The following is a 54,991-nucleotide window of genomic DNA, read 5'->3' on the forward strand; positions in this document are numbered from 1 at the left end:
GTTCAGCTTCATCTTTAATAATGATATTTTGTGTATTAATACCACTTTTTGTTGTGCTAGATTGGCTATCGGAATCTTTACTATACACCAATGCAGGGTTTAGGTTTAATAGTAATATTCGCATTTTCGGCAAAGGCGAAGTCAATGGCCATCGCCGTTTAGGTGTGTTACTCGCTCGTGATATTTCTGTAGAAAAAGCATTGGAAAAAGTAGAGCGAGCTTACGCGAAGTTGGATGTGAAATTATAAGGTTTTCTTAATATAAGCATCGTTGAAAATACAAAAAGTGCGATAAATTTTCGAGAAGTTTTAAAACTCTTTGAAAATTGACCGCACTTTATATTAAACACCTTAAATATAGAATTTTTAAATAGTTTAAAAGCTAGAGATAACCTAATATTAAAAACTTAAATGATTAGATATACTTCTGACCCCATATATTTCTATTCTAATATGTAGGTAATTGATATATCACACTCTCTACAGTACCTTTAGGATATCTAATTTCACTAAAAGAATCTCCATTATCTACACTATAAAATAAGCGCTCAGTATCCCCTGAATATGCCATACATAAATAAAGTGTATTTATATTTTCATAACCACCCAGCTCTGTTGTATCAATTAGAAAAACATTAGGTAATTCTCCACTATGCCATTTCATGGCATTAAATTCAGTTTCACCAAAGTCTTCATTTGTACAACCGCCATAATAATATTTATTAATAAATGAGTCTTTTAAATTAAAAAATACTGTACCTAAGGTATAATTATCATAAGAATCATTATTTTCAGGATATAACCTATTACCTACTCTTATTTTAATATTACCGTACACATAATCATCAATTGAAAAACTCTCATTCCAATAAACTCCAAAATCCTTTTTATTACTTTCAATTGACCTCATTACTTACCCTAAAATTATTAGGATCAATTAGTCAAATTGAACCGATAATACTATCATAAAAATCAACTACATCTTTTGTTTTTACTATCCATTCAGATATCTTAAAACCATCTTCATTTAAGACCTCTCGTTTATTTACATATTCATTGATTTTAGACGAATCAAACTCTGGGAAATCATCTACAAATATGATCTTATTTTGAACATAAGAAACTTCTCCATTATAATAAATAATCCATGTAGAAATGAAATTTAAAGATTCTGGCTCATGCATAGATGTAATAAGTACAGAATGTTTATTTTTTTCTATCCCATCAGCTATAGATGTAGCCCAGCTATTTTTATATTCTTCAATACCCCAATAGTCTATTGGAATATGTAATTCTTCTACATATTCACCTAAAGAGATCGAAGCCAAAATATGCATTCCATATCCATTATCAAAAGATGTATCTTTATCTTTAAAGAAAATACCAAACATTATTAATCCTTAATTCTTTTTAAATCCTTGTCATAAGTACCAAGTCTATTTCCTCTTCGATCAAAAATTTTCCAACCATCGGAAACATTATGACCATCAACATCTGGGGTAATATAATTTTTGCCATTCCAATAAACATCTTGCCCATGGGAATTAAATGGCGCTTTTTGAGGAGGGATCCTATGTCCATATCCAAGCTTTTCTGCTGCTTTGTCAACAGTTCTATCTCTCGCAAATAACGCATTATCTTTCCAATCCCCAACCTGACTTTCACCGCCCACCAAAATATGGCTGTCTTTATCATTCGTTACCGTTTGATTTCCACCTGTGTGAGTCGGTAAATTATAATCTGCTGGATACTCAATACCTCCAGTATGATTAACAAAGATTCTTGGATCAACTACAGGTTTACCACCATATGTTGTAGTCACTAAACTTGGATCAACTGGCATATATCCGCCATCCGCATTCGGAAATTATAAGATTTACTTAAAGATAATCAGCTCTGAAAATATAAAAAGTGCGGTCAATTTTTGAAAGGTTTTAAAACTCTTTGAAAATTGACCGCACTTTTATTATCATTCCCGACCTATCTACCAAACAGCGAAGCCCAAAATCCTTTTTTATTTTCAACGTTCTTTTTCTTCGCTTCTTCCATTCTTTGTTTGACATAATTTACCCAAACTTGATGGGGTGCATCAAAATCAAATGATTTCATAAAATCATAAGGAATTTTATATTCTGCTAATGGATTTATATCAATCAATTCTTTGGGCGCTATAGGGCTATCAATACCCAAATCAAAACCGTGGATTGCTGCGATTTTGGCATACATTAAAACTTGCGGTTGCAAGTAAAAATCAAAATGTAAAAGTGTGTCTTTGGCTGCTCGTTTCGCAAACTTAAGTTCGAGTAATTTATCTAAAGCCTCTTGCATTCCTTTTATATTTTTATCCGCTAGTGCCACATAAAATTCATGATCGGGAATGCGCTTTAAATCACTACGGGCTTTTTTCTCATCATTTAAGAACGTGAGTGAGCGTTCTTTTAATAATTGCCAATCTCCACTTAACGCCAATAAAGTGTTCGCATTAAAAAAAGGTCTCGTATCAGTTCGTTTATAGGGGACTGAAATATCCACAATTTCATCACGATGTTTAATTGAATAATCAATCAACTTTTGGTTATCTGAAAGTAAACTCATAAAAAAGAAATTTGTATTAATCCCGTTGTATGCCCATTGAAAATCATATTTAGACAGAATCCCCAAGAAACCAGCAATAGAAGCATTTTCTTTAAATCCTGAAATATTATTTTCTAATAAATACTTAGAGGCTAATGCACGATGGAAATCATTTAAATAATGAATTAAAGAAAAAACATTACCTGTAAAATTATCTATAGGAGCTAACGTTGAAAATAATTCTTTATGATTAAATTCAGTATATTCATCTACTCTAGCCAGAGTAAAATTCTTTGCTTCATCATAGCTTTTAGCAATCTCACTACCTAAAAATACCTTATATCTTTCCATATTTACACCTATTACGATTAATTCTTATTAGGAATTCTAACTGGTAATAACACAACCTTACCATTTGATTTATCTACGCCAGCTATAATTGTTTTAATTGATTTACCATTCCGCTCTGCATTTTTTATTGCTAACTTAGTTGGATCATTATTAGGTAATTGATCCAAGACTGCATTTATCCATTCACTTGACAATTGGTTTGTTTTGCCTGCCCCTTTCGAACTCACCTGAATTGCCCCATTAGTTTTTATTTGTTTACTATCAATAATGACTACAGAGCCATCTTTGCCTACTAACACATGATCAAAGCCATTATTTGAGCCATATTTTCCGCCTTGTAATGGTTCATAACCTGAACGTTTTGCTAAATCATGAATTAACGACTCTGTTTTTCCACCTTTAATATCACCATTTTTGACAATATCATCGATTAAAGCTTGCTCAGCTTTACTAGTCGCTTTTATTTCACAACTTGCTCCACAAACTTTAGTGCCATTGATAAATCCTTTATCAGTTGATACAGCGATATTATCCACTTCATTAATTACTCGATTCAAAACAGTGTGATTAACTACTCTATTTACTTGATTTTTAGTAAAATCAACTACACCGTTTTTCAGTGCTCCCATTGGCTTAACTAACGCCAATCCCGCACCACTTAGAACAACTCCTCCTGTTGAAACACCTTTCATTTTACCTTGGCGGTAACCTTGCATTTCACCCGCAAGTTTTGGATTTTCTTGAAGAGCACGCGCATAAGCCTCATCCCAATCTTTCAACGAGACCACAACATTATTATAGGTTTTCTCTGGGTTTGAGATAGCTTCCCATAAAGACACTACGGTATCATCTAAATTAACAACTGCATCCGCTGTTTCTTTAACACTATCAATTTGACCCTGAGCTTCTGCAAGCTCTAGACCTTCTTGATATTCTTTAGCTTTATCCTCATCTCCATTGAATAAAACCTTGGCATACATTTCAATGTTTTGCTTACGCTCATCACTAGGATGAACGTCATCAGCCATGCTGTTATTCTCCACTGAATCTTTTGCTGTTTTAGCCGCAATAATCGCCCCATCAGAGCTATCTGATAAAGTACCACCAGCAATACCTGCGGCTACCTGGCTTAAAGAAGATACCGTACGTTTTTCTTCTTCGCTAAGCTTTTCAGGTGATTTATTATAAAGTGTCGAGGCAAGGAAATGAGCCGCAACCTCTCCGCCTGCTGCACCCGCAGCACCCGCAGCAACATTACGATTGCCCGCATAAGCCTCCACCGCGCCCCAAAGTGCATGAGCTGTCAAATTGAGAGCCGTATTCACATTGCCTTTTGCATCTGTTGTCGCTTTCTTAATTTGATTATTCACCGCAGGTGATAATCCTGAAGCCACCACTTCCGCTGCCGGTCTGCCGGCTAAAGCAGTGCTGATAACATTTAATGCCGAATCAATGACAAGACGTTGACTTCCACCTGTTTCCCATTCTTTGGCTTCGCGACTCGCTGTCTCAAAATTATCTCGTGCTTGTTTGACTAAAGCGCGGTTCGTTTCGTTGTTGTTTTCTGCCTTGGCTTTTTCTGCTTCTTCTAACGCAATTGCGGCTTCATGACGTTTTGCTTTCGCTTCTTCACCAAATTTATTAGCAAGCAAACTTCCTGCTTCCGCGACATTTGGTCCAAATTTCTCTGTCACCTCACGTTGGAAATCAAGCTCTTTTTGAACATCATCTTTATTAAAACGATTCTCTAATTTGCCACTTTGGCTTTGTGCACTCTCTGTAGTGATATCGGTTTTAATCGCCGCAATTTCTTCTTGTACCGTTTTGCCTGTACGTTTTAATTGCTCAGCTTCATCTTTAATAATGATATTTTGTGTATTAATACCACTTTTTGTTGTGCTAGATTGGCTATCGGAATCTTTACCATAGCCCATGCCATAAGAGAATTGGAGAGACTCCTTGCCTTCAGCCAATTTCTTGGTGTTCTCTTTTCCATCTACTCCTTTAGAATTAACGGTTGTGTTGCCATTTTTATCAGTATAAAGCAGATTACCATCTTTATCTGTGGCTTGTTTTGTACTTTGAGCCTCACCATTTTCACCAAATGGTGTTTCAAAGTTAGCTGACACACTGCCACTTACACCAAAACTGCTGCCACTATAATTTGAGTGATTTTCAATATCTGAATGTGTAATGCTGCCAGTGCTAAAATGGTTTTTACCATCTGCTTCTGCCTTTTGTGTAGAGGTAATCAATGCACCTTTAAGATCGGTATGCTTATTAACATTAATATCATAGCCTTCATCTCCGGCATAAATTCCTGCCTGTTCATTCACACTCGCATGATCAGCATTGATTTTTGATTTATTGAAACTACCACCTGCAGAAAAACCATAGCCTACTGTCGCACTCCCACTCACGTTCATTTGTTTGCCTTTGTATGTGGCGGTGTCTTGCAAACTCTCAATATTCAGGTTTTCCGCATCCAATTCAACACGTTTACCCTTCACTTGACTGCCTGCAAGAGTGACATCACCACCTGCATTAATCACGGTTTTACTTTGACTATCACCTACATGACTTGCAACATAAGTGGTTTCATCACCATTGCCATAGCCTTTTCCGGAATTACTGCCTAAAGTAGCCCCAGCAGCCTCACCATTACTCACTTTAATGGCTAATCGACGAGACTAATACGATGGACAGAGTAACAGGGCATTTCGTGGTTTGATAATGTCAACCTTTCATTATTGGTGGTATCTAAACGTACATCAGATTGAGATTGCAATATTTTATCTTGTGCTTGTTGAATCTGTTGCTGTCGTTGTTGTTGCGTTGCATCGATTTGATTTAAACGAGAGAAGTTTTCAGTTTGATTAGCAAAAAGAGAATTAGGAAGGCAGGCAAATATCATTACCGAATAAATATGCTGATGAACTACTTTCACATTTGTACCTAAGATGACAAATTTTATTTGATTAATTTTATGCTATTTATAATTTATTATCAAATACTCGCTGAATTTAAAATGCTTCAATTAAATAATCTTATTTATTTTAAACATTAAATTAAAAAAATAAAGCAACCCATTGCTGAGTTACTTATGTATGAAAGTAACATGAAGAAATCGGGATGCCGTGATTACTGCAAATTCTGTGCTCGAATGTTGGAATATCGTTGAAAGTTTTTTAGTGTGTTATCAGCGAACAAATCATCTCCAACTTTTGTTAACATCATCACATTCGATCCTAACTTAGCAGCAGCTACTGCTTGATTAGCACCCTTACCTCCACATCCTATCTTGAAGCTAGGAGCTTCAAGTGTCTCACCCAACTTAGGCATCCGATCTATATATGTAATCAGATCAACCATATTTGAACCAATAACTGCAATATCCATACGACCTCCATTTCAATTGTTAATAAAGTAACATTTTGTTTAAGAAATAGTATAATCACCAATAAATGTTAAAAAAGTGACAAATATCACAGTTCTAGAAAAAATTTTTATGATATTATTAGAAACAATAAAACTATAACCATATATCACCATGGACAGAAAAAACAATTCAAGAATAAAAAGCTTAGAATTTATACTAAGAACAATGAGCTCTATAAAATTAAGAGACGCCGCCAATATACTAAGTGTATCTGAAATGACTTTAAGAAGAGATTTAAGTATTGAAGGATGCCCTTTAATTCTACTAGGTGGTCATATAGTCAGAACCCCTCAAAATCATCATGAGGCTAACTATCTTATTTTTGAACAAGAAACTAAGAATTTAAAGGAGAAAATGACTATAGGTAAAGCAGCAGCAGAACTTGTTGAAAATGGCGATGTTATTTTTTTTGATTGTGGTTCAACAATCCCTTTTATTGCATCACAAATAAAATCAGATATAAAATTTACTGCACTTTGTTGTTCTCTAAATACATTTACAATTTTGCAAGAAAAAAGTAATTGTGAAGTAATACTAGCAGGTGGTTCATACTCTAGTCACAACTCCTTTTTCACTCCAATTAATAACTCAGAAATAGAATCGATACTTACAACTAAAGCCTTTATTTCTGCGGCAGGAGTAAGCGATGAATATGGTGTTAGCTGCTTTGATTATGATGAAGCAAAAGTAAAAAAAGTAGCAATGAAAAAAAGTAGAAAAAATATATTGGTTTTTGATCATACAAAAATAAATCAAGTAAAAAAAGCATATATTGGAGATTTAAACCAATTCGATTTACTGATATGTGATAAAGAATTACCTAAAAATTTTTATGAGAAAAAATAATTGTCCTTAATGAGACATAATTAAATCAGGAGAAAAAATATGGATAGTAAACAATTAGCACAATATATTGATCACACTGCCCTTACTGCTGAAAAAACAGAACAGGATATACTTAAGCTTTGTGATGAAGCCATTCAGTACGGTTTTTATTCAGTCTGTATTAATTCAGGTTATATTCCGTTAGCCAAAGAAAAACTCGCTGGCTCAGATGTAAAAATTTGTACAGTAGTCGGTTTTCCACTTGGCGCTAACTTATCCTCAGTCAAAGCGTTTGAAACCCAAGAAGCCATCAAAGCGGGTGCGGGTGAAATCGATATGGTGATTAATGTCGGCTTGATTAAATCAAATAAATGGGATGCTGTAAAAGAGGACATTCAAGCTGTCTTAACCGCTTGTCATGGTGTGCCGCTTAAAGTGATTTTAGAAACGTGCTTACTCACCAAAGAAGAAATCGTAAAAGCCTGTGAAATCTGTAAAGCGCTAGGTGTGGCATTCGTTAAAACCTCAACGGGTTTCAATAAAGGCGGGGCAACCGTAGAAGATGTGGCATTAATGAAGAAAACGGTAGGCAACATTGGCGTAAAAGCCTCTGGCGGTATTCGTGATACTCAAACCGCACTAGCGATGATTGAAGCAGGCGCTACACGAATTGGTGCAAGCGCAGGCATTGCAATTGTAACGGGGGTTTCTGGTAATACCTCAAGTAATTACTAACCTATAATAAAAAAGGAGATTGAAGTGTATGACCCAATCTCCTTTTTAAATCATCAAAGACTCAATTAAGCTTTAATTTGTCCTTTCAAGAAATCTAACAACTGATCTTTTGCAATCATTTGTTTTTCACCGGTACGGCGATTTTTGTATTCGATTTCGCCATTTGCGAGATTTTTCTCACCAATCACCACCATGTGTGGCACGCCGATAAGTTCCATATCGGCAAACATGACACCTGGACGCTCTTTACGGTCATCAAAGATCACCTCAACGCCTTGTGCTTGTAAAGTGCGGTACAATTCTTCGGCATATTCTTGAACGCTTTCAGATTTATGCATATTCATTGGTACAACGGCAACTGTGAATGGCGCAATTTCATCTGTTGGCCACACAATACCGCGTTCGTCAAAATGCTGTTCAATCGCTGCAGCCACCACACGTGTTACACCAATCCCGTAACATCCCATGGTGACGACCATTGGACGACCATCTTCACCTTGAACGGTCGCATTCATCGCTTCTGAGTATTTTTTACCTAATTGGAAGATATGGCCTACTTCGATACCACGTTTAATCAATAAGGTGCCTTTACCATCTGGGCTTGGATCACCTTCAACCACGTTACGAATATCCGCCACTTTTGGTAACGCTACATCACGCTCCCAGTTGATATTGAAGTAATGTTTACCATCAATGTTTGCACCCGCACTGAAATCAGACACTAATGCCACTGAACGGTCAATAATCACTGGAATATTGAGATTAACAGGACCTAATGAACCCACACCTGCACCAATTTTTGCTTTGATGGCAGCTTCATCCGCAAACTCAAATGGTGAAGCCACTTCCGGTAATTTTTCCGCTTTGATTTCGTTTAATTCATGGTCACCACGAATGACTAATGCCACTAACGGTTGATCTTCGCTTGCCCCTTTTACAATCAAGGTTTTAACCGTTTTCTCAATTGACAAATTGAATTGTTCCACCAACTCTGCAATTGTTTTTGCATTTGGTGTATCAACTAATTCCATCGCTTTCGTTGGTGCGGTGCGCTCACCAATTGCCACCGCTTCCGCTAATTCAATGTTTGCAGCGTAATCAGATTCCGTAGAGAAAATCACATCATCTTCACCGCTGTTTGCTAACACTTGGAATTCATGTGATGCACTACCACCGATAGAACCGGTATCCGCTTGTACGGCACGGAAATCTAAACCTAAGCGATTGAAAATATTACTATAAGTCTGGTACATCACATCATAAGTTTGTTGTAAGCTCGCATGATCCGCATGGAAAGAATACGCATCTTTCATGATAAATTCACGTGAACGCATGACACCGAAACGAGGACGCACTTCATCACGGAATTTGGTTTGAATTTGGTATAAATTGATTGGAAGTTGTTTGTATGATGACACTTCGCGACGAACTAAATCCGTAATCACTTCTTCGTGTGTTGGACCTAACACAAAGTTACGGTTTCCGCGATCCTCAAAACGAAGTAATTCTGGGCCATATTGTTCCCAACGACCTGATTCTTCCCATAATTCTGCTGGTTGCACGACTGGCATTTTGATTTCAAGTGCACCACTTTTATCCATTTCTTCACGAATGATTTTTTCTACTTTACGAAGCACACGCCAGCCGGTTGGCATCCAGTTATAAAGACCTGAAGCAAGAGGGCGAATCATCCCCGCACGAAGCATTAATTGATGGCTCACAATGGCCGCTTCAGCTGGGGTTTCTTTTAATGTTGAGAATAAATATTGACTTGTACGCATTGAATTAACCTTAGATTCTAAGCATTGAGAAAAAATTGGTGAGAGTATAACAAAAAGTGCGGTCATTTTTAACCGCACTTTTTTCTGAGAAAAGATTATCTTCTCGGTAAGTATCTAACTGGATCGACAGATTTACCTTTATAACGGATCTCGAAGTGAAGTTTCACAGCATTGGTCCCTGTGCTACCCATTTTCGCAATCTCTTGGCCTGCTTTCACTTCTTGTTGATCGCTCACAAGGATCTTGTCGTTGTGTGCATAAGCACTTAAGAAATCATCGTTATGTTTGATGATGATTAAATTACCATAGCCACGTAACGCATTACCCGCATACACAACACGACCGTTCGCTGCGGCTTTAACTGCTTGACCGCGAGAACCGCTGATATCAACCCCTTTATTACCACCATCGGTATTAGAGAAACCTTGGATCACGTTACCTTGGGTTGGCCATTGCCATGCAATATTCGACGCAATAGGTGCGACAACATTCGCATTAACAGGCATATTATCTGTGGTCGCCACTTGTGTGGTAGTCGTCGTTGCCGGCATACTCGGTGTATTGGTATAAACGGGTGCTGAAGCTGCACTACCTACGCCGGATTTAATTGGACCAATCACCGTACCATCAGAACCAATTTGTGTACCGTTCGCACCTGGTGTATAAGTCACTTCTGGCTCAGTTGGGGCTGCCGGTGCAGCTGGTGCCGTCGTTTTCACGGGTACAGTCGTAGTAACCGTTTTAGTTGAACAATTTGAAATTTTTAACGTTTGGCCTACACTTAAGCTATAAGGCTCTTTCATATTGTTCATGCTTGCCAAATCTTTCACGTCCATACCCGTCAAGTAAGCGATTAAGAACATGGTATCGCCTTTGTTGACTTTATAGGTATTTCCTTTGTATGAACCTTTTTGAATTTGGCTGTAATCTGGTGCGTTGGTATTTGGATTACGCGGCACGTTAATTGCACCTGAGCTAGTACAATCAGAAACCGTTTTAGTTACTGTTTTAGTTTGTGGTTGAACCGGAGCTGGAGCAGGCGTTGGTTTAGGCTGTGCTGCAGCAGGTTGTTGTACCGGTTGATAAGTCGGTTGGAAACGTGGCTGTGGTGTTTGAGTTCCCGTTGGCACGCTATTGCCCATGGTATTTGGCATCGTATTTTGTTGGATTTCTGGCTGCCATGTACCGCTCGAATTATTATCAACCGGCTGCATTACCCCTGGAGAAAGGGTGCCATCCACATTTTCGATTGGTGCAGGACTATTTGAACTACAAGCGGTTAAAATAGCGATACTCACAGGGAGCAATAAAAACGATTTTTTCATTTATTCTTCCTTTGATATTAAATTTATTTCATTTGATTTGGCATCGAATTCTTTTCAATTTCCGGCATAAAGCTACCACCAGCAACCGCTCCCGTTCCTTCTACGGGTTGCATAATACCATCTGGCAATGCGTCAGGATCTTGTTTTTGTGGTTCTCCTGTACAAGCTGAGATCAGCAATGCACTCGAGATAATAAAGCGTAATTTATTCATAAAAAAGGTCATCCTGTTATTTTAAAATAAGATAAGCAATCACAGCCAGAGCAACGACACTCCAACCAATGACTTCAATAGATTTACGTAATTTCGCGGCAAATTTTTCTCCGCCCCATGCGGCGAGTTTTGCCACTAAAATAAAACGAGCAAAACGCGACACAAACGCGGTAATCACAAACGGGATAAACGCCATTTGCATCACGCCTGCGCAAATGGTGAAAACTTTATAAGGAATTGGGCTAAAACCAGCGATAAAGACCACTAACACGCCCCATTCTTTAAACCACGCCATAGCTTGTTCCCAAGCAGCTTGGTAGCCCCATTGTTGAATATAACCTTGAACCCAATCAAAGGCATAGTAACCAATAGCATAACCAATCATTCCACCGACAACCGAAGCAATCGTAGTATAAAGTGCAAAACGAAATGCACTTTTCGGTTTTGACATTGACATTGGAATCAACATCACATCGGGTGGAATTGGAAAGAAAATGGCCTCAATAAAACTTACAAAGGATAACCAAAACACGGCAAAGCGATGTTTTGACCATTGCATTGTTTTATCATACATCGCACCAAAAATATTCATTCATTTATCCTTTATGGGTTCAACAAGGGAAAAATACATTTCAAAATGGCACATTATTCACTTTCCAGCCAATCTTGTAAAGCAGCAATTGACTGATGAGCAGTAAGATCGGCTTGAATTGGCGTAATGGCAACATACCCATTTTTTACCGCATGGAAATCTGTCCCTTCCCCATCATATTCCGGCAAGCCTGATGGACCAATCCAATAGATATTTTCGCCACGAGGATCTTCTTGTTTAATCACTTCCGCTGCAGAGGTGCGATAGCCTAAATGACACACCTTAATACCTTTGAGTTCTTCGTAAGGTAAATCTGGCACATTGATATTGATCACTTCGCGTTTATTCAATAATTGAGGATGTAATTTAGGGATCAAATCACACACCACGCGAGCCGCTGTTTCATAATGCAGACGACCATCTAAAGAGACGGCAATGGCTGGCAATCCTAAATGACGCCCTTCTAATGCGGCCGCCAAGGTGCCTGAATACAAGGTATCATCACCCATGTTACAACCTGCATTAATACCCGATACGACAAGATCAACTTGTCCAGATAAAAAACCATTTAAGGCCAAATGCACACAATCTGCGGGGGTGCCATTCACACAATAATCACCGCAATCTAAATGACGAGGGCGAAGCGGCTCAACAAGCGTTAATGAGCTTGATGCTGCGCTGCGATTACGATCGGGCGCGACGATCACCACATCGGCAATTTTTCGTAATTCTTTTGCTAAAACTTGAATCCCTTCGGCGTGAAAACCGTCATCATTGCTGACTAAAATTCGCATTATTCTTCTTCCTTAATATTCACTAACTCTCGCACCAATGCAGTGGCATAACTCCCTGCCGGCAAATAAAACGAGAGTTTTAAGCCTTCTTCAACAAACGTCCAATGGAAATCTTTTGCCTGCATTAATAAAGGGCGGCGAGTGGCTTTCATTCTTTCTTGTTTCATTAATTCTTGGAAAACTTGATGTTCCAAAACCACTTGATTTTCGACCGCACTTGCGGATAAATTTTCCTCGCCAATTAAAGGCGCGGTGAGCAAAATATCTTGCTCGTTCAAACGTTGCTGTAAAACCGCTAAATCTTCATTTTCATCGGCCTTAAACCAACTGTGCGATCCGTTTAATTGTACAATATCGTCTCTTAGAACCTGATCTGCCACATTTTGTTCAATTCGTTCTGCCACAACTAAATTAAAAATTTCACTGCGAGCTGCAGAAAGGTAAAAACTGCGTTTTTTACGATCTTTGACCTTAATCTCTCCTTTCGCCCAACGAATCGCTTGAGTCAGATTATGACCATCACGCCCAAAACGTTGTTCGGTGAAATAGTTAGGAAAACCGTATTTCGCCACAAAATTTAAACGTTCATTTAACTCATCACTTTCTTTTGCACCGCGCAATAAAATCTCAAAAGCATTTCCTTGAAGACTGCCCGTGCGAATTTTACGATTGTGGCGAGTCACTTCTAAAATCTCGACACCTTCCAATTGAAATTGGCTAAAATCAGGCGTTTCTTTCCCTGGCATTTGTAAACAAAACCATTGTTCTGTAATACCATGACGATCTTTCAAACCGGCATAACCCATATTTCGATCAGAAATACCCGCAAACTTGGCAAGTTTTTCGCCCACAAACAATGTATTGCAATCTGTTTTACGGATTTTTACCGCCACGAATTCGCCTTCGCCTGACATTTCATAGCCCAGATCTTCTTTCACAATAAAATCAGCGAACTCCTGCTTTAAAAGTGCGGTTGTTTTTGGCGGTGTTTTTAAGGTGAAATAGGGGAGATGTTTGACCATTTTTTTTCGTTCTAAAATAAGAAAGCCCAACTTTTTTCGCTGCAATAAATAGCGTGATCAGCTGGGCATATTAAGCACAATTTATTCGCGCAGAATTTTAACCTTTCCGCCCCTTCAAGGCAAACTGAAATGAGAATAAATTTTTAGCGACATTTTCATCTTTATCCCCTACAATGACCGCACTTTTTCTGACAAAAGGAATGCCTTATGACGAACTTTAACGAACTTCAAGAAGAAACCCGTGAAATCATTACGGATTTATTAAATGACGGCAGCGATCCGGATGCCCTTTATATTATCGAACATCACATCGCCCATTATGATTTTGATACCTTAGAAAAAATTGCCGTGGATGCTTTCAAAGCAGGCTATGAAGTGTCAGAAGCAGAAGAATTTGAAGATGAAAATGGCAAGGTCATTTTCTGTTTTGACATCATCAGTGAAGTGGAATTAAAACCCGAAATTATCGATGCACAACAAAAAGAAATTTTGCCATTAGTGGAAAAATACAAAGGCATTTATGATGGCTGGGGCACGTATTTTGAAGATCCAAATGCCGAGGATGATGAATACGGCGATGACGGCGAATTTTTTGACGATGAAGATGTCGAAGACGACAACGAACGTTTACATTAATAATAACAAAGGGCGTGTTAAACCGCCCTTAATTTTTATCTTAGCCAAATAGGAATGAAACAATGAAACTCAAAGCGCTTTCTTTAGCATTACTTGCCTTACCTATCACTTCTTTTGCAACAGAACCCGTATCTCATCAGCCAACGGATGTCAGCTTTAGTGTTGAAGCAGAAAAAGAAGTAGAACGTGATTTATTGCAAGTCTCCCTTTTTTACCAAGCGGAAGGCAATGATTTATCCACACTCAATAAAACCATGGCAGAAAAAATGAATAAAGCCATTGAGTTAGCAAAAGCACAAAGTGCGGTTGAAATTAAGGACAATTCTCGTAATACCTGGATTCGCTATGATAATAAAGGCAAACAACAAGGCTGGATTGCGCGTGCAGAATTAACCTTAGAAAGTAAAGATTCTCAAGTATTATCAACCTTAGTGCAGGAATTAGATGGCGTATTAGCCATTGATCGCATAAGCGCATCTGTTTCACGTGAGAAATTAAATAGCTTAGAAAAAGAATTAACCAAAGAAGCTTTAGCGAAAGTTAAAGATAAAGCCCTATTAATTCAAGAATCTTTGCAGATGAAAGGTTATCATACACAAAGCCTTGAGGTGTCTTCTGCCAATGATTCTGCGAATGATTTTCGCCCTTATGCTGCAGGGGCAATGATAGCAAAAAGTTTCTCTTACTCGGATGAAAAAGATGAAACTTACACTCAAAGTGGCAAAGAGAAAATTAAAGTCAGTGTGAATGCACGAATTGCATTGCTTAAAGAATAATTTTCTATACAATGAACGACGATTTTTTTAATAAGGAAAACAAGATGAAAGTAGCAAAAAATACGGTTGTGAGTATCGCTTACCAAGTACGTACTCAAGACGGTGTATTAGTTGATGAAGCACCTGCAAATCAACCATTAGAATATTTACAAGGCCACAATAACTTAATCATTGGCCTTGAAAATGCCTTAGAAGGTAAAGACGTTGGCGACAAATTTGAAGTGCGTGTTCAACCTGAAGAAGGCTACGGCGAATACAATGAAAACATGGTTCAACGTGTACCAAAAGAGGTATTCCAAGGCGTTGATGAAGTGGTGGTTGGTATGCGTTTCTTAGCAGATACAGACATCGGCCCAGTTCCTGTTGTGATCACTGAAGTGGATGGCGATGAAGTGGTAGTTGATGGTAACCATATGTTAGCGGGTCAAGAATTACACTTCACTGTTGAAGTTGTTGGCACTCGTGAAGCAACATTAGAAGAAATTGCTCACGGTCACGTACATGGTGCACACGATCATCACCACCATCACGATGACGAAGATGGTCACAGTTGTGGTTGCGGCGGTCACGGTCATCACCACCATGACCATGATCACGATCATGGACACGGCGGTTGCTGTGGCGGCGGTCATAAACACGATCATGATCACGGACACGGTCATGGCGGCTGTGGTTGCGGCGGTCACTAATCTTAATCTAGAGACAAAAAAGTGCGATCAAGTTTGATCGCACTTTTTTATTAATGATTTTTATGGCTTGTACTGTACAGAATTTTGTCGGTATAAGCCATCGCAATTGCTGAAATCAAGAAAGCAAAATGAATAATTACTTCCCACATAATTGTTTTTTCAGGAATTTTTGAGGCATTCACAAAGGTTTGCAATAAGTGAATAGACGAAATGCTGATAATTGACATAGAAAGCTTCACTTTCAGCACGGTCGCATTCACATGGCTCATCCATTCAGGTTGATCCGGATGATTTTTCGTGCGTAGTTTTGAGACGAAAATTTCATAACCGCCTAATGTCACCATCACCAATAAGTTCGCAATCATCACTACATCAATGAGATTGATGTACGGTGAGCATAATGGTGTCTGCATCCATTTCATTAACATTGGTGATGAGATACCACAAGTTTTTCACAAACTTGTAGGCATAGATACCTTGTACGACAATTAAACCTAAGTAAATAGCCGCTTTTAAAGAAAAATTCAACAGGTATGCTTTATTTTACCCCGTTCTCGTTAGTGATAAGAGATAGACGTGTTAAATCTACGTCATTATTGAGTAATTCAACGTTTGGCATGCTCTTGTTAGCCTTCGCTGACAAGTCTTTAAAGCGTTCCACTTTCCCCACTAAACCTTGTTGCCCCACAAGGGCGGTGACGGTGCTGTTGTATTGATTGCTCACGGTAGAAAGGGTGTTACCCAGTTTGTTTAAACGTTCTGCCACCAAGCAAATCTGGTTGTAAATTTCACCTGCTTTTTCTGCGATTTCTTTTGCTTCGGCGTTGCCGCGTTCGATACGCCATAAATTCGCCACTGTGCGTAAAATTGGCATGAGAGTCGTGTGTGAAACCATAATCACATTTTTCTCGTAGCCATAATTAAATAGATTTGGATCTAATTTTAAGGCTTCAATATAAGCGGGTTCCACTGCAATGAACATCAAGACAAAATTAGGACTGCGCATGCCAATCAAATTGCTGTAATCCTTGCGATGCAAGTCATCAATGTGATTTTTCAGGGCTTTAATATGCTCCCTTAGTAAACGCTCACGTTCAAATTCATCCTCAGAATTGACCGCACTTTCGTAAGCATTCAATGACATTTTGCTATCAATGATGATGTTTTTCTCATCGGGCAGATTAAGCACAAAATCAGGATAGTTTCGACCGCCTTGTTCATCTTTAAAATGGGCCTGCGCACTGTAATGCACGTTTTCAATGAGTCCCGCAAGTTGAAGTGCGCGTTCAAGTTGCACTTCTCCCCAGTTGCCTAAGGTTTTCTTTTCCCCTTTTAGCGCAGAAGTTAAATTATTGGCTTCTTGCGACATATTTAAGCCAATTTCCAACACCTTTTTGATTTCTGCTTCTAAGCCCGCATTACCTTTCACCGATTCCGAATGGATTTCATTGACCCGTTTTTGAAAGCCTTCGATTTGTTCTCGGAAAGGCTTCAACAAGGTTTCCAATGCCGTTTGATTGGTTTGATTAAAGGATTGGCTTTTTTCTTCCAAAATGCGGTTGGCCAGATTTTGGAATTCTACGCCTAGTTGTTGTTTGGATTGTTCAATATGCTGTTGCTGTTCGGCAAAATGCTTTTCTTTTTCGGAAAGAGTGGTTTTCAACTCCGTTAATTCTTGTGAAAGTGCGGTCAATTTTTCCTGCGTTTTTTGCTGCTCTTGTTCTTTTCTAAGTACATTTTCTTGCGCTTGTTGTAATTGACCTTGTAAGCTTTCGGCTTGTGCGGATGCGATCCCAAAGCGTTCTTTTAATGCGGTGATTTGCCCGCCAATTTGATCGTGTCGGCGCTGTTCTTCATCCAATTCTTTTTCTAAATATTGGATTTTTTCATCACGTTCATTAAGACGAATTTGCAAGCCTTCCGCATGCGTTTGCGCTTTCACGGCTTGTTGTTCTAATTGATTTTTGATTCCGCTTAAGGAGTCAAAACGCTCAGCTAATTGATTGTAATCGCCGATGGTTTTATTGAGGTCTTGTTGTAATTCTTGCGTATCTCGTTTGCTGCGGCTTAATAGAAAAAGCATCACAATGCTGATAAACACCAGCACGGCAATGATGATTAAATATTGATTAGAGGTGAGTTCTGACATAAATAAGCTCCTGGAAACAGAAAAATTTTAGCATATTCCCAGGAGCTTTTTAAAAATTAAAATGGTTTCAGACAGATAAAAAAAGTGCAAATCACCTTGATCTGCATTTTTATTTTCTAGTATTCATCTTGGTGTTTAAATTTCAATAAATCTCGACGTTCTTTTTTGTTTGGACGACGATCAGGATGTGGCATCGAAAGTGCATTATTTTTTCTCGCCCATGCCATTTCTTCGCGTTTTTTCACACTCTGTGCCGTTTCTTGGTAAAGCAATTGAGCTTCAGGGGCGCCTCGGCGCTGGTCACTCAAGGCAATCACTTCAATTTCTTTTTCATCACTGCCTTGACGTAACTTAATCATGGCACCGATTTCTACATTTTTACTTACTTTGGCTCGTTGACCATTGTAATGGACTTTGCCCCCTTCAATCATCGCTTTCGCAATGCTACGAGTTTTGTAAAAACGTGCTGCCCAAAGCCATTTATCTAATCGTACTTCGTTATTTTCTGCCATAACTCTTCCTATTTCTCTCACTTTGCGTATGATGAGCCAATAATTAAGATAATAGGGCTAATATCATGAAAAAACAACTTCCATATATTCTTTCCATTTCCACCGTGGCAAAATCTCGCCTGTTTGAAATTCAAGCTGTTGATCTCAAATTCTCCAATGGAATTGACCGCACTTACGAATGTTTTCGCCCTTTCAATCGAGATTCCGTGATGGTGATTGCCATTGATGGAGAGGATCTTCTCCTGATTCGCGAATATGCTGTTGGAACGGAACAATATGAATTAGGTTTTGTAAAAGGTGGAATGGATACGGGAGAAACGCCCGAACAAAGTGCTAATCGCGAATTGCAGGAAGAAATTGGCTTTGGGGCAAAAACATGGACATTTTTACGCACGATGAAGATCAATCCACAAATCATGGGTCATAAAATGCACGTTTTATTGGGTGAAGATTTATATCCAAATCAACTAGAAGGAGATGAACCAGAGCCATTAGAAATCGTGCGTTACCCTTTATCTCAACTTGACACATTATTGGTGAGTGACGAATTTAATGAAGCAAGAAACTTAACCGCACTTTATACCTTGCTAGATTATTTAAAAAAACGTAAATAACTCGAAGAAATTTAGATAAATTCTAATCATAAGTAATTAACTTTAAATAAAACTTGAATAAATATTCTTTTTTTGAGAATGTATAGTCATTTTTCAAAATAAATAGGACAATCTATGTTGCATGATAATTTAAAAGAATTGACCTTTCGAGGAATATTCCTCGGTGCGTTAATCACAGTGATTTTCACTGCCTCTAACGTTTATTTAGGTCTTAAAGTAGGGATGACATTTGCCTCCTCCATCCCAGCTGCCGTAATCTCTATGGCAATTTTAAAATTCTTCAAGGATTCCAGTATCTTAGAAAATAACATGGTGCAAACCCAAGCTTCATCAGCGGGGACCTTGTCTTCTGTTATTTTCGTTCTTCCAGGCCTGTTAATGATGGGTTACTGGCAGGAATTCCCATTCTGGCAAACTGTGCTTATCTGCGCCTCTGGGGGCACCTTAGGCGTACTATTTACCATTCCATTACGTCGTGCAATGGTGGTGAACAGTGACCTGCCTTATCCTGAAGGTGTGGCAGCAGCTGAAATTTTAAAAGCAGGTAACAATAATGAAAACGATAGCGGTGTAAAAGATATCGCTTACGGCGGTATTTTTGCAAGTGTTGTTGCATTCTTAACAAACGCATTACGTGTCATGTCTGATAGCGCAAGTGCCTGGTTTTCCAATGGTAAGGCGGCTTTTCAACTACCGATGGGCTTCTCTCTCGCATTAGTTGGTGCCGGCTATTTAATTGGTATTGTAGGCGGTCTTGCAATGTTATTTGGAACATTTCTCGCTTGGGGTGTAGCTGTACCTTATTTCACGGCGACAGGTGATATGCCAACCGATGCTTCTATTGTAAGTTATGCGATGACGGAATGGAAAACCAAAGTTCGCTTTATTGGTGTAGGCACTATCGGTATTGCTGCAATCTGGACATTATTAATCCTTCTCAAACCAATGATTGAGGGAATGATTCATTCTTTCCGTATGTTAAAAGGCTCACAAGCACAATCCGAACATCGTATTGATATCGACTTATCACCAAAAACCATTATTTATATTTTGTTGGCGACTGTCGTATTAATCGTGATTTCCTTATATCACTTCGTTGCAGCCGCACCAATCTCTGCTGAACTTGCCGTGTTATTAGTGGTAGTTTGTACTGTACTTGCGGTGCTAATTGGCTTCTTCGTCGCAGCGGCATCGGGTTATATGGCGGGATTAGTTGGTTCATCTTCTAGCCCAATTTCAGGTATCGGAATTATTTCCGTTATCGTGATTTCACTTGTTTTAGTGACAATTGGTAAAAGCAGTGGTTTATTTGAAACGGCAGACGGTCAAAAATTCTTAACCGCATTGACCTTATTCACCGCATCTATCGTATTAACCACAGCAACCATTTCAAACGATAACTTACAAGACTTAAAAACCGGTCTTTTAGTTGAAGCCACCCCTTGGAGACAACAGGTTGCATTGATTATTGGTTGTTTTGTTGGTGCATTAGTGATTGCGCCGGTATTAGAGATTTTATACCACGCTTATGGTTTCACGGGTGCATTACCTCGTCCAGATATGGATCCAACACAAGCACTTTCTGCACCACAAGCAACCATTATGACCACTATTTCAAAAGGTATTTTCACCAACCAATTAGAGTGGACTTACATTTTAAGTGGTGTAGGTTTGGGTGTGGTGTTAATCATTGTTGATGCATTTATGCGTAAAACCAGCAACGGTCGCTTTGCCTTACCTGTTTTAGCAGTAGGTATTGGTATTTATCTTCCACCATCAATTAATATGCCAGTTGTAGTTGGTGCCGTGATGGCATGGCTTATTTCTCGTCATATTAAGAACTATGCAAAACGAACTCACAATACTGAAGTGGAGAAAAAAGCTGAACGTTTTGGTACACTTTTCGCTGCCGGTTTAATCGTGGGCGAAAGCTTAATGGGTGTTATCTTAGCCTTCATTATCGCGGCTTCTGTGACATCTGGCGGTTCTGAAGCGCCATTAGCCTTAGCGTTAGAAAACTGGGATAATATGGGTGAATTACTCGGTCTTGCCGTATTTATCTTTGGTATCGTCATTTTCGCTTCTCGTGTGCTACGAGCGAAAAAAGCCCAATAATCAATCACCATAGGCTATCTTCCGATAGCCTATTTTTATAAGAGAAAATTATGCAATTATCTCAATCTCTTCTCGATCAAGTTCGCTCGCTCGCCAATGAAGCGGGAAAACATTTGGCTCGTTTTTATCAACAGAATGTGGCAATACAAACTAAATCGGATAACACACCTGTGACAGAAGCAGATTTATTTGTCAGCCAGTTTTTAATCGAAAAACTAACCGCTCTTTTCCCTGATATTCCTGTTCTCTCAGAAGAAAATTGCAATATTCCGTTTGAACAACGTCAAACTTGGCAAACCTATTGGTTGATCGATCCCCTTGATGGCACTCAGCAATTTATTAATCGCACGGATCAATTTTCGGTCTTAATTACACTCGTGCAAAACCACCAACCTATACTTGGCGTCATTCACTTTCCTATTCTAAATATCACTTATTACGCCATGAAAAGTTTCGGGGCTTTTAAACAAACCGACAAAGAGATAAAAGCCTTACAACCACGAAAAATTGATCTCACAAAACCTTTAAAAATCGCCGTAGGCGCAACTACTTCGCAAGAAAAAGTGCGGTCAATTTTAGCGAAGAATTTGTCATGCGAATTTACGGTGGTCGGTTCAAGTAGTTTAAAAAGTGGCTTAGTCGCAGAAGGAGCGGTTGATTGCTATATTCGCCTCGGCAAAACCGGCGAATGGGACACTGCAGGCGCTGAAATTTTATTAGCTGAAATCAATGGTAGAATTTTCGATCCACAATTTCAGCCACTTACCTATAACCAGCGTGAAAGTTTAATTAATCCAAACTTTGTGATGGTGTCAGATAATACACAAAATTGGGCATCTGTCTTTCAATTTAATTGATTGGTTCGATTGGTAAAGTGCAGTAATATATTACATTATTTAAAATAACCGACTCGGAACAATAAGGAATAATATGCAAACGAATAATAACTGTATCGTGATTTTTGGTGCTTCTGGTGATTTAACCCACCGTAAACTCATTCCAGCACTTTACAATCTTTTCAAATTTGGTCGCCTGAACCAATTTTCTGTATTGGGTGTCGCGCGCTCAGAATTAAACAATGACACTTTCCGTGAAAAAATGCGTGAAGCGCTACTTAAAACAGAAGAAACTACGCCAGAAACGCTAGACGCTTTTTGTAGCCATCTCTATTATCAAGCCATAAATACATCTGATGCGGCTGATTACGGTAAATTAGTACCTCGTTTAGAAGAATTACATACTAAATATCAAACGAATGGCAATACCCTTTACTATATGTCAACGCCACCAAGCTTATATGGTGTGATTCCAGAATGCCTTGCAGCTCACGGTTTAAATACAGAAAAAGAGGGTTGGAAGCGCATTATTGTCGAAAAACCTTTTGGTTACGATGAAAAAACAGCGCAAGAACTCGACGTTCAAATTCATCGTTTCTTTGAAGAGCATCAAATCTATCGTATTGATCATTATCTTGGTAAAGAAACTGTACAAAACTTACTTGTTTTACGTTTCTCAAATGGGTGGTTTGAGCCTCTTTGGAACCGTAATTTCATTGATTATGTGGAAATTACCGGTGCTGAATCAATGGGTGTAGAAGAGCGTGGTGGTTATTATGATGGATCCGGTGCAATGCGTGATATGTTCCAAAACCACTTATTACAAGTTTTAGCCATGGTTGCCATGGAACCTCCTGCAATCATCAATGCGAACTCAATGCGTGATGAAGTAGCCAAAGTCATGCATTCTTTACGCCCATTAACGCAAGATGATGTTGAACACAACTTAGTGCTTGGTCAATACACCGCAGCCGAAATTGATGGCAAAGAAGTCAAAGGCTATTTACAAGAAAAAGGCGTACCAGCTAACTCTCGCACTGAAACCTTTATGGCCTTACGTTGTGAAATCGAAAACTGGCGTTGGGCAGGTGTACCTTTCTATGTACGTACAGGTAAGCGCTTGCCGGCACGTGTGACAGAGATTGTGATTCATTTTAAAACTACACCACATCCTGTATTCAGCCAAAATGCACCAGAGAATAAATTGATTATTCGTATTCAACCTGATGAAGCGATTTCAATGCGTTTTGGTTTGAAAAAACCAGGCGCAGGTTTTGAAGCGAAAGAAGTATCAATGGATTTCCGTTATGCAGATTTAGCAGGCGCGCAAGTATTAACCGCTTATGAACGCTTATTGTTAGATGCGATGAAAGGCGATGCAACCTTGTTTGCTCGTACTGATGCTGTGCATGCCGCATGGAAATTTGTGCAACCGATTTTAGATTACAAAGCGAATGGTGGGCGTATTCACGAATATGAAGCGGGTACTTGGGGCCCTGTGGCAGCCGATAAATTAATTGCAAAACAAGGCAAAGTGTGGCGTAAACCGACAGGTTTAATGAAGAAAAAAGTTTAATTAATCTAATGTAGGGTGGGTTAAAGCCCACCTCTGTTAATATAGAATATAATAAATTGTGGGCTAAAGCCCATCTTACGGAAAATCAATGAACTCTATCAGCTTCCCAACAGCTCAACACGCAGTCGATAAAATTGCACAAGAATTTGTGATTTATAGCCAATTAACTCACCCTGTGCATATTTCCCTTTCTGGTGGTTCAACGCCTAAGTTGTTATTCAAAACCTTAGCCAAAGCGCCTTATGTAGAACAAATTAACTGGAAAAATCTGCATTTTTGGTGGGGAGATGATCGTATGGTTCCGCCATCTGATCCTGAAAGTAACTATGGTGAAGTGCAAAAACTTTTATTTGATCACATTCAAATTCCAGCAGAAAATATTCATCGAATTCGTGGTGAAAATGAACCGCACTTTGAGCTAAAACGTTTCGAAGAAGAATTAAGTGCGGTCATTCCAAACGGTGTTTTTGATTGGATTATTTTAGGTATGGGAACAGACGGTCATACCGCGTCTCTCTTCCCACATCAAACCAATTTTGATGATGAAAATCTAGCTGTCATTGCAAAACACCCTGAAAGTGGTCAAATTCGCATTTCTAAAACAGCCAAACTCATTGAACAAGCCAAACGCATTACCTATTTGGTTACCGGCGAAAGCAAAGCGGATATTTTAAAAGAAATCCAAACGACTCCTGCAGAAAATCTGCCTTACCCTGCTGCCAAAATTAAATCAAAAAATGGGGTGACGGAATGGTATTTGGATAAAGCAGCAGCTAAATTGCTATAACAAGTTGAGTATCAAATATTACAGGCTTGCAAAATGATAGACTACAAAGTGAATGAACCGATTTCAGTTAAACAATTTATTGCACTGCTAAATAAAACAACGCTAGGGGCACGCCGTCCGTTAGAGGATGAAAAACGCATCGCAGCGATGTTGCATCATGCGGATTTATTAGTCACCGCTTGGGATGGTGAACGATTAGTGGGTGTGGCGCGTTCGGTGACGGATTTTGCCTATTGCTGTTATTTATCTGATTTAGCAGTTGATGAACAATATCAAAAACAAGGTATCGGTTTACAGTTAATTGAACATACTAAACAAGCCTTACATCCTCAAGCAAAAATTGTGCTTTTATCTGCTCCGCAAGCGGTGGATTACTATCCGCATATTGGGTTTACGCAACACATGAGTGCGTGGATGAAGAGTTAATTTATTAGAATGATATGGAGACAAAAATGAAAAAATTGTTTGTACTACTTACTTCAACTTTGTTATTTGCTTGTTCATCTGGGCCATCTTTAAATCAGTTAGCGGCACAAATGCCAAAAGATAATCGCTCAGTAATGCTTCAAGTTCCAGAAGCAGGAAACCCAGTTTCAAATGGAATGCTTGTAGCAACGATTAGAACCGCAGGTGGTACTTCAGGAAAACGACTCGTATCTCTTTTAGCTACAGATAATTTACATATCGGAATTGCAGGGAACAGTCAATCTGTGAATAAAGCAGTTGCTATGTATGGACTAAATAATGCAGAAAAGGTCGGCAAAGATGTATCTTTATACCTTGTTGGAGATAGTGAAAGCGATAAAGCAGATCTAGGAAAAGCAGCAAAAGCGAAAAATGTAGAAATGCATTACATTATGCAAAAATAATCAAATTAAACACAATATAGGATTAGCCTACCAGTAACATCATAACAAATTACAGTAGGCGATTCCTCTTATCAACAGGAGAAAACAATGTCAGTAAAAGGCGACATCGGTGTTATCGGCTTAGCCGTAATGGGGCAAAACCTCATTTTAAATATGAACGATCATGGCTTTAAAGTTGTGGCATATAACCGTACCACGTCAAAAGTGGATGAATTTTTGCAAGGTGCGGCAAAAGGCACCAACATTATCGGCGCATACTCATTAGAAGATTTAGCTTCTAAATTAGAAAAACCACGTAAAGTGATGTTAATGGTGCGCGCGGGTGATGTGGTGGATCAATTCATTGAGGCATTATTACCGCACTTAGAAGAAGGCGACATCATTATTGATGGCGGTAACTCAAACTACCCAGATACCAACCGTCGTGTAAAAGCATTGGCTAAAAAAGGCATCCGCTTTATCGGTTCGGGTGTTTCTGGCGGTGAAGAAGGTGCGCGTCATGGACCATCCATCATGCCAGGCGGTAATCAAGAAGCATGGCAATATGTTAAACCTATCTTCCAAGCAATCTCTGCTAAAACCGAACAAGGTGAGCCTTGCTGTGACTGGGTTGGCGGTGAAGGCTCTGGCCACTTTGTGAAAATGGTTCACAACGGTATCGAATATGGCGATATGCAATTAATCTGTGAAGCTTACCAATTCTTAAAAGAAGGTTTAGGCTTAAGTTATGACGAAATGCAAGCCATCTTCTCAGAATGGAAAAAAACTGAACTTGATAGTTATCTAATCGATATCACCACTGACATTCTTGGGTATAAAGATGCCGACGGTGAGCCGTTAGTAGAAAAAATCTTAGATACAGCTGGCCAAAAAGGGACAGGTAAATGGACGGGTATCAACGCCTTAGATTTTGGTATTCCATTAACCTTAATCACTGAATCCGTCTTTGCACGCTGTGTTTCTTCATTTAAAGATCAACGTGTTGCAGCAAATCAATTATTCAATAAAACTGTTACTCCAGTTGAAGGTGACAAAAAAGTTTGGATTGAAGCGGTGCGTAAAGCATTATTGGCTTCAAAAATCATTTCTTACGCACAAGGTTTTATGCTTATTCGTGAAGCCTCTGAACAATTTGGTTGGGATATTAACTACGGTGCAACGGCGTTATTATGGCGTGAAGGTTGTATCATTCGTAGCCGTTTCTTAGGTAACATTCGTGATGCATATGAAGCAAATCCAGATTTAATCTTCTTAGGTTCAGATAGTTACTTCAAAGGCATTTTAGAAAACGCATTAAGTGACTGGCGTAAAGTGGTGGCAAAATCTATCGAAGTGGGTATTCCAATGCCATGTATGGCGTCTGCGATTACCTTCTTAGACGGCTACACGTCAGCTCGCTTACCAGCAAATCTTCTGCAAGCTCAGCGTGACTACTTTGGAGCGCACACTTACGAGCGTACTGACAAACCACGTGGCGAATTCTTCCACACCAACTGGACCGGTCGTGGCGGTAATACCGCATCAACGACTTATGATGTGTAAGTCTAAAAACGTATGATAAACTTACCGCACTTTGTTCGCATAAAGTGCGGCTTATTTTTACCTTATTTTGGAGAAAGCTATGTTACCTCAATCACGCTTAGATAAAATTTCAGAAATGGAAAACCTTCTCAATGAAGCGGAGAGTTTCTTAGCTGACGCGGAACAATTTCTTGAAAAATGGCAAGCCTTCTTACCCAAAATGAAAACCTTAGAACACTATTATTTTGATGGTGACTGGCGAGAAGATTATCAAGCTTATGAGGACGGTAAAATCCCAGAGGATATGCCTTGTGGCGTATTAAGTGAAGATTTAGTGTTTAATGCCAGTACAGGGCATCATAGTTTGGCAATTGAATATTTGAAAGTGGTTGCTAAAGTATTAGATCAAGCTAAAGATTAACATTCAAGATATTTAATTGTTCAGAAAAATACCGAAAAACGCATTTTTCTGAACTTTCACTCATCTCTATTTGTCTTATGGATTACTATCACAATGGATAGTTTTATATGTTAAACACGGAGAGATCCTATGAAATTAATTGGAAAATCATTTCTTATCGCGATGACTGTTATTTCTCTTGCAGCATGTGGAAATATGAGTCGTACTCAAAAAAATACAACAACTGGCGCAGCTATCGGTGGCGCAGCAGGCTATATGCTTGGTGGTAATACCGCAACCACATTAGGCGGTGCCGCATTAGGTGGCGTAATCGGTAGTCAAGTCAATAAATAGTCAAAAAAATAACCGCACTTAATGAGTGCGGTTGTTTTTTATTATTCCTCGGCTGTTTTTTCTGCGCTTGGTTTACGACGTTTACCAATGTTTTTCGTATCTTTATGACGAAGTTTGGCTTTCTTCTTCACCTCTGATTTTTTCTTTTCTTCACGCTTTTCTTTAATACGCGCTTTTTGCTTTTTAGACATGGATTTTACTTCCCCATCTTTCGGTGGTTTAGTGCGAGGCTCTAATCCTTCTAAAATACGTGCTTTCAACAGTTCTTCCGTGTAGCGCTTAATTTTACCGAGCAATTTATAATCATGAGCCTCCACAAAAGAAACAGCAGTACCCTTTTTCCCTGCACGAGCCGTACGACCAATACGATGTAAATACGTATCTGCGCTGTAAGGCAAATCGAAGTTCATGACATGTGTCACATCATCGATATCAATCCCGCGAGCAGCCACATCAGTGGCCACTAACACAGTAACCACTCCCGATTTCAGTTTATCAATAGCATTATTACGTTGAGTTTGTGCCATATCGCCTTCTAAATAAGTAGAACGAATGCCACGTTTACGCAAGGTTTCAGAAAGTTCTCGTACATCTTCGCGACGACGGACAAACACAATGCCGCGACTCACGCTTTCGGTTTCGATAAAACGCGAAAGCAACTTAATTTTATGTTCATTGCTATCGGCGTGATAATACCACTGGTTGATTTTCTTGCGTTCACGACGACTTGGCTCAGCATCAATTTTGACTGGGTCATTTAATAAACGATCGGCAAAATCAACTAATAGCTCCCCTTCTAATGTCGCTGAGAAAAGGAGCGTTTGTTTACGCCAACGCGTTTCAGCGGCAATTTTCTCCGCATCTTGGCCAAAGCCCATTTGCAACATGCGATCTGCTTCATCAAAAATCAGCATTTCTACCGCACGACAATCAAAGTTTTCTTCTTTGATGTATTGCAATAAACGCCCTGGTGTTGCCACCACGATATCCTGATTTGAATTAAATACTTCCCCATGATTTTGATACGCCACACCGCCAGTAATGGTTGCAATCTTCAAATGCGTGAATTGTGCCAACTCTTCCGCTTGCTCTGCAACCTGCATCGCTAATTCACGGGTTGGCGTTAAAATTAAAATGCGAGGTGCGCCTGGTTTACGACGAGGATAATCCAATAAATGCTGAATTGCCGGCAATAAAAATGCAGCTGTTTTGCCTGTGCCTGTTGGTGCAGAACCGAGCACGTCACGCTCTTCCATAGCAGCAGGAATCGCTTCTAATTGAATGGCTGTTGGGCGAGTGTAGCCTTTCTTTTCTAAGGCTTTTAATAATTCAGGGGAAAGATCGAATTCTTCAAATGGGGATAAATTCATTATTTTGCGTTAATTTGTTAAAATTGGGGCTGATTATACCTGAAAGTGCGGTCATTTTCCGCAAGATTTTATGAGCAGCTTTACCTTCAAACAATTCCATATTAATCAACAACATTGTGCAATGAAAGTCGGCACTGACGGCATTTTACTGGGTGCTTGGGCGGATGTGTCTGATTGTCAGCGTATTCTTGATATGGGGACTGGCACAGGCTTGGTTGCATTAATGCTTGCCCAACGAAGTCATGAGCATTGCCAAATTGAAGCCGTTGAACTTGATCCCCTTGCAGCACAACAAGCACAAGAAAACTTCAAGGCTTCGCCATGGCACAATCGTCTTCATTTAACACGCCAAGACGTGCAAGCTTATTGCCAACAAACAGCGCATCAATTTGATTTAATTGTGGCGAACCCACCTTATTTTGCACAAGGTGTAGAGTGTAAAAATGACGAACGAGCCCTTGCCCGTTATGTTCAACAAAGCCATTTAGATTGGTTAAATTGGGCGGCGAGTTGTTTATCCGAAAAAGGAAAGATCAGTTTTATCTTGCCTCATGAGGCGGGAAAAATATTGATAAATTCAACCGCACTTTATTGCATCAAGCAGACTGATGTTATTACAAAGACAGGGAAAGATCCACAACGGATGTTACTCACATTTAGCCGAGAGCATTTACCACAGGTAAAAGATAGCTTGGTGATTTATGATGAAAACAATCAGTACACAGAGGAATTTATTGCGTTGACGAAGGCATTTTATTTAAAAATGTAAGGGCATATTACTATGCCCTTTTTAATTAATGTGATTAGTGACTTTCCGCTTTGACGAGTTTCGTCCAGTTGTAATAACCGTATAATGAGTTAAGTAAGTAAGCACTATACATCAAGTACATTGCCGGCTGTTCTGCCCAAAGCAAAATGGAAAGCACATTTAAAACAATCCACAATAACCATTGCTCACGATAACGTAAAATCATCAATAATTGCGCTGCTACGGTAATAATCGTGGTTAAACCATCTAATCCTGTAGAACTCCCGCCTGCCGCTTTTAAGGCTTGAACAAAGCAAAAAGTACCAATCCCAACACTCACGAGTAAAATTGCCCAACCTTTTGGCGTTAAGGCTTTTGCAATTACACTTTCACCACCATTATCGTTTTGCATGTGTTGTTTCCACATAAAATAACCGATAAATTGTGATGGGATATACACATAGAGCACCGTATTCATTTCACCAAGGAAATTGTTTCCCCAGGCGACATAAAAATAGGTGTAAGCAAAAATAAGCCCAAAGAAATAGTTGCTAATTTTCCCTTTACTCACCAATACCACACAGAGAATACCAGCAATCCCCGAAATCATGCCTAATGGGCTATCCGGCGCAAGAACATAAGCAATAATTTGTGCAGCAAGAAAAATAACTATCCACGCCACTTCAAAAGGCTTCCAACCGGATAAAAATTCTTCTTTAAGTCGTTCTGTCCAATTCATGGAACACTCCTGTTTTATGAAAAAGTACGTCATTTTTACACCGCACTTTTTTAAAGTAAAGCTTAGGTGACATTTAATTTAATTATTGTGAGAAAAATCACACTTTATTTTTCATGCTTTTACTCGTGTGCGCCTTGCATTCCCTTATAATCAGACTACAATATCGCCCCATTTTAAGAGATTCATTAAGAGAAACATGATGTTATTTGCAATCGGTCAACGTTGGATTAGCGAAACAGAAAATAGCCTTGGATTAGGAATGATTACTGCCTTAGATTTTCGCACGGTTACCCTTCACTTTCCTGCCGCAGATGAAACCCGAATTTATGCGGTAGCGCAAGCACCCTTAACCCGAATTGCATTGAATAAAGGGGAACAACTTCATCACCAAGCAGGTTGGCAGGGTGAAGTCCTTGATATTCAAGAAATGAATGGTCTCTTATTTTATTTAGTCAAAAATGCACAAGGCGAAGATGTTATCGTCAATGAAAAAGAACTTTCTCCGATAATATCTTTTAGCCAAGCGAAAGATCGCCTCTTTTCATCACAAATTGATCGCAGTGAACATTTTGCGTTGCGCTATCAAACCCTTCTGCATCAACAAGCTCAATTTCAATCGCCTTTACGAGGCTTACGAGGCAATCGTGCGGGTTTAATTCCTCATCAGCTTCATATTGCGCAAGAGGTAGGAAATCGTATCAATCCTCGCGTACTCTTAGCGGATGAAGTGGGGTTAGGCAAAACCATTGAAGCGGGGATGATTTTGCAAAACCAGCTTTTTGCTGAAAAAGTACAACGTGTGTTAATTATTGTACCGGAAACCTTACAACATCAATGGCTTGTGGAAATGCTTCGTCGTTTTAATCTACATTTTTCATTATTTGATGAAGAACGTTGTGAAGATTTTGCCGAACAAGCCATCAATCCATTTAGCACGGAAAGCTTAATTATCTGCGCATTAGATTGGTTAAAAGCACATCCTCATCGCGTACAACAAGCCATTGAAGCTGAATTTGACTGTTTAATTGTCGATGAAGCGCATCATTTGGCTTGGTCTGAAAATGCACCAAGTACCGCTTATTTATTGGTGGAACAATTAGCGAAGGGTATTCCGTCTGTTTTATTACTCACTGCCACGCCTGAACAACTAGGTTTAGAAAGCCATTTCGCACGCTTGCGCTTGCTTGATCCTGAGCGTTTTTATGATTACCAAGCTTTCCTAAAAGAACAGGAAAATTACCAACCTGTTGCGGATGCGGTGCAATCTTTACTCTCAGAGAAGCCGCTAAGTGCGGTCGAAAAAAATCATATTTCTGATTTACTCAATGAGCAGGATGTCGAACCATTATTCAAAGCCTTAGACTGTCATAATGACGACGAAAAGCAAGCGGCACGCCAAGAACTCATTCAAAATCTCATCGACAGACATGGCACAAGCCGTATTTTATTTCGCAATACACGCCAAGGGGTGAAAGGTTTCCCGCATCGGGTTTACCATCAAATAACGATTGATGCGTCTGAAGTAGACGAAAAAATTCATTGGTTAATTGATTTTCTAAAATCACACCGAAATGAAAAAATCTTAGTCATTTGTAAAACAGCACAAACGGCAATTCAACTTGAGCAAGTTTTACGAGAAAAAGAAGCCATTCGTAGTGCTGTTTTCCATGAAAGAATGTCAATTATTGAACGAGATCGTGCGGCAGCTTATTTTGCCGATACCGATAATGGCGCTCAAGTTTTACTGAGTTCAAGCATTGGTTCTGAAGGCAGAAATTTCCAATTTGCTTGTCATCTCGTACTCTTCGATTTACCAGAGAATCCAGACTTACTTGAGCAATGTATCGGCCGTTTAGATCGTATTGGACAAACGCGAGATGTACAAATTTACGTACCCATCCTCGCAGGTTCTGCACAACAAGATTTAGCACGCTGGTATCATGAAGGATTAAATGCTTTTGAACAAACTTGCCCTATTGGTATGACATTGTTTGAACAATATGAAGCTTTATTAAAAGTGCGGTCAGAAAACAAAGCGGATTTTGAGCAACTCATTCTCCAAACGCAAAAACAAGCAAAAATATTGCGCTTAGCCTTAGAGAAAGGGCGTGATCGTTTGTTAGAATTAAATTCTAATGGTGGAGAAAAGGCACAACGACTTGCGTCAGAAATTGCTCAAACCGATAATTCGCCACAATTAGTCGATTTTGCACTGAATTTATTTGATATTATTGGCGTAGAGCAAGATGATTTAGGTGAAAGCAGCATTGTTATCACGCCAACGGGCACCATGCTTGTTCCTGATTTTCCAGGACTAAAAGAAGAAGGTGTCACAGTAACTTTTGACCGACAACTTGCTCTTGCGCGTGAGGAATTAGAATTTCTTACTTGGGATCATCCAATGATACGCCAAGGCATTGATTTAATCGCTTCTGGTGACATTGGCAAAGCATCAATGGCATTATTAGTCAATAAACAGCTACCAGCTGGCACGCTGCTGATTGAATTGATTTATATGATTGAAAGCCAATCATCAAAAGGTTTACAACTGAATCGTTTTCTTCCACCTACACCTGTTCGCTTATTACTGGATAGCAAAGGAAACGATCTCGCCGGACAAGTTAATTTTGATACATTGCAAAATAAACTTAAGCCGCTAGGCAAAGACATTGCGAATAAAATGGTCAAAATGGCTCGTCCAAATATTGAGCAATTAATTAAACTAGGCGATCACAAAATGACCGAAATCGCACAAGCTCAAATTCAAGAAGCCAGTAGATTAGCCGATCAAACATTGAGCAATGAACTCAATCGACTTATCGCCTTGAAAGCAGTAAATAAAAATATTCGCCAGGCGGAAATTGATGTATTAGAAAAACAACGCGCGCTTTCGCTGGAAGAGTTAAGTAAAGCAAGCTGGCGATTAGATAGCCTTCGGGTAATAGTGACAAACAAGGAATAATATGGCACTTATTGAATACCATCCCCCTTTAGAACCGTATTTAGATATTATCTATCAAGATAATCATATCTGCGTGGTAAATAAACCAAGCGGTTTACTTTCAGTTCCTGGCAATCAACCTGAATACTACGATAGTGCAATGAGCCGAGTAAAAGAGAAATTTGGATTTTGTGAACCTGCACACCGTTTAGATATGGCCACAAGTGGGATTATTCTATTTGCATTAAGTAAAGTGGCAGATAAAGAATTGAAACGTCAATTCCGTGAACGTGAGCCAAAGAAATATTATCAAGCTTTAGTATGGGGACACTTAGAACAAGATAGTGGGGAAATTAATCTTCCTATGATTTGTGATTGGGAAAATCGCCCTCGTCAACGCATTGATTTTGTATTTGGCAAAAGAGCGGTCACTTTTTATGAAGTTTTAGAACGGTTACCAACTAACTGTACTCGAGTGAAACTGACACCAATCACAGGACGTTCGCATCAACTTCGTTTACATATGCTCGCGCTTGGACATCCCATTTTAGGGGACAAGTTTTATGCTCACCCACAAGCTAAATCGATGTCACCTCGCTTATGCTTACATGCAGAAGAACTTACGATTACGCACCCTATTACAGGTGAAAAAATGACATTCAGAGCTAAAGCTGAATTTTAGAAAAACAAGATATAAAAAAGGCTCACTGATGTGAGCCTTTTTATTTTATAACAAATTATTATTCCGCTGCTGCTTCTGCAACTTCTGGACGATCAACTAACTCAATGTATGCCATTGGAGCGTTGTCACCTGCACGGAAACCACATTTTAAGATACGGGTGTAACCACCTGCACGTTGAGCAAAACGTGGACCTAATTCATTGAATAATTTCGCAACAGTTTCGATGTTACGAGTACGAGCGAATGCTAAACGACGGTTTGCAACGCTATCTTCTTTTGCTAATGTAATTAACGGTTCAACTACACGACGTAATTCTTTAGCTTTTGGTAAAGTAGTCTTGATGATTTCATGACTAACTAAAGCACTTGCTAAGTTACGGAACATCGCTTGGCGATGGCTGCTATTACGGTTTAGTTGACGACCACTCTTACGATGGCGCATGATCTTATCCTTCTCAGAAAAATCTTAACCTATGACCAAACTAGTCTTCAGCAATACTTGCTGGTGGCCAATTCTCAAGGCGCATACCAAGTGACAAGCCACGTGAAGCGAGAACATCTTTAATTTCAGTAAGCGATTTCTTACCAAGATTAGGCGTTTTTAATAACTCAACTTCTGTACGTTGTACTAAGTCACCGATATAGTGAATTGTTTCTGCTTTCAAACAGTTAGCAGAACGAACTGTCAACTCTAAATCGTCTACAGGACGTAATAAAATCGGATCAAATTCCGGTTTTTCTTCCTTGACTTCAGGTTGACGAACATCACGCAAATCAACGAATGCATCGAGTTGCTCTGCTAAAATTGTTGCTGCACGACGAATTGCTTCTTCCGGATCAATAGTCCCGTTAGTTTCTAACTCAATAACTAATTTATCTAAGTCAGTACGCTGTTCAACACGTGCTGCTTCAACATTATAAGCAATACGGTCAACAGGACTATAACAAGCATCTACTAATAAACGACCGATTGGGCGATCTTCATTTTGTGAATGAGTACGAGCAGATGCAGGTACATAACCTCTACCACGTTGAACTCGAATACGCATATTAATAGATGCATTTTCGTCTGTTAAGTGACAGATTACATGTGATGGATTAACAATCTCAACATCACCATCATGGGTGATATCAGCTGCAACAACAGGGCCAATTCCAGATTTATTTAATGTCAGAATAACATCATCTTTATTCTGTACTTTAACCGCTAGACCTTTAAGGTTTAAAAGAACTTCAAGAATATCTTCCTGAACACCTTCTTTACTACTATATTCATGCAGTACGCCATCAATTTCTACTTCAGTTACAGCACAACCTGGCATTGAAGACAGAAGGATACGACGTAATGCATTCCCTAGAGTATGACCAAAGCCACGCTCTAACGGTTCTAAGATCACCTTAGCATGAGTAGAGCTAATTTGCTCGATATCTACTAAGCGTGGTTTTAAAAATTCTGTAACAGAACCCTGCATTTTATCCTCTCTTTGCTTTTAAGCTTAACTATTATTTAGAGTAAAGCTCAACGATCAGATGTTCGTTAATGTCTGCTGATAAATCAGAACGTTCAGGAACACGTTTGAACACACCTTCCATTTTCGCAGAATCAACTTCTAACCAAGTTGGTTTTTCTCTTTGTTCTGCTAATTCTAATGATGCTTTAATACGTGCTTGTTTTTTAGATTTCTCACGAACAGCAACGACATCATTTACAGAAACTTGGAAAGATGGGATATTTACAACACGACCATTCACGACAATCGCTTTGTGGCTCACTAATTGACGAGCTTCTGCGCGAGTTGCAGCAAATCCCATGCGATAAACAACGTTATCCAATCTACCTTCTAATAATACTAGTAAGTTTTCACCAGTATTACCTTTTAAACGGTTTGCTTCTTTATAGTAGTTACGGAATTGACGTTCTAAAATACCATAGATACGACGAACTTTTTGTTTTTCACGTAATTGACTACCATAGTCAGACAAACGCGGTTTACGAGCACCGTGTTGACCTGGTGCTGTATCAATTTTACATTTTGAATCAATCGCACGCACACCTGATTTAAGGAATAAATCAGTGCCTTCACGACGGCTGAGCTTGAGTTTAGGGCCCAAATATCTTGCCATTTTCTTTCTCCAACTATCCTATTACGCCATTAAACACGACGTTTTTTCGGTGGACGACAACCGTTATGAGGAATCGGAGTCACATCAGTGATGTTCGTGATACGGAAACCCGCTGCATTTAATGCACGGATTGTTGATTCACGACCCGGACCCGGACCTTTAACCATAACTTCCAAGTTCTTTAAGCCGAATTCTTTAACGATTTCAGCACAACGTTCTGCAGCAACTTGTGCAGCGAACGGGGTAGATTTACGAGAACCACGGAAACCTGAACCACCTGCTGTAGCCCAAGCTAAAGCATTACCTTGACGGTCAGTAATGGTAACGATTGTGTTATTGAAAGATGCGTGAATGTGTGCTACGCCATCTACAACTTGTTTTTTTACACGTTTACGTGCACGAACTGGTGTTTTAGCCATTCTTTATTTACCCCGACTATTTTTTGATCGGCTTACGTGGACCCTTACGGGTACGCGCATTAGTTTTAGTACGTTGACCACGTACCGGTAAACTACGACGATGACGTAAACCACGGTAACAACCTAAGTCTAAAAGACGTTTGATGTTTAGTGTTACTTCACGACGTAAGTCACCTTCAACGGTAAATTTACCAACTTCGTCACGCAGTTTGTCAATCTGCTCTTCAGACAATTCGCTGATCTTAACATCTTCAGCAATACCCGCTGCAGCACAAATGCTTTTAGAACGAGTTTTACCGATACCGTAAATTGCAGTTAAAGCGATTACAGCGTGTTTGTGATCAGGAATGTTAATGCCTGCAATACGGGCCACTATGCACTCCTATTATTTTAACTAATTTGGTATTCTGATCTTGAAAAGCCCGTTTTCAGGATACTCAAACAGAATACCAAGGACATAAATGAGTTGAGTAGTATAACTACTCAACCGGTTCTTTGCAAGAAGAAATGTTAATTAACCTTGACGTTGTTTATGTTTAGGGTCGCTGCATAATACGCGAACAACACCTTCACGTTTAACAATTTTACAGTTACGACACATCTTCTTAACGGAAGCACGAACTTTCATTGCTTATCCTTTTTACTTAAATGAACAATTACTGTCCAAAACCTTTAAGGTTTGCTTTTTTTAACGCAGATTCATATTGAGACGACATTAAGTGACTCTGAACTTGCACGATAAAATCCATAATTACAACAACAACGATCAATAAGGAAGTACCACCGAAGTAGAATTTAACATCCCATGCTGATGTCATAATGTAAGGGACCAAACATACGAACGTTACATAAAGACCGCCAATTAATGTTAAGCGAGTCATGACTTTATCAATATAACGCGACGTTTGTTCACCTGGTCTAATTCCTGGGATAAATGCACCAGATTTTTTTAGATTATCTGCTGTATCACGTGGATTATATTGCATTGCAGTGTAGAAGAAACTGAAGAAAATAATCGCCACCGCATAAACAAGAAGATATAAAGGTTGTCCAGGATTCAACAACATTGATAAGTCATTTAACCACTCAAACTTATCATTCTGACCAAACCATTGTGTCAATGTAGCAGGGAATAAAATAATGCTCGAAGCAAAAATTGCTGGCATTACGTTTGCCATATTAACTTTTAATGGTAAGTGAGTTGAATGACCACCTAAAATTTGACGTCCTTGTTGACGCTTAGCATATTCAACACGAATTCTACGTTGTCCACGTTCTACGAAGACAACAAAATAAGTTACTGCAAAAACAATAGCAGCGATTAGTAGAAGAACTAAAGGATGCATTTGTCCTTGACGAGCTTGCTCAACTGTTTCGATGATTGCATGTGGCAATCCTGCAACAATACCACCAAAAACAAGAATTGAGATACCGTTACCAATACCTCTTTCAGTAATTTGCTCACCTAACCACATTAAGAACATAGTTCCGGTCACAAGACTCACTACTGCAGTGAAGTAAAAAGTAAAACCGATATTTGGCACTAACTGCGGCAACATATTCGGTAAACCAGTAGAAATGGCGATAGCTTGGATAGTAGCAAAAACCACCGTTGCATAACGAGTATACTTGGTAATTTTTCTTTGTCCTGCTGCGCCTTCTTTCTTCAATTCTGCTAAAGCAGGTGAAACCGTAGCAAGCAATTGCATCACGATAGATGCCGAGATATACGGCATAATACCTAATGCTAAAATTGATGCTCGGCTCAATGCACCACCAGAGAACATGTTTAACATATCAATGATGGTGCCTTTTTGTTGTTCAACTAATTGAGCTAGCACGGCGGCATCAATACCAGGAAGCGGAATAAAAGAACCAATACGATAAACGATAAGTGCACCTAATACAAAAAGCAATCTGCTTTTCAGTTCACCAGTACCACTATTAGTACTTCTGCTTTGATAACCTGGTTGTTTAGCCATTTGCTAATTATTCCTCAACTGAACCGCCAGCAGCTTCGATCGCTGCTTTTGCACCTTTAGTTACACGTAAACCACGTACAGTAACTGCAGATTTCACCTCACCAGCTAAGATAACTTTAGCGAATTGAATATCTTTAGTTAAAATGTTTGCAGCTTTTAATGCTTCTAAAGTGACAACATTTCCTTCAACTTTTGTTAATTCGTTTAAACGAACTTCAGCAGTTACAGCTGATTTCATTGAAGTGAAACCAAATTTTGGTAAACGACGGTACAATGGCATTTGACCACCCTCGAAACCACGGCGAACACCGCCGCCTGTACGAGATTTTTGACCTTTATGACCACGACCACCAGTTTTTCCTAAACCTGAACCAATACCACGACCAAGGCGTTTTGCACTGTGCTTAGCACCTTCAGCCGGAGATAGAGTATTTAAACGCATTCTCTTACTCCTCCACTTTAACCATGTATGAAACTTGGTTAATCATACCACGTACTGCCGGAGTATCGATTAACTCAACAGTATGGTGCATATGGCGAAGACCAAGACCACGCAAGGTAGCTTTGTGCTTCGGTAAACGAGCAATTGCGCTACGAACTTGAGTTACTTTAATAGTTTTAGCCATTATCAATTACCCCAAAATTTCATCAACGGTTTTGCCACGTTTAGCAGCAACCATTTCTGGTGATTTCATATTTGCTAATGCATCAATAGTTGCACGAACAACGTTGATTGGGTTGGTTGAACCATACGCTTTAGAAAGAACGTTACGTACACCAGCAACTTCTAACACTGAACGCATTGCACCACCTGCGATGATACCTGTACCTTCGCTAGCTGGTTGCATAAATACGCGAGAACCAGTGTGAACGCCTTTAACAGGGTGTTGTAATGTACCTTCATTTAAAGCGACATTAATCATATTGCGACGTGCTTTTTCCATCGCTTTTTGGATCGCTGCTGGAACTTCGCGAGCTTTACCATAACCAAAACCTACGCGACCGTTACCATCACCTACTACTGTTAAAGCAGTAAAGCTCATAATACGACCACCTTTTACAGTTTTTGATACACGGTTTACTGCGATTAGCTTCTCTTGCAGTTCACCAGCTTGTTTTTCGATGTTTGACATCTCAATTTACCTCATTAGAACTGTAGACCAGCTTCACGTGCAGCGTCCGCTAAAGTTTGGACACGACCATGATATTTAAAACCGGAACGGTCAAAAGCAACGTCTTTAACGCCTTTTGCTAATGCACGCTCAGCAACAAGTTTACCTACTACTGCTGCGGCATCTTTATTACCGGTATATTTAACTTGCTCACGAATTGCTTTTTCAACAGTTGAAGCAGCGGCAAGCACTTCTGAACCGTTTGGTGCAATAACTTGTGCGTAGATATGACGCGGAGTACGGTGAATAACTAGACGAGTTACACCTTGCTCTCTCATCATATGACGTGCACGAGCTGCACGACGGATACGAGCTGATTTCTTATCCATAGTGTTACCTTAATTATTTCTTCTTAGCCTCTTTCATACGTACTACTTCATCAGAGTAACGTACACCTTTACCTTTATAAGGCTCAGGACGGCGATAAGCGCGAATATCTGCTGCAACTTGACCAATTAACTGCTTATCAGCACCTTTTAAAACGATTTCCGTTTGTGAAGGGCATTCTGCAGTAATACCTGCTGGTAAAGTGTGCTCCACAGGGTGAGAGAAACCTAAACTTAATGCAACTGCGTTGCCTTTAATTTGAGCTCTGTAACCAACACCCACTAGTTGTAATTTCTTAGTGAAGCCTTCAGTAACACCGATAACCATTGCATTAACTAATGCACGAGCTGTACCCGATTGAGCATTCGCTTCAACAAAACCTTCACGTGGAGTGAAAGTAAATTGACCATTATCTTGTTTAACTTCAACTGATTTATGAATTGTGCGAGATAACTCGCCATTTTTACCTTTTACTGTTAATAGCTGACCGTCGAGTTTAACTTCAACGCCGGCAGGAATATTAACAGGTGCCTTTGCAACACGAGACATTTTCCTACCCCTTTATTAAGCTACGTAACAGATGATCTCACCGCCTAAGCCCGCTTGACGAGCTGCACGGTCAGTCATAACACCTTTAGATGTAGAAATTACAGCAACACCTAAACCACCCATAACTTTTGGTAATTCGTCTTTACGTTTGTAAATACGAAGACCAGGACGGCTTACACGTTGGATGCTTTCTACAACCGGTTTTCCTTGGAAATATTTTAAAGTAATTTCCAATTCAGGTTTTGCACCTTCTAAAACTTTAACGCTTTCGATATAACCTTCAGCAGCTAATACGTTGGCAATTGCCACTTTTAGCTTGGAAGAAGGCATATTGATTGCAACTTTGTTCGCAGCTTGACCGTTACGAATACGGGTCAACATATCTGCGATTGGATCTTGCATACTCATTGTACTTTTTCTCCGATTCCAAAATAAAGTGGTATATTACCAGCTCGCTTTTTTAAGGCCTGGGATCTCGCCACGCATAGCAGCTTCACGAACCTTAATACGGCTTAAACCAAACTTACGTAAAACGCCGTGAGGACGTCCAGTTTGGCGGCAACGGTTACGTTGACGACTAGGGCTAGAATCACGTGGTAAAGTTTGTAACTTTAACACTGCATTCCAACGATCTTCGTCAGAGGCATTGACATCAGAAATGATTTTCTTTAATTCTGCGCGTTTAGCGAAGAATTTCTCAGCCAATTTAACGCGTTTTACATCGCGTGCTTTCATTGATTGTTTTGCCATTATAACCTGCCTTATTTACGGAATGGGAAATTAAAGGCAGCAAGTAGTGCTTGACCTTCTTCATCATTCTTAGCAGTAGTTGTGATAGTGATATCTAAACCACGTACACGATCTACTTTATCGTAATCGATTTCAGGGAAGATGATTTGTTCACGCACACCCATGCTGTAGTTACCACGACCATCAAATGATTTCGCACTTAAACCGCGGAAGTCACGAATACGTGGAACAGCAATTGTAATTAAACGTTCAAAGAACTCCCACATACGCTCACCGCGTAGTGTTACTTTACAACCGATTGGATATCCCTGACGGATTTTAAAGCCAGCAACAGATTTACGAGCTTTAGTTACTAAAGGTTTTTGACCGCTAATTGCTGCTAAGTCCGCTACTGCGTTGTCTAGCAATTTCTTATCGGTCAATGCTTCACCCACACCCATATTCAGGGTAATCTTTTCGATTCGTGGGACTTGCATGACAGATTTGTAGCCGAATTTATTTTTTAACTCGTTTACTACTTGATCTCTGTAGTAATCATGCAGTTTCGCCATCGCATTACTCCAGTTTGTTAGATAATTTCATTGTTAGATTTGAAGAAACGTACTTTTTTGCCGTCTTCGAATCTAAAACCTACACGGTCAGCTTTGTTTGTTTTTGGATTGAAAATCGCAACGTTAGAAGCATCGATAGCCGCTTCTTTTTTCACTAAACCACCAGCTTGTCCTAAAGCAGGAACTGGTTTTTCATGTTTAGTAATGATGTTGATACCTTCAACAAACACTTTACCGTTTGGTAACACTTTAGTTACCTTGCCACGCTTGCCTTTATCTTTACCGGCAAGTACGATTACTTCATCGTTTTGACGAATTTTTGCAGCCATTTCTCACTTCTCCTTACAGTACTTCTGGTGCCAAAGAAATGATCTTCATGAATTTCTCAGAACGAAGTTCACGAGTCACCGGTCCAAAAATACGAGTACCGATTGGTTGCTCTGTGTTATTGTTTAAAATTACACAAGCGTTACCATCGAAGCGAATGACTGATCCGTCTGGGCGACGAACACCCTTCTTGGTGCGCACAACAACTGCTTTTAATACATCACCTTTTTTAACTTTACCGCGTGGAATTGCTTCTTTCACAGTAACTTTGATGATATCACCAATAGCAGCATAACGACGGTGCGATCCACCTAGAACCTTGATACACATTACGCTGCGAGCACCAGAGTTATCGGCAACATCCAGCATAGTCTGTTCTTGGATCATATTTTATGCTCCGTTAAGTTAATAATACACCCTTGCGGGACGAACCTATCCATACCTTAGAAAGGTATGGATAGGTGGCCGAGTTTACCAAAATCACGGAAGAAACGCAATCAAAATTTTATGCTTAAGTCAGAGTGCTTAAAGTGCGGTCAAATTTTTATGACTTTTTAGCAAACTTTGGAAAGAAAAAAGCCAACGGTATAAACCATTGGCTTTTATTTTTAATTTGTTAATTAAGCAATAACTGCTTTCTCAACAACACGAACTAAAGTCCAAGATTTGGTTTTAGAGAGAGGACGACATTCGCGAATCTCTACTACATCACCTAATTTGGCTTCGTTGTTCTCATCGTGTACGTGTAATTTAGTTGTACGACGGATAAATTTACCGTATAACGGGTGTTTTACCTTACGTTCAATAGCAACAACGAAAGATTTTTCCATTTTGTCGCTAACAACTTTACCTTGTACGCTACGAATTTTATCAGTCATTACTCACCCGCCTTCTCAGTTAAAATGGTTTTAACGCGTGCGATATCACGACGCACTTGTTTAGCCTGATGGGTTTGTTGAAGCTGACCGGTGGCTGTTTGCATACGCAATTTGAATTGTTCACCTAAAAGGTTCACCAATTCATCATTCAGCTCTTCAACACTTTTTGTACGTAAATCTTGAGCTTTCATTACATCACCGTCTTAGTTACGAAGGTAGTCTTGATTGGCAATTTAGCAGCTGCTAATGCAAATGCTTGTCTTGCGATCTCTTCAGACACACCATCCATTTCATAAAGTACTTTACCCGGTTGGATTAAGGCTACCCAGTATTCAACGTTACCTTTACCTTTACCCATACGGACTTCTAATGGTTTTTCAGTAATTGGTTTATCTGGGAAAACACGGATCCAGATTTTACCTTGACGTTTAACTGCACGTGTCATTGCACGACGAGCCGCTTCAATTTGACGAGCGGTTAAACGACCACGACCAACTGCTTTTAATCCGAATGTACCAAAGCTAACTTCAGTACCACCCGCGATACCACGGTTACGGCCTTTGTGAACTTTACGGAATTTTGTACGTTTTGGTTGCAACATTTAGCGTTTCTCCTTACTTACGACCTTTGCCACGCGGAGCCTTTTTAGGCTTGTCGGCAGGTTGTTGTTCTGATTGCGCAACTGCAGCCATTCCACCCAAAATTTCACCTTTGAAGATCCATACTTTAACGCCGATTACGCCGTATGTAGTATGAGCTTCTGCAGTGTTATAATCGATGTCCGCACGAAGAGTATGTAGAGGTACACGACCTTCACGATACCATTCAGAACGTGCGATTTCTGCACCACCTAAACGACCGCTAACTTCAACTTTGATACCTTTAGCACCTAAACGCATTGCGCTTTGTACCGCACGTTTCATAGCACGACGGAACATTACGCGACGTTCTAATTGAGAAGCGATGCTGTCTGCAACTAATTTTGCATCTAATTCCGGTTTTTTCACTTCAGCAATGTTGATTTGAGCCGGAACGCCGGCGATTTGAGATACTGCGTTACGTAATTTTTCAACATCTTCACCTTTTTTACCGATAACGATACCAGGGCGAGCTGTGTGAATTGTTACACGAATACTTTTCGCTGGACGCTCAATAGTAATGCGTGAAACCGAAGCGTTTGCTAATTCTTTATTTAAGAATTTGCGTACTTTGAAGTCACCGTCAAGATTGTCGGCGAAATCTTGTGTATTCGCGAACCAAGTAGAGTTCCAAGGTTTTACAATACCTAGGCGAATACCATTTGGATTTACTTTTTGACCCATTGCTATTCCTCTACTTATTAACGATCTGACACAACCACAGTAATGTGGCTAGTACGTTTTAAAATACGATCTGCACGACCTTTAGCACGTGGCATAACACGTTTCATGCTAGGACCTTCGTCAACGAAGATTTTAGCAACTTTAAGATCATCGATATCTGCACCATCATTATGCTCTGCGTTAGCAATAGCAGACTCTAATACTTTTTTCACTAAAGCCGCAGCTTTTTTGTTAGTAAAAGTTAAGATTTCTAATGCTTGCGCAACTTTTTTACCACGAATTAAATCGGCAACTAAGCGAGCTTTTTGGGCAGAAGTGCGAGCGTAACGATGTTTTGCGATAGTTTCCATCTATTTACCTCTTATTTCTTAGCTTTCTTATCTGCCGCGTGACCGCGGTATGTACGAGTCGGTGCAAATTCACCTAATTTATGGCCGATCATTTCATCAGATACATAAACAGGAACGTGCTGACGACCATTATGGACTGCGATGGTCAATCCGATCATTGAAGGAATGATCATTGAACGACGGGACCAAGTTTTGATTGGTTTTTTATCCCCGCTTTCCACCGCCTTCTCTACCTTCTTCAACAAGTGTAGGTCAAGGAAAGGACCTTTCTTGAGAGAACGTGGCATGGCTTATCCTCTTATTAATTTAAATTATTTGCCACGACGACGTACGATGAATTTATCAGTACGTTTATTGTGACGAGTTTTCTTACCTTTAGTTTGAACGCCCCAAGGAGTTACTGGGTGTTTACCAAAGTTACGACCTTCACCACCACCATGTGGGTGATCTACTGGGTTCATTGCAGTACCACGAACTGTAGGGCGAATGCCTCTCCAACGGTTAGCACCAGCTTTACCCAATACGCGAAGCATATGTTCTGAGTTACCAACTTCACCGATTGTAGCAACACATTCAGCTAATACTTTACGCATTTCGCCTGAACGTAAACGTAAAGTTACGTAGTTGCCTTCACGAGCGATGATTTGTACATAAGCACCAGCAGAACGAGCGATTTGACCGCCTTTACCTGGTTTTAATTCAACGTTATGTACTGTTGAACCAACTGGGATATTACGCATTGGTAATGAGTTACCCACTTTAATTGGTGAGTTAACGCCAGATTGGATTTGATCGCCAACTGACAAACCTTTAGGTGCTAAGATATAACGGCGTTCACCATCTTTATAAAGCACTAAAGCAATGTTAGCTGAACGGTTTGGATCATATTCTAAACGCTCAACAACCGCTGGGATATCTAACTTGTTACGTTTGAAATCGATTAAACGGTAATGTTGTTTATGACCACCACCGATGTGGCGAGTGGTAATACGACCATAATTGTTACGACCACCAGTTTTAGATTTAGTATCTAGAAGAGGCGCGTAAGGTTTACCCTTGTGTAATTCAGGGTTCACGATTTTAACAACGTGACGACGACCAGCGGAGGTCGGCTTACATTTAACGATAGCCATTCTCTAATTTCCTCCGATTACTCTGCACTGTCCACGAAGTCCAAGTTTTGGCCTTCGGCTAAAGTTACATAAGCTTTTTTCCAGTCGCTGCGACGACCCATTTTGTTACCACGGCGTTTAGTTTTACCTTTAACAACCACAGTACGAACTGAGTCAACTTTTACTTCAAATAATTGAGCAACAGCAGCAGCAATTTCAGCTTTGTTCGCATCTAAAGCAACTTTAAGTACAACAGTATTAGATTTTTCAGCATTGTTAGTTGCTTTTTCAGAGATATGCGGTGCACGCAGCACGCTTAGCAAACGTTCTTGACTCATGCTAGGATCTCCTCAATTTGTTTCACAGCGTCAACAGTAACAATCACTTTATCGAAAGCGATTAAGCTAACTGGATCGATACCTTGAACATCACGTACATCAACTTTATATAAGTTACGTGCCGCTAAGAATAGATTTTCATCTAAACTTGCTGTGATAATTAATGCATCTTCAACTGCTAAATCTTTTAATTTTTGTACTAAAACTTTAGTTTTTGGTGCATCTAATTCGAATTTCTCAACAACAACTAAACGGTCTTGACGAACTAATTCAGAAAGAATGCTTTTGATAGCACCACGGTACATTTTCTTGTTCACTTTTTGGCTGTGATCTTGTGGTTTAGCCGCAAAGGTTGTACCACCAGAACGCCAGATTGGTGATTTAATATCACCAGAACGAGCACGACCTGTACCTTTTTGACGCCAAGGTTTTTTACCTGAACCAGACACTTCAGCACGAGTTTTTTGCGCACGAGTACCTTGACGAGCACCTGCTGCATAAGCAACAACAACTTGGTGAATCAAAGCTTCGTTAAACTCACGTCCGAAGGTAGTTTCAGAAACAGTTAGTGCATTTGCACCTACAACTTGTAATTCCATCTCTATCTCCTAGACTTATGCTTTAACTGCTGGCTTAACGATAACATCGCCATTGATAGCACCAGGTACAGAACCTTTTACTAATAGCAATTTACGCTCAGCATCTACACGAACAACTTCAAGTGATTGAACGGTTACTCGCTCAGCACCTAAATGTCCTGCCATTTTTTTACCTTTAAACACACGACCTGGAGTTTGGTTTTGACCAATAGAACCAAGTACACGATGTGATAAAGAGTTACCGTGTGTAGCATCTTGAGTACGGAAGTTCCAACGTTTAACACCACCTTGAAAACCTTTACCTTTAGAAGTACCAGTAACATCTACTTTTTTAACATCTGCAAAGATGTCAACATTGATTTCTTGACCTAAAGTGAATTCATCACCTTCAGTACGAAATTCCCATAAACCGCGACCAGCTTCAACACCTGCTTTCACGAAATGACCTGCTTCAGGTTTAGTTACACGATTCGCTTTTTTAGAACCAGTAGTAACTTGAACTGCAGTATAGCCATCGTTTTCAAGAGTTTTAACTTGAGTTACGCGGTTGGCTTCGATTTCGATAACGGTAACTGGTACAGAAACACCGTCTTCATTGAAGATACGGGTCATACCAACTTTACGACCGACTAAACCAATCATTGTAATAACCTCTTAATTAACCTAGGCTGATCTGCACGTCCACGCCGGCAGCCAAATCTAAACGCATTAATGCATCAACAGTTTTTTCTGTTGGCTCTACGATATCTACTAAACGTTTGTGTGTACGAATTTCGTATTGATCACGCGCGTCTTTGTTCACGTGTGGAGAAATCAACACGGTGAAACACTCTTTACGAGTTGGTAAAGGGATTGGACCACGAACTTGTGCACCAGTACGTTTAGCTGTTTCTACGATCTCCGCAGTAGATTGATCGATCAAACGGTGATCGAAAGCTTTTAAGCGGATACGGATTCTTTGGTTCTGCATTAGACCAGAGCTCCAATAAAATTTAGCTAATAAAAAACTAACACCAATCACAATTCTAACTTCAAAATAGAAAAGGAGGTGTAAGTTACCTGTTATATAGTCTCCAAATCGGAAACATTGTTAGTATTACATATCGTAATACTCGTTTAATAAATGATTACATTAAACGGCTTTCAATATCTGAAAGCCCGTGGATATTACACAAAAACACCTAATTATGCAAGCTTTTTGTTCAATTAATTTCCACATACAAAAAAGTGCGGTCATTTTCCCGAATGTTTTTCAGATGAAAACACGACAAAAAATGACCACACTTTAATATAAATGAAATCTATAGTTTGTTATCTAACATTGCAATATGTCTTGTTGCTGCAATCCATGCACCAACATAACCCATAATCAAGCAGCTGACTAATAAGAAGATTAGCTCACCAATGCCTAATCCATTGAGCTCAAATGTCACCGCAAAGATATCCGTTACATATTTCACCGCTGATGTAAAGTATCCTACAATAAGACTGCTAAAGAGTGCTGCAACCAATCCGCCCAACACCGCATAAATCATGCCTGTATAAAGATAAGGACGAAGAATGAATTGATCTGTAGCACCTAATAGTTTCATCACATCAATGCTTGCTCGGCTACTATAGACATCCGAGCGAATACTATTTCCGATAACAAGGAATACCGCAATGGTCATCAAAACCGTGCAGAAAATTGCCACATGCGCAAATAACCACGAAAGTGCGGTCAATTTTTCCATCCAATCGTTATCTAAACGAACTTCTTGCACCCCTTTAATTTTATTTAAGTTGGTACGTAATTCTGCTCGTTTTTCAGATGCATTAAAGTCTTTAGACGGCTTCACCATCACGACTGCCGGTAATGGATTATCATCTAAAATCTCTAATTCTTCACCAAAACCAGACCAACTTTTGAATTCTTTTAAGCTTTCTTGGCGAGAAACATAATTTAAAGATTCCACGCCTTCCTGTTGACGGATTTTTTCCACCACTAAGTTAGCATCTTCTTCACTTAAATTTTTGTGTAAGTAGATTGTGAGTTCGCTTTCTGGATAAAATTGAGTCGTCGCTAAATGTAAATTTTTCCATAACAAATAACTCACCGTTGGAATTGTTAAAGACACGGCAATAACAAGAATTGTGAGCAATGTACCAAATTTACGCTTTAACAAATCGCTCCAAACCGAACGCAATGTATAGGCAGTTTGCACGCCAAAAGAAGCATCAATACGTCTTGTCATTTTTTATCCTTAATAGCGTAAATAGCCTTGTTCAAGTACAAGACATGGTTTTGGTTTTTGTTGAATTAAATTGATATCGTGTGTTGCAATTAATACTGTCATGCCTAAACGATTAAATTCTTCAAAAAGATTGAAAATCCCTAAAGAAAGTTCTCCATCTAAGTTGCCTGTCGGCTCATCCGCTAATAAAAGTTGCGGTTTATGCACGATTGCACGTGCGATATCTACACGTTGTTGTTCCCCACCTGAGATTTGTGGCGGCATATAATTCGCTTTACTACGTAAGCCCACACGATCTAACGCAACCAATGCACGTGTATGCGCTTCTTTTGGGTTCATACCCGCAATAATCAATGGCAGCGCCACATTTTCTACCACACTACGATCCGTTAATAAACGGTAATCTTGGTGAACCATACCAATTTGACGGCGCAAAAAGGGAATTTCATATTTAGACAAACGCGTAATATCGTGACCATTAAACCAGATATTACCGGCATTCGCCTTTTCCATTCCCATGATTAATTTAAGTAAGGTACTTTTACCCGCCCCCGAATGCCCAACAAGATAAGTCATACTTCCGACAGGAAGATGAAAATTCAAACCCTGCAAGGCCGGCTGAGTCGCACCGTGATAAGCTTTAGAGACATTTGAAAATCGAATCACTTTATTATTCCTTTTTATTCTTCATTTTCGTGAACAAACAATGCTTCAATAAATTCTTCTGCATTAAATTCGCGTAAATCCTCAATCTTTTCGCCTACACCAATATAGCGAATTGGTAAATTAAACTGATCCGCAATAGCGAAAATCACGCCACCTTTTGCTGTGCCGTCTAACTTAGTTAATGAAATACCGGTTAACCCAACTGCTTCATCAAAGAGTTTTGCTTGGCTAATCGCATTTTGTCCTGTACCTGCGTCAAGCGTAAGCATAATCTCATGCGGTGCTGTTTCATCATATTTTCTCATGACACGAACAATTTTCTTCAATTCATCCATGAGATTATTTTTATTTTGTAAACGTCCTGCCGTATCCGCAATTAAAACATCAATGTTACGTGCTGCGGCAGATTGCATCGCATCAAAAATGACTGACGCTGAATCTGAACCCGTACTTTGTGCCACTACCGGAATATTGTTACGCTCACCCCATACTTGAAGTTGTTCGACTGCTGCAGCACGGAAAGTATCCCCTGCTGCTAACATGACTGATTTACCTTCATTTTGGAATTTACGAGCTAACTTACCAATTGTGGTTGTTTTACCTACACCGTTTACGCCAACCATTAAAATAACATACGGTTTTTTAGTCGTATCAATAACTAGCGGCTGCGCGACAGGTTTTAAGATCTCCGCCATTTCAACTTTAAGCTGTTGGTAAAGTAATTCCGCATCTTGTAATTGTTTACGACTTGCGTGCTCCGTTAAATTTTTAATAATCTTATTAGTTGTTGGCACGCCAATATCGGCAATCAAAAGCTGCTCTTCCAACTCATCAAACAAATCATCATCAATTTTTTTGCCTAAAAAGAAAGATCGGAAACCCGCACCAATATTTTGTTTGGTTTTGAGTAAACCTTTAACTAAACGGCTGAAAAAGCCGCCTTCACTTGGTTTTTCTTGCGTTTCGGTATTGATATCTGAACGTAATTCGTCTTTAACATCGTCAACAATTTCAGATTCAATCTCGGCTTCAACCACAGGAAGATCTTCAATGACATTATCTTGTTCAATAATGCTTTCTGTTGGCTCTTCCGTAGGAAGTACGGTAGCAATTTCTTCTGTTTTTACTGTTTCTTCATCAATTGTTTCAATCACTGGTGTATCTAAAACAGGTTCAATATTGACCGCACTTTCAGGTGAAATCACTTGTTCTACGATAGGTTCAAGATGCTCAACAACGCCCCCTTCTGCTTTATCTTGTTGCAGTTGTTCAGCTAATTCCTGTAATTCTTCCTGTTCAACTTGCTCTAATTGAATGTTCTCTCCAGCGTGAACAATTTCTTCCTCAGATGAAACATCGGCAGGTTCGACAGATGGCTCTTCAATAATTGGCTCAATTTTTTGTTCTTCTTGCTTTTTATTGCGACCAAAAAGAGAGGCCCAAAATCCACCTTTTTTCTTTTCTTCTGACATAAATTCTTCTCTTAAACACAAATCTGTAAAAATACTGACTATTCTAACAAAAAATCGTCTAAACTAAGCACAATTTTCACTACAAATCTGTTTCTTTATGAAAAAAATGCAAGTTCAAAACGCCAAAGGCGAAGTTCGAATCATCGCAGGTCTTTGGCGAGGGCGAAAATTACCAGTTTTAAATGCTAAAGGTTTGCGTCCAACAGGCGATCGCGTAAAAGAAACCTTATTCAACTGGTTGATGCCTTATATTGTGGATAGCCATTGTCTTGATTGCTTTGCGGGCAGTGGCTCACTTGGTTTTGAAGCGCTTTCTCGCCAAGCGAAACAGGTGACGTTTTTAGAGTTAGATAAAAATGTGGCAAATCAATTAAAGAAAAATTTGCAAACACTAAAAACAACGAGTGAACAAACTCAGGTAATCAATCAAAATAGCTTAGAATTTTTAAAACAAGCGCAAAATCAACCGCACTTTGATGTGGTATTTTTAGATCCACCTTTTCATTTTGGCTTAGCAGAACAAGCAATTACTCTCTTGGAGGAAAAGAATTGGCTCTTACCTCATGCATTGATTTATGTGGAAACAGAAAAAGACAAACCGCTTAGCGTGCCTGACAATTGGCAATTACTAAAAGAAAAAACCACAGGAATGGTGAGTTACCGCCTGTATCAAAAAGATTAGGAAATTATTATGTTAGATATTGTGTTATACGAACCTGAAATTCCACAAAATACGGGAAATATTATTCGTCTTTGTGCGAACACTGGCTTTCGCCTTCATTTAATCGAACCACTAGGCTTTACATGGGATGATAAAAAATTACGTCGTTCCGGCTTGGATTATCATGAATTTGCCGAAATCAAAAAGCATAAAACCTTTGAAGCCTTTTTAGAAAGTGAAAAACCACAACGTCTTTTTGCGCTAACGACTAAAGGCGGCCCTGCACATAGTGAAGTGCAATTTGAATTAGGGGATTATTTGATGTTTGGCCCTGAAACTCGTGGTATTCCCATGTCTATTTTAGATAGCATGCCAATGGAGCAAAAAATCCGTATCCCAATGACTGCAAATAGCCGCAGTATGAACTTATCCAACTCAGTCGCAGTGACGATTTATGAAGCTTGGCGACAGCTAGGTTACGAAGGGGCCGTGAATTTAAATCGATAAAAAATCAGTAAAATAGTCGCTTATTTTCTAAACCAAAATAAGTGGCTTTCTTTTTGCATTTAAATTGTGATCTCGATCACATATTTGTAATTTTAATATTCCCTTTTTTTAAAAATAGCAGTATAAATAAATTACATTTAGAGAGGGATCTCGATGTGCTCTACTTGATCTATCAAGCTCTTGTCTTTCTTGACGCTTCAAGCAAACCTTCCCCGTAGTCCTAAATAAAAATTGGCAGTCAAATGATTTGCCGTCCGTTTTTATCTCTAAAATTTAACAATTTAATATGCAGCAAAATTAGCTTTATCTTATATCAATAAGGATGTTGACATGAATAGAGTTAATTTTGAATTGGTCGAAACAGCAGTGGCTAAGCAGGGATGCTTACAAAAAAGTGCGGTTATTTTTTTGACCGCACTTCCTATTTAGACTATTTACAAATCACTAACTTTGTATTGCTATTTTCTAAATAATCCTCAATTTGTTTTGGCACATCATCAGTAAAAAGATAATCCACGTCTTTGAGCTCCCCTAATCGCACAATGGCTTGTCGAGAAAATTTTGAATGATCGGTCGCTAATAACGTTTGACGAGAACTTTCTATAATGGCACGTTTCACTTGGACTTCATGATAATCATAGTCCAATAATGAACCATCAAGGTCGATTGCACTAATACCCAGAATCCCGAAATCTAAACGGAATTGCGAAATAAAATTAACCGTTGCCTCACCAATAATTCCCCCATCCTTACGCAAAGAACCTCCCGCCATCGTAATATCAAAGGTTTCATTTTGACGTAATAAATGAGCAGCATTGAGATTATTTGTCACAATGCGTAAACGCTCATGATTTAACAAGGCATTTGCCACGGCTTCAGGTGTTGTACCAATATCAATAAATAAGGAGGCGCCATTTGGAATACATTCCGCCACTTTGCGGGCAATCGCACTTTTTTGGGAAGGGAAAAATTGTTTACGCTCAATATAATCTGAATTTTCTGCGGTAGAAGAAGGTGCCGCACCACCATGATGACGACGAATTAAATCTTGCTCCGCAAGAATATTCAGATCGCGTCGAATTGTCTGAGGACTAACTTCTAATTCGATAACCAGCTCTTCTGTGCTGGCATAGCCTTTTTGCGTCACAAGCTCAACAATTTTCTGATGGCGTAATGATTGTTTCATATAAATGTCTATACAGTTGAATTAGCTAAACGCTCTACTATTAATTTTACTCTGCAGAAATCCCCAAACCAATCCTAAGATAAAGCCTGAAATATGAGCTGCGTTGCCTATATTAATACCAAAAAGCGGACTAATAAAGCCAAATACAAGCCCTACCAGTAACATTGTAAAAAAACCTTCCAGTAAGTCAAAGCTATGCGGGTGCAATTTGTCCACCACCAACACATAACCTAACACCGCATACACGACACCAGATAATCCGAAAAAGGCGGGACCGGTAAAGTAATTCTGTGCAGCGCCACTCACTGCGGCAGACACTAAGACCAATAATAAAAAATGGAAAGAACCAAATCGGCGTTCAATCGCACCACCAAATAACCAGAACCACGAAAGATTAAATAAAATATGGGGTACCGACAAATGAACGATAGCATGAGTGAAATAACGCCATATTTCCTGATCTTCCCAAGAATAAGCAGGATAATGGAATAAATCCATCATTGGCTCTTCAAACCCGACATTCTGCAAGAGATAAATCACTGCGCAAAGTGCGGTCAAAATAAACGTGATTTTTTGTGCGCTCAATGTGCGTTTCAATACTTTTCTCTCTTCTGACACATCAGTTTCACTATCAAATAAAGACGGCATTTGTTATATTCCTTTTTATTTTTTGTCAATCATATAAGGTTCATTATGAAAAAACAAACTATGCCGACAGGATTTAGTGGCTTCGCTTGGGGACTTGCGGCATTTTGTTTACCCATTTTACTGTGGCCGATGGCCTCTCTGCTTTCCACTGCTTTTGTGAAAAACCCTACACTGAGCGATTTTCAGATCGATCTTTTCTCGATTATCTTTTGGGTGTATCCCTTTGTTTTAGTTTTGATTGCACGTTTACTTTATAAATTACATCAGTACAAACCTAAACTTGCCGTAAAATTATTGCTACTAAGTGCGGTCATTTTTTACATTGTTTTAGTTTCAGTTTGCTACATTGGCTTTAATGCTTAAGAATATAAAAACAAAATCACAAACAACAAAAAGGGAGCTTTCGCTCCCTTTTAACTTATGTTCCTAATAATCAAAAATATAAAAAATTTCCTACCTAACAATCAATTAAGCAAAGTATTTTTCTAAATCGTCACTACCACCTATGTGTTTACCCCCAATAAAGATTTGTGGCACAGTGGCTCGGCCAGAAACTGCACGCACACTCACGATTGTGGCATCATGACCTAATACGATTTCTTCAAAGCTTAAGCCTTTATCATGTAAAAGTTGTTTTGCTTTCGCGCAATATGGGCAACCTGGTTTTGTGAAAATGGTGATTGATTTTTGCACTTGGAAATCGGGTGCAATATATTTCAACATGGTATCAGCATCAGATACTTTAAATGGATCGCCTGGCTCATTTGGTTCAATAAACATTTTTTCCACTACGCCATTTTTCACGAGCATAGAATAACGCCAAGAACGTTTACCAAAACCTAAATCATCTTTTC

71 protein-coding genes and 3 pseudogenes (1 of these 74 only partly in view) are annotated in these 54,991 nt (G+C 39.4%); 22 read left to right on the top strand and 52 right to left on the bottom strand.

What is annotated here, in order from left to right:
• Positions 1–107 precede the first annotated feature (107 nt).
• Positions 108–248 (top strand): annotated as a pseudogene (gene purT / locus ACXVWB_RS06330) (phosphoribosylglycinamide formyltransferase 2); the annotation flags it as partial.
• A 199-nt stretch (positions 249–447) separates the two neighbouring features.
• Here the strand turns inward: purT and ACXVWB_RS06335 are convergent.
• From ACXVWB_RS06335 to ACXVWB_RS06365, 7 genes and pseudogenes are all read right to left on the bottom strand, one after another.
• Positions 448–909, bottom strand: coding sequence for a hypothetical protein (locus ACXVWB_RS06335; protein ID WP_289902134.1), 462 nt, complete (start codon positions 907–909; stop codon positions 448–450).
• Between the two features lie 31 nt (positions 910–940).
• Complete coding sequence (locus ACXVWB_RS06340) at positions 941–1,390, bottom strand: hypothetical protein (RefSeq protein WP_289902135.1); 450 nt, start codon at positions 1,388–1,390, stop codon at positions 941–943.
• 2 nt (positions 1,391–1,392) lie between these two features.
• Complete coding sequence (locus ACXVWB_RS06345; RefSeq protein ID WP_289902136.1) at positions 1,393–1,842, bottom strand: toxin C-terminal domain-containing protein; 450 nt, start codon at positions 1,840–1,842, stop codon at positions 1,393–1,395.
• A gap of 137 nt (positions 1,843–1,979) precedes the next feature.
• On the bottom strand, positions 1,980–2,924 hold the full coding sequence (locus ACXVWB_RS06350; protein WP_289902137.1) for an Imm49 family immunity protein: 945 nt from the start codon (positions 2,922–2,924) through the stop codon (positions 1,980–1,982).
• A 634-nt stretch (positions 2,925–3,558) separates the two neighbouring features.
• Positions 3,559–5,605 (bottom strand): annotated as a pseudogene (locus tag ACXVWB_RS06355) (hemagglutinin repeat-containing protein); the annotation flags it as partial.
• A complete protein-coding gene (locus ACXVWB_RS06360; protein WP_369866753.1) occupies positions 5,602–5,838 on the bottom strand; it encodes a hypothetical protein in 237 nt (78 codons plus the stop codon). The pseudogene ACXVWB_RS06355 and the gene ACXVWB_RS06360, both read right to left, overlap by 4 nt.
• A 227-nt stretch (positions 5,839–6,065) precedes the next feature.
• Positions 6,066–6,323, bottom strand: coding sequence for a PfkB family carbohydrate kinase (locus ACXVWB_RS06365; RefSeq protein ID WP_354669543.1), 258 nt, complete (start codon positions 6,321–6,323; stop codon positions 6,066–6,068).
• 151 nt (positions 6,324–6,474) lie between these two features.
• On the opposite strand from ACXVWB_RS06365, the gene deoR reads away from it, so the two are divergent.
• Together deoR and deoC are read left to right on the top strand one after the other, a co-directional pair.
• A complete protein-coding gene (deoR, locus tag ACXVWB_RS06370) occupies positions 6,475–7,209 on the top strand; it encodes a DNA-binding transcriptional repressor DeoR (RefSeq protein ID WP_128786739.1) in 735 nt (244 codons plus the stop codon).
• Positions 7,210–7,248: 39 nt separating this feature from the next.
• Positions 7,249–7,923 carry a deoxyribose-phosphate aldolase gene (deoC, locus tag ACXVWB_RS06375; protein ID WP_128786738.1) on the top strand — a complete coding sequence of 225 codons (675 nt, stop codon included), beginning with the start codon at positions 7,249–7,251 and terminating at the stop codon, positions 7,921–7,923.
• A gap of 65 nt (positions 7,924–7,988) precedes the next feature.
• On the opposite strand, the gene proS is transcribed toward deoC, so the two are convergent.
• From proS to truD, 6 genes are all read right to left on the bottom strand, one after another.
• Complete coding sequence (proS, locus tag ACXVWB_RS06380) at positions 7,989–9,704, bottom strand: proline--tRNA ligase (protein WP_289902140.1); 1,716 nt, start codon at positions 9,702–9,704, stop codon at positions 7,989–7,991.
• Between the two features lie 95 nt (positions 9,705–9,799).
• Complete coding sequence (gene nlpD, locus ACXVWB_RS06385) at positions 9,800–11,029, bottom strand: murein hydrolase activator NlpD (protein WP_289902141.1); 1,230 nt, start codon at positions 11,027–11,029, stop codon at positions 9,800–9,802.
• Positions 11,030–11,052: 23 nt separating this feature from the next.
• Positions 11,053–11,241 (bottom strand): hypothetical protein, encoded by a 189-nt coding sequence (locus ACXVWB_RS06390; RefSeq protein WP_049357322.1) that lies wholly within the window; start codon positions 11,239–11,241, stop codon positions 11,053–11,055.
• A 16-nt stretch (positions 11,242–11,257) separates the two neighbouring features.
• Positions 11,258–11,833, bottom strand: coding sequence for a YqaA family protein (locus tag ACXVWB_RS06395; RefSeq protein ID WP_458485245.1), 576 nt, complete (start codon positions 11,831–11,833; stop codon positions 11,258–11,260).
• A gap of 53 nt (positions 11,834–11,886) precedes the next feature.
• Positions 11,887–12,627 carry a 5'/3'-nucleotidase SurE gene (surE, locus tag ACXVWB_RS06400; RefSeq protein WP_289902143.1) on the bottom strand — a complete coding sequence of 247 codons (741 nt, stop codon included), beginning with the start codon at positions 12,625–12,627 and terminating at the stop codon, positions 11,887–11,889.
• A complete protein-coding gene (gene truD, locus ACXVWB_RS06405) occupies positions 12,627–13,649 on the bottom strand; it encodes a tRNA pseudouridine(13) synthase TruD (RefSeq protein ID WP_289902144.1) in 1,023 nt (340 codons plus the stop codon). Before truD ends, surE begins: the two co-directional genes overlap by 1 nt.
• Positions 13,650–13,856: 207 nt before the next feature.
• Between truD and rraB the strand changes: the two genes are divergently transcribed.
• The 3 genes from rraB (at position 13,857) to slyD (ending at position 15,750) form a co-directional block, all read left to right on the top strand.
• Positions 13,857–14,285 carry a ribonuclease E inhibitor RraB gene (gene rraB / locus ACXVWB_RS06410; protein WP_049363970.1) on the top strand — a complete coding sequence of 143 codons (429 nt, stop codon included), beginning with the start codon at positions 13,857–13,859 and terminating at the stop codon, positions 14,283–14,285.
• Positions 14,286–14,347: 62 nt separating this feature from the next.
• A complete protein-coding gene (locus tag ACXVWB_RS06415; RefSeq protein WP_289902145.1) occupies positions 14,348–15,061 on the top strand; it encodes an SIMPL domain-containing protein in 714 nt (237 codons plus the stop codon).
• 44 nt (positions 15,062–15,105) lie between these two features.
• Positions 15,106–15,750 carry a peptidylprolyl isomerase gene (slyD, locus tag ACXVWB_RS06420; RefSeq protein WP_289902146.1) on the top strand — a complete coding sequence of 215 codons (645 nt, stop codon included), beginning with the start codon at positions 15,106–15,108 and terminating at the stop codon, positions 15,748–15,750.
• 50 nt (positions 15,751–15,800) lie between these two features.
• Here the strand turns inward: slyD and ACXVWB_RS06425 are convergent.
• The 3 genes and pseudogenes from ACXVWB_RS06425 to hslR form a co-directional block, all read right to left on the bottom strand.
• Positions 15,801–16,266: pseudogene (locus ACXVWB_RS06425) on the bottom strand (TIGR00645 family protein); the annotation flags it as partial.
• Positions 16,267–16,288: 22 nt separating this feature from the next.
• Entirely contained in the window at positions 16,289–17,899 is a 1,611-nt protein-coding gene (rmuC, locus tag ACXVWB_RS06430; RefSeq protein ID WP_289902147.1) for a DNA recombination protein RmuC, read from the bottom strand.
• A gap of 116 nt (positions 17,900–18,015) precedes the next feature.
• Positions 18,016–18,411 (bottom strand): ribosome-associated heat shock protein Hsp15, encoded by a 396-nt coding sequence (gene hslR / locus ACXVWB_RS06435; protein ID WP_128787968.1) that lies wholly within the window; start codon positions 18,409–18,411, stop codon positions 18,016–18,018.
• A 65-nt stretch (positions 18,412–18,476) separates the two neighbouring features.
• On the opposite strand from hslR, the gene nudE reads away from it, so the two are divergent.
• The 10 genes from nudE (at position 18,477) to ACXVWB_RS06485 (ending at position 27,483) form a co-directional block, all read left to right on the top strand.
• Complete coding sequence (gene nudE / locus ACXVWB_RS06440; RefSeq protein WP_289902148.1) at positions 18,477–19,025, top strand: ADP compounds hydrolase NudE; 549 nt, start codon at positions 18,477–18,479, stop codon at positions 19,023–19,025.
• Positions 19,026–19,139: 114 nt separating this feature from the next.
• Positions 19,140–21,140, top strand: coding sequence for an OPT family oligopeptide transporter (locus ACXVWB_RS06445; protein WP_289902149.1), 2,001 nt, complete (start codon positions 19,140–19,142; stop codon positions 21,138–21,140).
• Between the two features lie 47 nt (positions 21,141–21,187).
• The gene (cysQ, locus tag ACXVWB_RS06450) at positions 21,188–21,997 is read left to right on the top strand and encodes a 3'(2'),5'-bisphosphate nucleotidase CysQ (protein ID WP_289902169.1); all 810 of its coding nucleotides are present in this window, start codon (positions 21,188–21,190) and stop codon (positions 21,995–21,997) included.
• Positions 21,998–22,070: 73 nt separating this feature from the next.
• Positions 22,071–23,552, top strand: coding sequence for a glucose-6-phosphate dehydrogenase (zwf, locus tag ACXVWB_RS06455; RefSeq protein ID WP_126470169.1), 1,482 nt, complete (start codon positions 22,071–22,073; stop codon positions 23,550–23,552).
• An 88-nt stretch (positions 23,553–23,640) separates the two neighbouring features.
• Entirely contained in the window at positions 23,641–24,339 is a 699-nt protein-coding gene (pgl, locus tag ACXVWB_RS06460; RefSeq protein ID WP_289902150.1) for a 6-phosphogluconolactonase, read from the top strand.
• Positions 24,340–24,372: 33 nt separating this feature from the next.
• The gene (locus ACXVWB_RS06465; protein WP_126470165.1) at positions 24,373–24,765 is read left to right on the top strand and encodes a GNAT family N-acetyltransferase; all 393 of its coding nucleotides are present in this window, start codon (positions 24,373–24,375) and stop codon (positions 24,763–24,765) included.
• A 26-nt stretch (positions 24,766–24,791) separates the two neighbouring features.
• Positions 24,792–25,208: a hypothetical protein gene (locus tag ACXVWB_RS06470; protein ID WP_289902151.1), complete on the top strand. Its 417-nt coding sequence runs from the start codon at positions 24,792–24,794 to the stop codon at positions 25,206–25,208.
• Positions 25,209–25,295: 87 nt separating this feature from the next.
• Positions 25,296–26,750, top strand: coding sequence for a decarboxylating NADP(+)-dependent phosphogluconate dehydrogenase (gene gnd, locus ACXVWB_RS06475; protein WP_289902152.1), 1,455 nt, complete (start codon positions 25,296–25,298; stop codon positions 26,748–26,750).
• 79 nt (positions 26,751–26,829) lie between these two features.
• Positions 26,830–27,150: a DUF4298 domain-containing protein gene (locus tag ACXVWB_RS06480; protein WP_049357286.1), complete on the top strand. Its 321-nt coding sequence runs from the start codon at positions 26,830–26,832 to the stop codon at positions 27,148–27,150.
• A gap of 129 nt (positions 27,151–27,279) precedes the next feature.
• A complete protein-coding gene (locus tag ACXVWB_RS06485) occupies positions 27,280–27,483 on the top strand; it encodes a surface antigen (protein ID WP_049363959.1) in 204 nt (67 codons plus the stop codon).
• Between the two features lie 41 nt (positions 27,484–27,524).
• Here the strand turns inward: ACXVWB_RS06485 and srmB are convergent, their stop codons facing one another.
• On the bottom strand, positions 27,525–28,853 hold the full coding sequence (srmB, locus tag ACXVWB_RS06490) for an ATP-dependent RNA helicase SrmB (RefSeq protein WP_458485247.1): 1,329 nt from the start codon (positions 28,851–28,853) through the stop codon (positions 27,525–27,527).
• Between the two features lie 70 nt (positions 28,854–28,923).
• Between srmB and ACXVWB_RS06495 the strand changes: the two genes are divergently transcribed.
• Positions 28,924–29,622 carry a tRNA1(Val) (adenine(37)-N6)-methyltransferase gene (locus ACXVWB_RS06495; RefSeq protein ID WP_172622026.1) on the top strand — a complete coding sequence of 233 codons (699 nt, stop codon included), beginning with the start codon at positions 28,924–28,926 and terminating at the stop codon, positions 29,620–29,622.
• Positions 29,623–29,656: 34 nt separating this feature from the next.
• Here the strand turns inward: ACXVWB_RS06495 and pnuC are convergent, their stop codons facing one another.
• On the bottom strand, positions 29,657–30,340 hold the full coding sequence (gene pnuC / locus ACXVWB_RS06500; protein WP_128787964.1) for a nicotinamide riboside transporter PnuC: 684 nt from the start codon (positions 30,338–30,340) through the stop codon (positions 29,657–29,659).
• 199 nt (positions 30,341–30,539) lie between these two features.
• Here pnuC and rapA point away from each other — a divergent pair, with 199 nt between their 5' ends.
• Together rapA and rluA are read left to right on the top strand one after the other, a co-directional pair.
• Positions 30,540–33,302, top strand: a complete 2,763-nt coding sequence (gene rapA, locus ACXVWB_RS06505; RefSeq protein WP_128788042.1) for an RNA polymerase-associated protein RapA — start codon at positions 30,540–30,542, stop codon at positions 33,300–33,302.
• 1 nt (position 33,303) lies between these two features.
• Complete coding sequence (gene rluA / locus ACXVWB_RS06510) at positions 33,304–33,963, top strand: bifunctional tRNA pseudouridine(32) synthase/23S rRNA pseudouridine(746) synthase RluA (protein WP_289902153.1); 660 nt, start codon at positions 33,304–33,306, stop codon at positions 33,961–33,963.
• A 58-nt stretch (positions 33,964–34,021) separates the two neighbouring features.
• Here the strand turns inward: rluA and rplQ are convergent, their stop codons facing one another.
• From rplQ to ftsY, 31 genes are all read right to left on the bottom strand, one after another.
• The gene (gene rplQ / locus ACXVWB_RS06515; RefSeq protein WP_005695104.1) at positions 34,022–34,405 is read right to left on the bottom strand and encodes a 50S ribosomal protein L17; all 384 of its coding nucleotides are present in this window, start codon (positions 34,403–34,405) and stop codon (positions 34,022–34,024) included.
• A gap of 40 nt (positions 34,406–34,445) precedes the next feature.
• A complete protein-coding gene (locus ACXVWB_RS06520; RefSeq protein ID WP_005695102.1) occupies positions 34,446–35,435 on the bottom strand; it encodes a DNA-directed RNA polymerase subunit alpha in 990 nt (329 codons plus the stop codon).
• 31 nt (positions 35,436–35,466) lie between these two features.
• Positions 35,467–36,087: a 30S ribosomal protein S4 gene (gene rpsD / locus ACXVWB_RS06525; protein ID WP_005625866.1), complete on the bottom strand. Its 621-nt coding sequence runs from the start codon at positions 36,085–36,087 to the stop codon at positions 35,467–35,469.
• A gap of 29 nt (positions 36,088–36,116) precedes the next feature.
• Entirely contained in the window at positions 36,117–36,506 is a 390-nt protein-coding gene (gene rpsK / locus ACXVWB_RS06530) for a 30S ribosomal protein S11 (RefSeq protein WP_005543603.1), read from the bottom strand.
• 16 nt (positions 36,507–36,522) lie between these two features.
• On the bottom strand, positions 36,523–36,879 hold the full coding sequence (gene rpsM / locus ACXVWB_RS06535) for a 30S ribosomal protein S13 (protein WP_005548758.1): 357 nt from the start codon (positions 36,877–36,879) through the stop codon (positions 36,523–36,525).
• 141 nt (positions 36,880–37,020) lie between these two features.
• Entirely contained in the window at positions 37,021–37,134 is a 114-nt protein-coding gene (gene rpmJ / locus ACXVWB_RS06540; protein ID WP_005625868.1) for a 50S ribosomal protein L36, read from the bottom strand.
• 28 nt (positions 37,135–37,162) lie between these two features.
• Entirely contained in the window at positions 37,163–38,488 is a 1,326-nt protein-coding gene (gene secY, locus ACXVWB_RS06545) for a preprotein translocase subunit SecY (protein WP_005695101.1), read from the bottom strand.
• 7 nt (positions 38,489–38,495) lie between these two features.
• Complete coding sequence (rplO, locus tag ACXVWB_RS06550; RefSeq protein WP_005695100.1) at positions 38,496–38,930, bottom strand: 50S ribosomal protein L15; 435 nt, start codon at positions 38,928–38,930, stop codon at positions 38,496–38,498.
• Between the two features lie 4 nt (positions 38,931–38,934).
• Positions 38,935–39,114, bottom strand: a complete 180-nt coding sequence (gene rpmD / locus ACXVWB_RS06555; RefSeq protein WP_046339253.1) for a 50S ribosomal protein L30 — start codon at positions 39,112–39,114, stop codon at positions 38,935–38,937.
• Between the two features lie 6 nt (positions 39,115–39,120).
• Entirely contained in the window at positions 39,121–39,621 is a 501-nt protein-coding gene (gene rpsE, locus ACXVWB_RS06560) for a 30S ribosomal protein S5 (RefSeq protein WP_005695098.1), read from the bottom strand.
• A 14-nt stretch (positions 39,622–39,635) separates the two neighbouring features.
• The gene (gene rplR, locus ACXVWB_RS06565; protein WP_005695097.1) at positions 39,636–39,989 is read right to left on the bottom strand and encodes a 50S ribosomal protein L18; all 354 of its coding nucleotides are present in this window, start codon (positions 39,987–39,989) and stop codon (positions 39,636–39,638) included.
• 13 nt (positions 39,990–40,002) lie between these two features.
• Positions 40,003–40,536 (bottom strand): 50S ribosomal protein L6, encoded by a 534-nt coding sequence (gene rplF, locus ACXVWB_RS06570; protein ID WP_049357263.1) that lies wholly within the window; start codon positions 40,534–40,536, stop codon positions 40,003–40,005.
• Between the two features lie 15 nt (positions 40,537–40,551).
• Positions 40,552–40,944: a 30S ribosomal protein S8 gene (rpsH, locus tag ACXVWB_RS06575; RefSeq protein ID WP_005625877.1), complete on the bottom strand. Its 393-nt coding sequence runs from the start codon at positions 40,942–40,944 to the stop codon at positions 40,552–40,554.
• 36 nt (positions 40,945–40,980) lie between these two features.
• Positions 40,981–41,286: a 30S ribosomal protein S14 gene (rpsN, locus tag ACXVWB_RS06580; protein ID WP_007242504.1), complete on the bottom strand. Its 306-nt coding sequence runs from the start codon at positions 41,284–41,286 to the stop codon at positions 40,981–40,983.
• Between the two features lie 11 nt (positions 41,287–41,297).
• Positions 41,298–41,837 (bottom strand): 50S ribosomal protein L5, encoded by a 540-nt coding sequence (gene rplE / locus ACXVWB_RS06585; RefSeq protein WP_005695093.1) that lies wholly within the window; start codon positions 41,835–41,837, stop codon positions 41,298–41,300.
• Between the two features lie 17 nt (positions 41,838–41,854).
• Positions 41,855–42,166: a 50S ribosomal protein L24 gene (rplX, locus tag ACXVWB_RS06590; RefSeq protein ID WP_005695092.1), complete on the bottom strand. Its 312-nt coding sequence runs from the start codon at positions 42,164–42,166 to the stop codon at positions 41,855–41,857.
• Positions 42,167–42,179: 13 nt separating this feature from the next.
• A complete protein-coding gene (gene rplN, locus ACXVWB_RS06595; RefSeq protein WP_005619403.1) occupies positions 42,180–42,551 on the bottom strand; it encodes a 50S ribosomal protein L14 in 372 nt (123 codons plus the stop codon).
• Between the two features lie 233 nt (positions 42,552–42,784).
• Positions 42,785–43,042 carry a 30S ribosomal protein S17 gene (gene rpsQ, locus ACXVWB_RS06600; protein ID WP_005695091.1) on the bottom strand — a complete coding sequence of 86 codons (258 nt, stop codon included), beginning with the start codon at positions 43,040–43,042 and terminating at the stop codon, positions 42,785–42,787.
• A complete protein-coding gene (rpmC, locus tag ACXVWB_RS06605; RefSeq protein ID WP_014064571.1) occupies positions 43,042–43,233 on the bottom strand; it encodes a 50S ribosomal protein L29 in 192 nt (63 codons plus the stop codon). Before rpmC ends, rpsQ begins: the two co-directional genes overlap by 1 nt.
• Positions 43,233–43,643 (bottom strand): 50S ribosomal protein L16, encoded by a 411-nt coding sequence (gene rplP, locus ACXVWB_RS06610; RefSeq protein WP_005695088.1) that lies wholly within the window; start codon positions 43,641–43,643, stop codon positions 43,233–43,235. The genes rpmC and rplP overlap by 1 nt, the downstream gene beginning before the upstream one ends.
• 13 nt (positions 43,644–43,656) lie before the next feature.
• Positions 43,657–44,364 carry a 30S ribosomal protein S3 gene (gene rpsC / locus ACXVWB_RS06615; RefSeq protein ID WP_049363953.1) on the bottom strand — a complete coding sequence of 236 codons (708 nt, stop codon included), beginning with the start codon at positions 44,362–44,364 and terminating at the stop codon, positions 43,657–43,659.
• 17 nt (positions 44,365–44,381) lie between these two features.
• Positions 44,382–44,714, bottom strand: a complete 333-nt coding sequence (rplV, locus tag ACXVWB_RS06620; protein WP_005625897.1) for a 50S ribosomal protein L22 — start codon at positions 44,712–44,714, stop codon at positions 44,382–44,384.
• An 11-nt stretch (positions 44,715–44,725) separates the two neighbouring features.
• Positions 44,726–45,001 (bottom strand): 30S ribosomal protein S19, encoded by a 276-nt coding sequence (gene rpsS, locus ACXVWB_RS06625; protein ID WP_005539416.1) that lies wholly within the window; start codon positions 44,999–45,001, stop codon positions 44,726–44,728.
• A gap of 24 nt (positions 45,002–45,025) precedes the next feature.
• Positions 45,026–45,847 carry a 50S ribosomal protein L2 gene (gene rplB / locus ACXVWB_RS06630; RefSeq protein WP_014064570.1) on the bottom strand — a complete coding sequence of 274 codons (822 nt, stop codon included), beginning with the start codon at positions 45,845–45,847 and terminating at the stop codon, positions 45,026–45,028.
• 17 nt (positions 45,848–45,864) lie between these two features.
• Positions 45,865–46,164, bottom strand: a complete 300-nt coding sequence (gene rplW / locus ACXVWB_RS06635; RefSeq protein ID WP_005632756.1) for a 50S ribosomal protein L23 — start codon at positions 46,162–46,164, stop codon at positions 45,865–45,867.
• The gene (gene rplD, locus ACXVWB_RS06640) at positions 46,161–46,763 is read right to left on the bottom strand and encodes a 50S ribosomal protein L4 (RefSeq protein WP_005695085.1); all 603 of its coding nucleotides are present in this window, start codon (positions 46,761–46,763) and stop codon (positions 46,161–46,163) included. The genes rplW and rplD overlap by 4 nt, the downstream gene beginning before the upstream one ends.
• A 15-nt stretch (positions 46,764–46,778) precedes the next feature.
• Positions 46,779–47,405 carry a 50S ribosomal protein L3 gene (gene rplC, locus ACXVWB_RS06645; RefSeq protein WP_049357253.1) on the bottom strand — a complete coding sequence of 209 codons (627 nt, stop codon included), beginning with the start codon at positions 47,403–47,405 and terminating at the stop codon, positions 46,779–46,781.
• A 16-nt stretch (positions 47,406–47,421) separates the two neighbouring features.
• Positions 47,422–47,733 carry a 30S ribosomal protein S10 gene (rpsJ, locus tag ACXVWB_RS06650; protein WP_148328709.1) on the bottom strand — a complete coding sequence of 104 codons (312 nt, stop codon included), beginning with the start codon at positions 47,731–47,733 and terminating at the stop codon, positions 47,422–47,424.
• A 331-nt stretch (positions 47,734–48,064) separates the two neighbouring features.
• Positions 48,065–48,997, bottom strand: a complete 933-nt coding sequence (gene ftsX / locus ACXVWB_RS06655) for a permease-like cell division protein FtsX (RefSeq protein WP_128787961.1) — start codon at positions 48,995–48,997, stop codon at positions 48,065–48,067.
• 9 nt (positions 48,998–49,006) lie between these two features.
• The gene (gene ftsE, locus ACXVWB_RS06660; protein ID WP_049363949.1) at positions 49,007–49,663 is read right to left on the bottom strand and encodes a cell division ATP-binding protein FtsE; all 657 of its coding nucleotides are present in this window, start codon (positions 49,661–49,663) and stop codon (positions 49,007–49,009) included.
• Positions 49,664–49,677: 14 nt separating this feature from the next.
• On the bottom strand, positions 49,678–51,135 hold the full coding sequence (ftsY, locus tag ACXVWB_RS06665; RefSeq protein ID WP_289902154.1) for a signal recognition particle-docking protein FtsY: 1,458 nt from the start codon (positions 51,133–51,135) through the stop codon (positions 49,678–49,680).
• A 97-nt stretch (positions 51,136–51,232) separates the two neighbouring features.
• Between ftsY and rsmD the strand changes: the two genes are divergently transcribed.
• Positions 51,233–51,817: a 16S rRNA (guanine(966)-N(2))-methyltransferase RsmD gene (gene rsmD, locus ACXVWB_RS06670; protein WP_289902155.1), complete on the top strand. Its 585-nt coding sequence runs from the start codon at positions 51,233–51,235 to the stop codon at positions 51,815–51,817.
• A gap of 9 nt (positions 51,818–51,826) precedes the next feature.
• The gene (trmL, locus tag ACXVWB_RS06675) at positions 51,827–52,303 is read left to right on the top strand and encodes a tRNA (uridine(34)/cytosine(34)/5-carboxymethylaminomethyluridine(34)-2'-O)-methyltransferase TrmL (protein WP_289902156.1); all 477 of its coding nucleotides are present in this window, start codon (positions 51,827–51,829) and stop codon (positions 52,301–52,303) included.
• A gap of 430 nt (positions 52,304–52,733) precedes the next feature.
• Here the strand turns inward: trmL and ACXVWB_RS06680 are convergent, their stop codons facing one another.
• Complete coding sequence (locus ACXVWB_RS06680) at positions 52,734–53,489, bottom strand: DeoR/GlpR family transcriptional regulator (protein ID WP_049357243.1); 756 nt, start codon at positions 53,487–53,489, stop codon at positions 52,734–52,736.
• Positions 53,490–53,510: 21 nt separating this feature from the next.
• Positions 53,511–54,086, bottom strand: coding sequence for a rhomboid family intramembrane serine protease (locus ACXVWB_RS06685; protein ID WP_172622040.1), 576 nt, complete (start codon positions 54,084–54,086; stop codon positions 53,511–53,513).
• Between the two features lie 96 nt (positions 54,087–54,182).
• On the opposite strand from ACXVWB_RS06685, the gene ACXVWB_RS06690 reads away from it, so the two are divergent.
• Positions 54,183–54,500 carry a DUF5389 domain-containing protein gene (locus ACXVWB_RS06690; RefSeq protein ID WP_128787958.1) on the top strand — a complete coding sequence of 106 codons (318 nt, stop codon included), beginning with the start codon at positions 54,183–54,185 and terminating at the stop codon, positions 54,498–54,500.
• 105 nt (positions 54,501–54,605) lie between these two features.
• Here ACXVWB_RS06690 and pgdx read toward each other — a convergent pair whose 3' ends face one another.
• Positions 54,606–54,991, bottom strand: partial view of a hybrid peroxiredoxin PGdx gene (gene pgdx, locus ACXVWB_RS06695; RefSeq protein ID WP_128787957.1) — the 3' portion only. 340 nt of this gene lie beyond the right edge of the window; only the last 386 of its 726 coding nucleotides appear in the window; its start codon lies off the right edge, out of view; the stop codon is at positions 54,606–54,608.

Source organism: Haemophilus sp. SZY H53, assembly GCF_054332375.1.

Bases quoted from the DNA above. Each gene is read 5' to 3' on its own strand.
- rpsH (WP_005625877.1), bottom strand. From the start codon at position 40,944: ATGAGTATGCAAGATCCAATCGCAGATATGTTGACCCGTATTCGTAAC.
- rpsJ (WP_148328709.1), bottom strand. From the start codon at position 47,733: ATGCAGAACCAAAGAATCCGTATCCGCTTAAAAGCTTTCGATCACCGT.
- rpsK (WP_005543603.1), bottom strand. From the start codon at position 36,506: ATGGCTAAAACACCAGTTCGTGCACGTAAACGTGTAAAAAAACAAGTT.
- rplP (WP_005695088.1), bottom strand. From the start codon at position 43,643: ATGTTGCAACCAAAACGTACAAAATTCCGTAAAGTTCACAAAGGCCGT.
- rplO (WP_005695100.1), bottom strand. From the start codon at position 38,930: ATGCGTTTAAATACTCTATCTCCGGCTGAAGGTGCTAAGCACAGTGCA.
- ACXVWB_RS06480 (WP_049357286.1), top strand. From the start codon at position 26,830: ATGTTACCTCAATCACGCTTAGATAAAATTTCAGAAATGGAAAACCTT.
- rplW (WP_005632756.1), bottom strand. From the start codon at position 46,164: ATGAGTCAAGAACGTTTGCTAAGCGTGCTGCGTGCACCGCATATCTCT.
- secY (WP_005695101.1), bottom strand. From the start codon at position 38,488: ATGGCTAAACAACCAGGTTATCAAAGCAGAAGTACTAATAGTGGTACT.
- rplF (WP_049357263.1), bottom strand. From the start codon at position 40,536: ATGTCTCGTGTTGCAAAGGCACCTGTTAATATTCCTGCCGGCGTTGAA.
- rpmJ (WP_005625868.1), bottom strand. From the start codon at position 37,134: ATGAAAGTTCGTGCTTCCGTTAAGAAGATGTGTCGTAACTGTAAAATT.
- ftsX (WP_128787961.1), bottom strand. From the start codon at position 48,997: ATGACAAGACGTATTGATGCTTCTTTTGGCGTGCAAACTGCCTATACA.
- ACXVWB_RS06365 (WP_354669543.1), bottom strand. From the start codon at position 6,323: ATGGATATTGCAGTTATTGGTTCAAATATGGTTGATCTGATTACATAT.
- ACXVWB_RS06395 (WP_458485245.1), bottom strand. From the start codon at position 11,833: ATGAATATTTTTGGTGCGATGTATGATAAAACAATGCAATGGTCAAAA.
- ACXVWB_RS06445 (WP_289902149.1), top strand. From the start codon at position 19,140: ATGTTGCATGATAATTTAAAAGAATTGACCTTTCGAGGAATATTCCTC.
- surE (WP_289902143.1), bottom strand. From the start codon at position 12,627: ATGCGAATTTTAGTCAGCAATGATGACGGTTTTCACGCCGAAGGGATT.
- ACXVWB_RS06390 (WP_049357322.1), bottom strand. From the start codon at position 11,241: ATGAATAAATTACGCTTTATTATCTCGAGTGCATTGCTGATCTCAGCT.
- rpmD (WP_046339253.1), bottom strand. From the start codon at position 39,114: ATGGCTAAAACTATTAAAGTAACTCAAGTTCGTAGCGCAATTGCTCGT.
- rpsS (WP_005539416.1), bottom strand. From the start codon at position 45,001: ATGCCACGTTCTCTCAAGAAAGGTCCTTTCCTTGACCTACACTTGTTG.
- rpmC (WP_014064571.1), bottom strand. From the start codon at position 43,233: ATGAAAGCTCAAGATTTACGTACAAAAAGTGTTGAAGAGCTGAATGAT.
- rluA (WP_289902153.1), top strand. From the start codon at position 33,304: ATGGCACTTATTGAATACCATCCCCCTTTAGAACCGTATTTAGATATT.
- zwf (WP_126470169.1), top strand. From the start codon at position 22,071: ATGCAAACGAATAATAACTGTATCGTGATTTTTGGTGCTTCTGGTGAT.
- rpsC (WP_049363953.1), bottom strand. From the start codon at position 44,364: ATGGGTCAAAAAGTAAATCCAAATGGTATTCGCCTAGGTATTGTAAAA.
- rplE (WP_005695093.1), bottom strand. From the start codon at position 41,837: ATGGCGAAACTGCATGATTACTACAGAGATCAAGTAGTAAACGAGTTA.
- ACXVWB_RS06345 (WP_289902136.1), bottom strand. From the start codon at position 1,842: ATGCCAGTTGATCCAAGTTTAGTGACTACAACATATGGTGGTAAACCT.
- slyD (WP_289902146.1), top strand. From the start codon at position 15,106: ATGAAAGTAGCAAAAAATACGGTTGTGAGTATCGCTTACCAAGTACGT.
- ACXVWB_RS06360 (WP_369866753.1), bottom strand. From the start codon at position 5,838: ATGATATTTGCCTGCCTTCCTAATTCTCTTTTTGCTAATCAAACTGAA.
- rpsD (WP_005625866.1), bottom strand. From the start codon at position 36,087: ATGGCAAGATATTTGGGCCCTAAACTCAAGCTCAGCCGTCGTGAAGGC.
- ACXVWB_RS06470 (WP_289902151.1), top strand. From the start codon at position 24,792: ATGAAAAAATTGTTTGTACTACTTACTTCAACTTTGTTATTTGCTTGT.
- rplV (WP_005625897.1), bottom strand. From the start codon at position 44,714: ATGGAAACTATCGCAAAACATCGTTACGCTCGCACTTCTGCCCAAAAA.
- gnd (WP_289902152.1), top strand. From the start codon at position 25,296: ATGTCAGTAAAAGGCGACATCGGTGTTATCGGCTTAGCCGTAATGGGG.
- rpsN (WP_007242504.1), bottom strand. From the start codon at position 41,286: ATGGCAAAACAATCAATGAAAGCACGCGATGTAAAACGCGTTAAATTG.
- rplX (WP_005695092.1), bottom strand. From the start codon at position 42,166: ATGGCTGCAAAAATTCGTCAAAACGATGAAGTAATCGTACTTGCCGGT.
- rpsE (WP_005695098.1), bottom strand. From the start codon at position 39,621: ATGTCAAACATCGAAAAACAAGCTGGTGAACTGCAAGAGAAGCTAATC.
- rsmD (WP_289902155.1), top strand. From the start codon at position 51,233: ATGAAAAAAATGCAAGTTCAAAACGCCAAAGGCGAAGTTCGAATCATC.
- rraB (WP_049363970.1), top strand. From the start codon at position 13,857: ATGACGAACTTTAACGAACTTCAAGAAGAAACCCGTGAAATCATTACG.
- rapA (WP_128788042.1), top strand. From the start codon at position 30,540: ATGTTATTTGCAATCGGTCAACGTTGGATTAGCGAAACAGAAAATAGC.
- rplN (WP_005619403.1), bottom strand. From the start codon at position 42,551: ATGATCCAAGAACAGACTATGCTGGATGTTGCCGATAACTCTGGTGCT.
- ACXVWB_RS06690 (WP_128787958.1), top strand. From the start codon at position 54,183: ATGAAAAAACAAACTATGCCGACAGGATTTAGTGGCTTCGCTTGGGGA.
- ACXVWB_RS06465 (WP_126470165.1), top strand. From the start codon at position 24,373: ATGATAGACTACAAAGTGAATGAACCGATTTCAGTTAAACAATTTATT.
- hslR (WP_128787968.1), bottom strand. From the start codon at position 18,411: ATGGCAGAAAATAACGAAGTACGATTAGATAAATGGCTTTGGGCAGCA.
- ACXVWB_RS06520 (WP_005695102.1), bottom strand. From the start codon at position 35,435: ATGCAGGGTTCTGTTACAGAATTTTTAAAACCACGCTTAGTAGATATC.
- nlpD (WP_289902141.1), bottom strand. From the start codon at position 11,029: ATGAAAAAATCGTTTTTATTGCTCCCTGTGAGTATCGCTATTTTAACC.
- rplR (WP_005695097.1), bottom strand. From the start codon at position 39,989: ATGGATAAGAAATCAGCTCGTATCCGTCGTGCAGCTCGTGCACGTCAT.
- ACXVWB_RS06495 (WP_172622026.1), top strand. From the start codon at position 28,924: ATGAGCAGCTTTACCTTCAAACAATTCCATATTAATCAACAACATTGT.
- rplC (WP_049357253.1), bottom strand. From the start codon at position 47,405: ATGATTGGTTTAGTCGGTCGTAAAGTTGGTATGACCCGTATCTTCAAT.
- pgl (WP_289902150.1), top strand. From the start codon at position 23,641: ATGAACTCTATCAGCTTCCCAACAGCTCAACACGCAGTCGATAAAATT.
- rplB (WP_014064570.1), bottom strand. From the start codon at position 45,847: ATGGCTATCGTTAAATGTAAGCCGACCTCCGCTGGTCGTCGTCACGTT.
- rplD (WP_005695085.1), bottom strand. From the start codon at position 46,763: ATGGAATTACAAGTTGTAGGTGCAAATGCACTAACTGTTTCTGAAACT.
- trmL (WP_289902156.1), top strand. From the start codon at position 51,827: ATGTTAGATATTGTGTTATACGAACCTGAAATTCCACAAAATACGGGA.
- ACXVWB_RS06680 (WP_049357243.1), bottom strand. From the start codon at position 53,489: ATGAAACAATCATTACGCCATCAGAAAATTGTTGAGCTTGTGACGCAA.
- nudE (WP_289902148.1), top strand. From the start codon at position 18,477: ATGAAAAAACAACTTCCATATATTCTTTCCATTTCCACCGTGGCAAAA.
- ACXVWB_RS06485 (WP_049363959.1), top strand. From the start codon at position 27,280: ATGAAATTAATTGGAAAATCATTTCTTATCGCGATGACTGTTATTTCT.
- truD (WP_289902144.1), bottom strand. From the start codon at position 13,649: ATGGTCAAACATCTCCCCTATTTCACCTTAAAAACACCGCCAAAAACA.
- srmB (WP_458485247.1), bottom strand. From the start codon at position 28,853: ATGAATTTATCCCCATTTGAAGAATTCGATCTTTCCCCTGAATTATTA.
- ACXVWB_RS06335 (WP_289902134.1), bottom strand. From the start codon at position 909: ATGAGGTCAATTGAAAGTAATAAAAAGGATTTTGGAGTTTATTGGAAT.
- deoC (WP_128786738.1), top strand. From the start codon at position 7,249: ATGGATAGTAAACAATTAGCACAATATATTGATCACACTGCCCTTACT.
- ACXVWB_RS06415 (WP_289902145.1), top strand. From the start codon at position 14,348: ATGAAACTCAAAGCGCTTTCTTTAGCATTACTTGCCTTACCTATCACT.
- ACXVWB_RS06350 (WP_289902137.1), bottom strand. From the start codon at position 2,924: ATGGAAAGATATAAGGTATTTTTAGGTAGTGAGATTGCTAAAAGCTAT.
- ACXVWB_RS06340 (WP_289902135.1), bottom strand. From the start codon at position 1,390: ATGTTTGGTATTTTCTTTAAAGATAAAGATACATCTTTTGATAATGGA.
- rplQ (WP_005695104.1), bottom strand. From the start codon at position 34,405: ATGCGCCATCGTAAGAGTGGTCGTCAACTAAACCGTAATAGCAGCCAT.
- rmuC (WP_289902147.1), bottom strand. From the start codon at position 17,899: ATGTCAGAACTCACCTCTAATCAATATTTAATCATCATTGCCGTGCTG.
- pnuC (WP_128787964.1), bottom strand. From the start codon at position 30,340: ATGAATTGGACAGAACGACTTAAAGAAGAATTTTTATCCGGTTGGAAG.
- proS (WP_289902140.1), bottom strand. From the start codon at position 9,704: ATGCGTACAAGTCAATATTTATTCTCAACATTAAAAGAAACCCCAGCT.
- deoR (WP_128786739.1), top strand. From the start codon at position 6,475: ATGGACAGAAAAAACAATTCAAGAATAAAAAGCTTAGAATTTATACTA.
- ftsY (WP_289902154.1), bottom strand. From the start codon at position 51,135: ATGTCAGAAGAAAAGAAAAAAGGTGGATTTTGGGCCTCTCTTTTTGGT.
- rpsQ (WP_005695091.1), bottom strand. From the start codon at position 43,042: ATGACTGATAAAATTCGTAGCGTACAAGGTAAAGTTGTTAGCGACAAA.